The sequence below is a fragment of the Bradyrhizobium sp. AZCC 1719 genome, assembly GCF_036924525.1.
In the GTDB taxonomy this organism is placed as follows: domain Bacteria; phylum Pseudomonadota; class Alphaproteobacteria; order Rhizobiales; family Xanthobacteraceae; genus Bradyrhizobium.
On the sequence record NZ_JAZHRU010000001.1, the window covers coordinates 3,801,762 to 3,857,723 of the forward strand.

A 55,962-nucleotide genomic window follows, 5' to 3' on the forward strand; every position below is an offset into this window, starting at 1 on the left:
TGTCCGACGTGCTCGGCGTGTCGATGCTGGTCGATGCCGTGAACCACCGGGAGCGCGAGGGCGCCACCGAGACCACGGTGCTCGGCCCGTTCTATGTCGGCGAGCACAAGGTGATGCCACACGGCACCGATATCTCGGCAACGCTACCCGGCGAGCGGATGTTCGTGCAGAGCCGCGTCACCGACCTCGAGGGCAAGCCACTGGCCGGCGTGCCGGTCGACATCTGGCATGCCGACGATGACGGCTTCTATGACTCCCAGAAGCCGGCCTATGCAACGGAAGGGCCGTCGTCGCGGGCGCGTTTCATTACCGATGCCGATGGAAGGTTCTTCTTCCGCACCATCCTGCCGTGCAGCTACCCGATTCCGACCGACGGCCCGGTGGGCGAGATGATCGTGCAGACCGGCCGTCACCCGATGCGGCCGGCCCACGTGCATTTCCTGGTCGATGCGCCCGGCTATCAGCCGCTGATCACCCACGTCTTCATCGACGGCGACAAGTATCTCGATTCCGACGTGGTGTTCGGGGTCAAGGACGAGCTGGTCGCCAGAATCGAAAAGCGTACCGATCCGACGATGCCGGACGGCAAGCCCGCGGGCGAGCCGTGGCACCTGATGAGCTACGAATTCCGCATGAAGCCAGGCGAGGGAAGCGCGCCGAAACCGATGATGGCGAAGGCGGCTGAAGACGCATAACGCAGGGTGCCGCATCGTCTGCTCAATTCTTGTGCGCCGCACAAAGATTGAGCGAAACGCAAATTTCGAATGCGGTGACTGGTTCCTGACCGCTGCCGCTTTTTGCAGCAACATACGAAGAGTGCATTGAAATAATTGTAGATTTTGCGCTGCTGGAGGCTTGGCACGAAGCTTGAATAGCTTGTGTCGACGCCATTGAAGCCGTCCCTCGAGACCACTCATCCGAATTGTGACGCCGCCATTCCGGGGCCTCCCTGGAACGCGCCTTTCTGCGCCTGGCGCGGTGACACCAATCGGACGGCCCCGTTCAACGCACCGACGCAAAAGGACAACGACGCCCATGACGAAGCCTACCTATCCGACCTCACGCCACGGTTTCAGCCGCCGCCAGCTCCTCAAGGCCACCGGCGGCACGGCGGCATTACTCGCTGCGGCCAAGCTGAATTTCCCGGCTGGCGCGTTTGCGCAAGGCGCGGGTCCGGAAGTGACCAAGGCGACGCTCGGGTTCATCGCGCTGAGCGACGCCGGTCCACTGTTCGTCGCCAAGGACAAGGGATTCTTCGCCAAGCACGGCATGCCCGACGTCGAGGTCGCCAAGCAGGCGTCGTGGGGTACCACCCGCGACAACCTCGTGCTTGGTTCGGAAGGCAACGGCATCGATGGCGCGCATATCCTGACGCCGATGCCATATCTGATTTCAGCCGGCAAGGTAACGCAGAACAACGTGCCGACGCCGATGTACATCTTGGCGCGGCTCAATCTCGATGCGCAGTGCATCTCGATTGCCAAGGAATATGCCAACCTCAAGATCGGGACTGACTCTTCGCCACTTAAAGCCGTGTTCGAGCAGAAGAAGGCCGCCGGCAAGTCGGCCAAGATTGCGATGACCTTCCCGGGCGGCACGCACGATTTGTGGATCCGTTACTGGCTCGCCGCCGGTGGCATCGATCCCGACAAGGACGTCGAGACCATCGTGGTGCCGCCGCCGCAGATGGTTGCCAACATGAAGGTGGGCACGATGGATGCCTTCTGCGTTGGTGAACCCTGGAATCTGCAGCTCATCAACCAGGGTATCGGCTACACCGCGGTCAATACCGGCGAGCTCTGGAACAAGCATCCGGAGAAGTCGCTCGGCATGCGCGCAGCCTGGGTCGACAAATATCCAAAGGCCGCCAAGGCCATCCTGATGGCTGTCATGGAGGCGCAGCAATGGGCCGACAAGGCCGAGAACAAGAAAGAGCTCGCCACCATCATGGGCAAGCGGCAGTGGATGAATTGCCCTGTCGACGACGTTTATGACCGTTCGGCGGGCAAGTTCGACTACGGCATTCCCGGAAAGGTCGTCGAGAACTCGCCGCACATCATGAAGTACTGGCGCGACTTCGCTTCCTATCCGTTCCAGAGCCACGATCTCTGGTTCATGACGGAAGATATCCGTTGGGGCAAATACGAAGCAGGCTTCGACAGCAAGGCGCTGGTGGCCAAGGTCAACCGTGAGGATCTCTGGAAAGAAGCCGCCAAGACGCTGGGCGTTCCCGCCGCAGAGATACCGACTTCGACCTCGCGCGGCAAGGAGACCTTCTTCGACGGCAAGGTGTTCGATCCGGAAAACCCGGCTGCGTATCTGAAGTCCCTTTCGATTAAGCGCGTTGAAGTCTGATCAAGCCCGGGCCGCGCGCGGTTGCGGGCGGCCCGCTCATTGAACACGGAGATGCATTTTCAATGACGATGCCTGCGATCAAAGCTGAAGCCACTGCCGTGGCCATTCCGACCGCCTCACCGACCTCTGCGGCACCGGTGGTGACGATGACACCGAAGCCGGCGCCACGTGCCGAGAAATACGTCAAGATGGGCAAGGAGATCGCGGTGCGCATCGTGCCGCCGCTGATCGTGCTAGCGCTCCTGATGCTGTTCTGGGAATTGGTCTGCCGCCGCACCGGCTCGACCCTGCCGCCGCCGTCGCGCGTCTTCAAGGACACCAAGGAACTGATCTTCGATCCGTTCTTCGACAATGGCGGCATCGACAAGGGCCTGTTCTGGCATCTGTCCGCCTCGCTGCAGCGCGTCGCGTATGGCTATTCGATCGCCGCGATCGTCGGCATCGCGCTGGGTACGCTGGTCGGGCAATCGGTGTGGGCGATGCGCGGACTCGATCCGCTGTTCCAGGTGCTGCGCACCATTCCGCCACTGGCCTGGCTGCCGCTGTCGCTGGCCGCGTTCCGTGATGGACACCCATCGGCGATCTTCGTCATCTTCATCACCTCGGTCTGGCCGATTATCATCAACACCGCGGTCGGCATCCGCAACATCCCGCAGGATTACCGGAATGTCGCAGCCGTCGTGCAGCTCAATCCGTTGGAGTTCTTCTCCAAGATCATGATCCCGGCAGCGGCGCCCTACATCTTCACGGGCCTGCGCATCGGCATCGGCCTGTCGTGGCTGGCGATCGTGGCTGCGGAAATGCTGATCGGCGGCGTCGGCATCGGCTTCTTCATCTGGGACGCCTGGAATTCCTCGCACATCAGCGAAATCATCCTGGCGCTGTTCTACGTCGGCATCATCGGCTTCGTGCTCGACCGCCTGATCGCGGGACTGGCGAAGGTCGTGACCCGCGGCACCGCGCTGAACTGAAGGATCAAGTCATGCACGCCTATCTGAAGCTCGACCATATCGACAAGACGTTCACCCGCGGCAACGCCACGACGGAAGTGCTGAAGGACATCAGCCTGACCATCGCGAAGGGCGAATATGTCTCGATCATCGGCCATTCCGGCTGTGGCAAGTCCACGCTGCTCAATATCGTCGCCGGCCTCACCGGCGCCACAAACGGTGGCGTGCTGCTGGAGAACCGCGAGGTCAATTCGCCGGGACCGGATCGCGCGGTTGTGTTCCAGAACCACAGCCTGCTGCCGTGGCTGACAGTGTACGAAAACGTCAAACTCGGCGTCGACAAGGTGTTTTCGTCGACCAAGAGCCGCGCCGAGCGCGACGCCTGGGTGATGCACAATCTCAATTTGGTGCAGATGGCGCACGCCAAGGACAAGCGCCCGTCGGAGATTTCGGGTGGCATGAAGCAGCGCGTCGGCATTGCCCGTGCGCTGGCGATGGAGCCGAAAGTGCTTTTGCTCGACGAGCCGTTCGGCGCGCTTGATGCGCTGACACGTGCGCACCTGCAGGACTCGGTGATGGCGCTGCACCAGAAGCTCGGCAACACCATCCTGATGATCACGCACGACGTCGACGAGGCCGTGCTGCTGTCGGACCGCATCGTGATGATGACCAACGGCCCGAGCGCACGGATCGGCGAAGTGCTGGACGTGCCTTTGGCGCGTCCGCGCAAGCGGCTCGAGCTCGCGACCAATCCCGGCTACCTCAAGTGCCGGCAACGCGTGCTCGAATTCCTCTACGAGCGGCATCGCTTCGTCGAGGCGGCGTAGGCTCCTACGAAAGCGGCTAGGGAAGGACGTGCCATGAGCGAACCGCTCGTCATCGTCGGCAACGGCATGGCTGCTGCCCGTCTGGTCGATGAACTGGCCAAGGTGGCCTTGGGCCGCTACGCCATTGCCGTGATCGGCGACGAACCGCGGCTTGCGTATAATCGCGTGCTATTGTCATCGGTGCTGGCCGGCGAAACCACCTCGCAGGACATCGAGCTGCGGCCGGCGTCCTGGTGGCGCGACCGCGGCGTGACCCTGAAGTATGGTTGCGTGGCGACCGAGATTGATGTCGGTCGCCGCGAACTCAAGATGGAGAACGACGAGAGCATTCCGTTTTCGAAATTGGTGCTGACCACCGGCTCGTCGCCGCTGCGGCTGAATGTACCCGGCGCCGATCTCGCCGGCGTGCACACGTTTCGTGACAGCCGCGACGTCGACTTGCTGCTGACACTGGCCGCGCAGAAGAAGCGTGTGGTGGTGGTTGGCGGTGGACTGCTGGGTCTCGAGGCGGCTTATGGCCTCGCCAAGGCTGGCGCGCCGGTGACGCTGGTGCATCTGATGGACCGCCTGATGGAGCGACAGCTCGACGCGCCTGCGGCGGCGCTATTAAAATCCCTCGTCGAGAGCAAGGGCATCGAAATTCTTCTCAACGCCAACACGGCGAGCATTCATGGCGAGACGCGGGTTGAAGGCGTCGAACTGGCGGACGGACGCCTGCTTGAGGCCGACGCCGTGATCTTTGCCGCAGGCATTCGTCCGAACATCGCGCTCGCCAGGGAAGCCGGTATCCCTGTCAACCGCGGCATCGTGGTCGACGATCATCTGCAGACCGGCGCCTCCGGTATATTCGCCATCGGCGAGTGCGCCGAGCATCGCGGCGTCTGCTACGGCCTGGTCGAGCCGGCCTATGAGCAGGCGAGGGTGCTGGCGCGGCATCTCGCCGGGCGTGAAGCGTCGTACAGCGGAAGCATCGTTGCGACCAATCTGAAAGTTTCCGGCGTCAACGTGTTCTCCGCAGGCGATTTTATGGGCGGCGACGGCAGCGAGGCCATCGTACTCTCCGACATCAACCACGGCACTTACAAGAAGCTCGTGATCGCGGACGGGAGATTGACCGGCGCGGTTCTGATCGGCGATGTCGCCGACGCGCTCTGGTATCTCGAATTGATCCGCACGCGTCAGCCGACGGCCCGAATTCGCGCCGATATGATGTTCGGCCGCTCGCTCGCGATCCGTTCCGAGGCGGCATGATCGGATTGCTGGCATGACAGTCGTCGATCCCGATCTCCGCGCTGTCAAAACCACCTGCGCCTATTGCGGCGTCGGCTGCGGCATATTGGCGACGCCGGACGGACGGGGCGGGGCCGCGATCTCGGGCGATCCTGACCATCCCGCCAATTTCGGCCGGTTGTGCTCGAAGGGTTCGGCGCTTGGCGAGACGCTCGGGCTGACGAACCGGCTGCTCTATCCGATGATCCGCTGCGGCAAAGGAACCATGGAGCGGGTCGCCTGGAGCGACGCGCTCGACCATGTCGCGCACAGGTTTCAGCACATCATCGCGCGCGACGGTCCGGGCGCGGTCGCGTTCTATCTTTCCGGCCAGTTGCTGACCGAGGATTACTACGTCGCCAACAAGCTGATGAAGGGCTTTATCGGCAGCGCCAATGTCGACACCAATTCGCGGCTGTGCATGGCCTCGTCCGTGGCCGGCCACCGCCGCGCTTTTGGCGCCGACACCGTGCCGGGATGTTACGAGGATCTCGACGAGGCCGACCTCTTGGTGCTGGTCGGCTCCAACGCGGCCTGGTGCCATCCGGTGCTGTACCAGCGCATGCTCGCCAACAAGCAGAAGCGCGGTGCGCGCATCGTCGTGATCGACCCGCGCCGGACCGACACCGTCGGCGACGACGATCTGTTCCTGGGATTGAGGCCGGGCACGGATACGGCGCTGTTCAGCGGGTTGCTGGTTTACCTCGCGGACAACGGCGTACTCGACCGCGACTACATCGAACTCCACACCACCGGTTTCGACGAGACAATCGCCCGCGCGCGCAGCATCACCGGCAGCGCCGGCGCAACGGCGCTCGCGACCGGCCTGTCCGAGCAGGACGTTGCGACGTTCTTCCAAATGTTTGCCAATACGCCGCGCGTGGTCACCCTCTATTCGCAGGGCGTCAATCAATCGGCGCAGGGCACCGACAAGGTCAACGCCATCCTCAATTGCCATCTCGCGACCGGGCGGATCGGCTTGCCGGGCGCGTCGCCGTTCTCGCTGACCGGGCAGCCCAACGCGATGGGCGGACGCGAGGTAGGCGGGCTCGCCAACCAGCTCGCCGCCCATATGGGATTCACGCCGCCAGATATCGATCGCGTGCGGCGGTTCTGGAAGGCGCCGCGCATCGCCACCCATGAGGGCCTGAAGGCGGTGCAGATGTTCGAGGCGATCGGGCGCGGCGAGATCAAGGCGCTATGGGTGATGGGCACCAATCCAGCGGTGTCGCTGCCGAACGCGGATGCTGTTCGCGAAGCCCTGAAGAAGCTCGAGCTGTTCGTGGTTTCTGAGAACGTGATCTCCAACGACACGGTGGACGCTGGCGCGCATGTGCTGCTGCCGGCGCAGGCCTGGGGCGAGAAATCCGGCACGGTGACCAACTCGGAACGGCGCATCTCGCGGCAGCGCGCGTTTCTTGCCTCCCCGGGCGAAGCCAAGCCCGATTGGTGGATCATGGGCGAAGTCGCCAGGCGGCTGGGCTTCGGCGCGGCCTTCAGCTTCACCTCGGCGGCGGATATTTTTCGCGAGCACGCCGCGCTTTCGACCTTCGAGAACGAAGGCGCGCGCGACTTCGATATCGGCGCGCTGCAGTCGCTGTCGGACAGCGATTTCGATGCAATGGCGCCGGTGCAATGGCCGGTCCGGCAGGGGACCGAGCCGCAAGCGCGCTTCTTCGCCGAAGGCGGTTTCTTTGCCAACGATTTCAGAGCCCGTTTCATCGCGCCGGAAATTCCGGCGCTGCGAACCGAGACCAGCGCGGTACGGCCGTTGCGGCTCAACACCGGGCGCATCCGCGACCAGTGGCACACCATGACGCGGACGGGGATGAGCCCGCGGCTCGGCCAGCATCTGCCGGAGCCGTTCGTGGAGGTCCATCCCGACGATGCCGCAAAATTTGGCGTTGCCGACGGCGACTTCGCGCGTGTCACCACCGACTACGGGCAATGCACGCTCCGCGTCATCGTCAGCGAACGCCAGCAGCGCGGCATGCTGTTCGCGCCGATCCACTGGAGCGAGGCCAATGCGACCGGCGCGCGCGTCGGCTCGCTGGTGGCGCCCGTCACCGATCCGTTCTCCGGTCAGCCCGAGAACAAGGCGACGCCGGCCTCGATCGTGCCTTACGAATACGTCTTCCGCGGCTTTGCGTTGTCGCGCAAGGCACTCGAACTGCCCGCGCATGCCTGGGTGGCGCGCGTTGCCGTCAAAGGCGGCCATGGCTACCTGTTCGCCGACAATGCCGATGTCGCGGGCTGGCAATCCTGGCTGAAATCCATCGCGCGCGATGACCTCGCGGAATACAAGGACTTTGGCGGCGGCGTCTATCGCGCCGCATCCTTTGACGGCGACCGTATCGACACCTGCCTGTTCATCGGCCCGGCGCGCGACGCCGGCGACTGGAACGTGGTCAAGGACCTGTTTGCCGCTGATGCGCTGAACCACGACCAGCGCCGCATGCTCCTGTCGGGCAAATCGGCTGACGGCCTCGCCAACGCCGGCCCGATCGTCTGTGCCTGCTTCGGCGTCGGCCGCAACACGATCTGCGAGGCCATCGCAGCGGGTGCGGGCACCGCCGCCGACATCGGCGCCAAGCTGAAAGCCGGCACCAATTGCGGCTCCTGCATTCCGGAATTGAAGCGGCTGATTGCGCAGACGGGAACGGACGACGCCGCGCAGCGGAAGCTCGCGGCGGCGAACTGACCTTTCCACGTCATTGCGAGGAGCGAAGCGACGAAGCAATCCATTCTTTCTTTGCTCGGAGAAATGGATTGCTTCGCTGCGCTCGCAATGACGGCACCTCACCCCTTCCTGTTCTTCGCATTCACCGCGATCGCCGCCGCGGCGGTGCGGTTCTCGACGCCGAGCTTGGAATAGATCTGCTCGAGGTGCTTGTCGACGGTGCGCGGGGAGAGTCCCAAAATCTGCGCGATGTCGCGGTTGGTTTTGCCCTTGGACAGCCACGACAGCACTTCGCCCTCGCGCGTCGTCAGGCCCAACTCGCTGGAGAATTCCACTGGCGCCTCCGCGCCGGAATCTTTCGCCAGCCGCAGCAGGAATTCGTTCGCACCGAGCTTCCCCATATACTGCAGGCGAAGCTGCTCGTTGCCGTGACGCGTCGGCATGGCGGCGGCCTTTGCGCCGGCTTTGCCCTTGCGTGCCTCATCGAGCCATTGCGGAATCGGCTCGGGCAGCACGACGTCATCCTCGCCGTCGGCGGCGAGCGAGTCGGAGAGCAGCTTTTGCGCCTGCGGTGTCGCCCACATGATCTTGCCTGCGCCGTTCACCGCGAGCAGATAGCGGCCGGAGACGTCGAGCGCGGCGCGCGCGCTCTGGGTCAGGCGGGCATTGGCGAGATGGACGCGGATGCGCGCCAGCATCTCCTCGACCGCGATCGGCTTTGTCACATAGTCGACGCCGCCAGCCTCCAGCCCGCGCACAATGTGTTCGGTTTCGGCCAGCCCCGTCATGAAGATGATCGGAACATGGTCGAGCCCGGCGTCGCGCTTCAGCCGCCGGCAGGTCTCGAACCCATCCATCCCCGGCATCACAGCGTCGAGCAGCACGATGTCAGGCGTGATCTGGTCGACGATCCGCATGGCGGAAGCACCATCGAGCGCGACCATGACGGTCATGCCCGCGCCGTCGAGCGCATCGGTCAATAGCCGCAGCGTCTCGGGCGAGTCGTCGACGACGAGGGCGACGTCGCGCTTTTTTGATTCAATGATCATAGCTGTGCAGGGCTTTCAGGGTCGCCATGTACTGATCGAGATCGAAGCGGTCGATCAATACGCGCATTTGCGACACGAAGTCGGCATGTTCGGGGTAGTCATTTCCGATCTCGTCGAGCTTGACCTGGATCGCGCGGACGTAGCCCAGTTGCCCAAGCCCGATCAGTTCCTCGACATGTTTCACTGGCGGCCGCGAGCCGGTCTCCGGCCTCCAATGGGGGGCAGGGACATCGCCTGCCTCATACTGCCACTCGAACTTCAGCAATTGCCGGATGGTTTCGAGTAGCTTGGGAATATCGATCGGCTTCATCAGGTAGCCGTCGTGGAATGGTTGCGCCAGCGGCGCGCCATGCGCTTCAAGCGCGCTCGCCGACACCATCAGGATACGCGCCTGGTGATGGCCGCCGGCGCGCAGCGTCTCCGCCACCGTCCAGCCGTCCATCCCGGCCATCGAGATGTCGAGCAGGAACAGATCAGGCCGGCAATGCTGCGCCAGCGCGAGACAGCCAGGGCCATCGGGCGCGCTGAGCAGAATGAAGCCGAGCGGCGTCAGCACCTGGCGCAGGAGATCGCGGTGGGTCGGATCGTCGTCGGTGATCAGGATCGTCTTGCGGGGGCCGTGATAGCCGAAGATCGGCGCCTCCACCGGCGCGATCCGCGTCGGATTCGTGACTTCCGACAGCAGGATTTTCACTCGAAACGTGCTGCCGTTGCCGACTTGGCTGGTCACCTTGATGTCGCCGCCCATTACGCCCGCGAGCAGCCGGCTGATGGTCAGCCCAAGCCCGGTGCCGGTTTGTGGCTGCGAGACGCCGAGCGCGCCGCGTTCAAAGGGTGCGAAGATACGTTCGAGGTCGTCCGGCTGGATGCCGGGTCCGGTATCGATCACCTCGAACTCCGCAACGGGACTGCGGTAATGTACGACGAACTGCACGTTTCCGGTCTGCGTGAACTTCAGTGCATTCGAGATCAGGTTGATCAGAACCTGCCGCAGCCGCTTCTCATCGGCATAGACGACGAGCGGCAGCACCGAAGGCCGTTTGAAGATGAAGTCGATACCCTTGGCGGCGGCCTGAACGCGAAACATGCCGACGAGCTGATCGAGAAATTCGCTCAGGCGGACCTCGTCGCGCGACAGATAAAGCCGGCCTGCTTCGATTTTGGAGATATCGAGGATGCCGTCGATCAGTCCTGACAAATGGTCGGCACTGCGCCGGACCACTCGCACCTGGTCGCGGGGCTTGGCAGGCAGATTGGCATCCTGCTCGAGCAATTGCGCATAGCCTGAGATGGCGTTCAGCGGCGAGCGCAGTTCATGGCTCAATCCCACCACGTAACGGCTCTTGGCAAGGTTTGCCGATTCCGCGACTTCCTTGGCGCGCTGCAGTTCGGCATCGGTCCGCTTATGCGCGTCGATCTCCTGAATCAGGAGCGCAGTCTGCCGCCGCGTTTCAGCTTCCGCCGCGCGGCGGCTCTGTTGCGCCAGCACGAACAGCCATGCCACCACGCCGATGATGATGGTGAGCGCGAAGAACACCTTCCACAGCACGTCCGACAGCGCAAAATTTTCGACGGGCATTGCCGCCGAGGTCTGCAGGTAGATCAGCCCCAGCGTCAACCCGACCAGCCCCGCGGAAACCGCGAACACGCCGAGATAGTGCCCGAACTGCGAATTGATCCGCGCGTAGATCGCCTCCGGCAACAGTTTCCCGAGCATGTCCGAGACCTGAGCACCGGCGCGCGCATGCGGCTTGCAGAGATCATGGCAGCGCGCATCGAGCGAACAGCACAGCGAACAGATTGGGCCGGCATAGGCCGGGCATGAGGCCATGTCCTCCGGCTCGAACGAGTGCTCGCAGATGCAGCACTGGATCGATTCGAGGTTCTGCCAGCTCCGCTTCGGCTTGCGCGCGATGTAATATTTGCCGTCGGTCGCCCATGCGATCAGGGGCGCGGTGACGAAGGCAACCGCGAGCGCCACGAAGGCAGAGAGCGCCTTCGCCGTCGGGCCGAACAGGCCGTAAAAGGCAGAGATCGAAACGATGGTCGCGATCGTCATCGCGCCGACGCCGACCGGATTGATATCGCAGAGATGCGCGCGCTTGAACTCGATGTGCTGCGGGCGCAAGCCGAGCGGCTTGTTGACGACGAGATCGGCAACCAGCGCGCCGACCCAGGCAATCGCTACATTGGAATAAAGCGCCAACGTCTGCTCGAGCGCCTTGTAGACGCCGATTTCCATCAACAGCAGCGCCACCAGAACGTTGAAGACGAGCCACACCACGCGGCCGGGATGGCTGTGGGTCAGTCGCGAGAAGAAGTTCGACCAGGCGATCGAGCCGGCATAGGCGTTGGTGACGTTGATCTTGATCTGCGAGAGAATGACGAAGGTGCCGGTTAGCGCCAGCGCCAGATCGGGCTGGGACAGCACATAGCGAAACGCTTCGAGATACATGTGCGCCGGCTCGGCGGCCTGCTCGCTGGAGACGCCATGGCTCAGCGCGAAGTAGGCGAGAAACGAGCCCAGGAGCAGCTTGAGCGCGCCGAAAATGATCCAGCCGGGGCCGGCGCTGAGCAGCGCAATCCACCACGACGTCCGCGAGGTGCGGCGATCGCGCGGCAGAAACCGCAGGAAGTCGACCTGCTCGCCGATCTGCGCAACCAGCGAAAACACCACCGACGCGGCGGTGCCGAACAGCAGCAGATCGAGATGGCCGCCGGCGTCGCCATGCTCGCCTGCGAATCTGCGCCACTCCGTGAACGACTGCGGGTTGGCGTAGGCGATCGCCACGAAGGGCAGGATGTGAAGCACGATCCAGAGCGGCTGCGTCCACAATTGAAAGCGGCTGATCAGGGTGATGCCGTAGGTCACCAGGGGAATGATGACGACGGCGCTGATGAGATAGCCGATCGGGCGCGGGATGCCGAAGCACATCTCGAGCGCCGCGGCCATGATAACTGCCTCGATCGCGAAGAAGATGAAGGTGAACGAGGCGTAGATCAGTGAGGTGATGGTGGAGCCGATATAGCCGAAGCCGGCGCCGCGGGTCAGCAGATCAATATCGATGCCGCATTTTGCGGCATGATAGGCAATCGGCAGGCCGCAGAGGAAGATGATGACGCTGACGACAAGAATGGCTGATGTGGCGTTGGCCGCGCCGTAATTGAGCGTAATGGTGCCGCCGATCGCCTCCAGCGCCAGAAAGGAGATCGCGCCGAGCGCGGTATTGGCGACGCGGGCGGCAGACCACCGCCGCGCGCTCTTGGCGGTGAAGCGCAGCGCGTAGTCTTCCAGCGTCTGGTTGGCAACCCATTGGTTATATTGGCGCCTGACGCGGTCTATCCGCTGCCGCCCTGCCACTTGCAGCTCCTGCCCAGTTCGACCGACCCGCTTGGCCCAGCAAACTCCGTACCAAACCCTACGTCGCTATTTTGCGGTGCAATATACGCAATCCCACGTATCTGTGCGGTGCACAATTCTGGGCAATCCTCGCCTGACCAATAAGCGTTCTCGAACAAAATGGGGTGCTCATGTCAGACGAACCAAACAAGGGCCTGCGGTCTCCGCTTCGCCGCAAACTGCTGATGGGCGCGGCGGCGCTGCCGCTCATTTCGATCCTTCCCCGGCCCTCATTCGGGGCAGGCCCCACAACCGCCACCGTCAACACCACGGGGCTCGCGGTCACCGATACGGAGGTCACCGTCGGCATCCTGCACTCGGCCACCGGCACGATGGCGATCTCGGAGACGGGCTCGATCCAGGCCGAAAAGCTCGCGATCGAACAGATCAACGCCGCCGGCGGCGTGCTCGGGCGCAAGATCAAGTTCATCCAGGAAGACGGCGCCAGCGACTGGCCGACCTTTGCGGAAAAGGCCAAGAAGCTTCTCGTCAACGACAAGGTCGCAGCGATCATGGGCTGCTGGACCTCGGCATCGCGCAAGGCGGTGCTGCCGGTGGTCGAGCAGTACAACGGTATGCTGTACTATCCCACCTTCTATGAAGGCCTCGAGCAGTCCAAGAACGTCATCTACACCGGTCAGGAAGCGACCCAGCAGATTCTCGCCGGCCTGAACTGGATCGCCAAGGAGAAGGGCGCCAAATCGTTCTTCTTCATCGGTTCGGACTACATCTGGCCGCGCACCTCGAACAAGATCGCGCGCAAGCACGTCGAGAACGTACTGAAGGGCAAGGTCGTCGGCGAGGAATATTACGCGCTCGGCAGCACCCAGTTCAATTCGGTGATCAACAAGATCAAACTGACGAAGCCCGACGTCATCTTCACCGACGTGGTCGGCGGCTCCAACGTCGCCTTCTACAAGCAGCTCAAGGCGGCCGGCGTCGACCTGTCGAAGCAGGCGCTCCTGACGATTTCGGTGACCGAGGACGAGATCGACGGCATCGGCGGCGAGAACATCGCGGGTGCCTATGCCTGCATGAAATACTTCCAGTCGCTCGACAATGCCAACAACAAGACGTTCGTTCCCGCCTTCAAGAAGATGTGGGGCGAGAAGACCGTGATCGGCGACGTGACGCAGGCCGGCTATCTCGGCCCGTGGCTGTGGAAGCTGACCTGCGAGAAGGCCGGCAGCTTCGACGTCGACAAGATCGCAGCAGCTTCGCCCGGCGTCGAATTCAAGGAGGCGCCCGAAGGTTACGTGCGCATCCATGAAAACCATCACCTCTGGTCGAAGACCCGTGTCGGGCGCGCTAAGCTCGATGGCCAGTTCGAACTGATCTTCGAGACCGCGGACCTGATCGAGCCCGATCCGTTCCCTAAGGGCTACCAATAAGCGCGGAACCTTCCCGCAACTTTCCAACCGCTCCCTGGCGTGGACCGTCAATCCGCGCTTCACGACCCCGCGTCGCGAATTCTCTCGCGACGCGGGGACCTTCCTCCGGCGGAGAAGTCAGATGTTCGGCGACTATTCGATTGGCGATCTGGGCTCCATCTTCGTCATGCAGGGTTTTGCGGGCCTGATCCTGTTCTCCGTCTACGTGCTGATGGCGCTCGGCCTTGCCATCATCTTCGGCCAGATGGGCGTCATTAACATGGCGCATGGCGAGTTCATGATCCTGGGGGCCTACGTCACCTGGATGACGTCGAATTTGTTCCAGAGCTATCTGCCAGGTCTTTTCAGCGGCTATTTCTTTCTCGCGATGATGCTGGCTTTCCTCGCCTCCGGCGCGCTCGGAATGCTGGTGGAGTGGGTGCTGATCCGTCATCTCTACAAGCGCCCGCTCGACACGCTGCTCGCCACATGGGGCCTCAGCCTCATACTGCAGCAGGCCTATCGCTCCGTCTTCGGCGCGCGCGAGGTCGGCGTCGAGCTGCCGCAGTGGATGCTGGGCTCGCTCAAGGTGACCGACAGCATCGAGGTGCCGATCAACGGCATCTTCGTGATGGGTCTCACCGTTTCGATCACGTGCGCGGTCGCTTACGTCATTTACAAGTCGCGCTGGGGCCGGCAGGTCCGCGCAGTCGTGCAGAACCGGATCATGGCCGGCGCCGTCGGCATCAATACCGAAAAAGTCGATCGCTACACCTACGGTCTCGGTTGCGGGATCGCCGGGATAGCGGGAAGCGCTTTTACCATGATCGGCTCGACCGGTCCGACCTCGGGGCAACTCTACATTGTCGACACGTTCCTGGTTGTCGTGTTTGGCGGCGCCGCGAGCCTGCTCGGCACCATCGCGTCGGCCTTCTCGATCTCGCAAACGCAATCGACGCTCGAATTCTTCATGTCGGGCTCGATGGCCAAGGTTCTCACGTTGCTCGCCGTCGTCGGAATCCTGATGTTGCGGCCGCAGGGCCTCTTCAGCCTCAAGGTTCGCAAGTAAGAACAAGAAAGCACGGTCATGATCATCAACTCGCGCTTCTTCAATCGCTCCGAACTCATCGGCTTCGTTGCACTGGGCCTGGTCCTGCTCGTGATCCTGCCGCTGTCGCTGGATGTGTTCCGTCTCAATCTGGTCGCGAAATATTTGACTTACGCCTTTGTCGCGATCGGCCTCGTGCTGTGTTGGGGATATGGCGGCATCCTGAGCCTGGGGCAGGGCGTGTTCTTCGGCCTTGGCGGCTACTGCATGGCGATGTTCCTCAAGCTGGAGGCATCCAGCGTCGAGAACACCAAGATCCAGTCCACGCCCGGCATTCCGGATTTCATGGATTGGAATCAGATCACCGCGCTGCCGCTGTTCTGGCAGCCGTTCCACAGTCTCACCTTCACCGTTCTCGCCATCATCCTGGTCCCAGGCCTCTTCGCCCTGATCATCGGCACGGCAATGTTCAAGCGCCGCGTCGGCGGCACCTATTTCGCGATCATCACCCAGGCCGTCGCCGCCATCCTTACCATTCTGATTGTCGGGCAGCAGGGTTATACCGGCGGCATCAACGGCATGACCGACCTGCGTACGCTGAAGGGATGGGACATCAGGCCGGACCACGCCAAGATCATCCTGTACTTCGTCGAAGTGGTATTGCTGTTCGCCTGCATCGGCATCGCGCAGTTCATCCGCCTGACCAAGCTCGGCCGCATCCTGGTGGCGATGCGCGAACAGGAAGACCGCGTCCGCTTCTCCGGCTACAGCGTCGCCAATTTCAAGATCTTCGCCTTCTGCATGGCCGCGGTCTTCGCCGCGATCGGCGGCGCCATGTTCGCGCTCAATGTCGGCTTCATGTCACCGTCCTTTGTCGGCATCGTGCCGTCGATCGAGATGGTGATCTACACGGCGGTCGGCGGCCGGATGTCGATCTTCGGCGCTGTGTGGGGGGCGATTTTGGTGAACTTCGCCAAGACCAGCCTTTCGGAATCCTTCCCGCAGCTCTGGCTGTTTGGTCTTGGTGCGCTGTTCATCGCGGTCGTGCTCGCCTTTCCGAATGGTCTGTCCGGCATCTGGGCGGATTACATCCAGCCGCGCATCGATCGCCTGATCGCCTCGATCAAGGCGAAGTCGAGTGGCTGGAGCGGCAATTCCGTCGCCGACGGCGCACCGGCAGAGTGAGGAGATAGATCATGCTCATCGGTCACCAGCCCAAACCCTTCCTGCTCGCGGTCGAAGCGCTCACGGTGTCGTTCGACGGCTTCAAGGCGGTGAACAATCTTTCCTTCTATGTCGAGGAGAACGAGATCCGCGTCATCATCGGCCCCAACGGCGCCGGCAAGACCACGGTGCTCGACCTGATCTGCGGAAAGACCAAGGCCACCTCAGGCTCGATCCAGTTTCGCGGCAAGGAGCTGACGAAGCTGAAGGAGAACCAGATCGTACAGACCGGCGTGGGGCGCAAGTTCCAGACCCCATCGGTGTTCGAGGATCTGACCGTGTTCGAGAATCTCGAGATTTCCTATCCGCGCGGCCGCACTGTGTTCGGCTCGCTCGCCTTCCAGCGCGATGCATCCGTCAAGCAGCGCATCGCGGAAGTCGCCGAGATGATCTTCCTGAAGGATCGTCTCGATACCTATGCCGATCAGCTCAGCCACGGCCAGAAGCAATGGCTCGAGATCGGCATGCTGCTGATTCAGGATCCGGAACTCTTGATGCTCGACGAGCCCGTCGCCGGAATGAGCGTCAGCGAGCGCGCCAAGACCGCCGAACTCTTGAACCGTATCATCAGGGATCGCTCAGTGCTCGTCATCGAGCACGACATGAAATTCGTCGAGGACATCGCCCACAAGGTTACGGTGCTGCACCAGGGCCAGATCCTGTCGGAGGGAACGATGGAGAAGGTCAAGAACGATCCGAAGGTGATCGAAGTTTACCTCGGGCACTAGCGCATGATCCCGGAAAGTGGCGTCCGGTTTCCGGACAAGATCATGCGCAACAAATAAGGAACGCTCATGCTGGCTATTTCGGATCTTCACGTCGCCTACGGCCAAAGCGAAGTTCTGCACGGCCTCAACGTCTCGGTCGCGTCCAACGAGATCGTCGCGATCATGGGCCGCAACGGCATGGGCAAGACCACGCTGATGAAGTCGCTGATGGGCATCGTGCCGACCAAGAGCGGCTCGGTGAGCATGGAAGGCGCCGAGCTCAGCGCAATGCCGAGCTACGAGCGCGTCGCCAAGGGCCTCGCCTACGTGCCACAGGGCCGCATGATCTTTTCCACCATGACGGTGAAGGAGAACATCGAGACCGGCCTCGTGGTGTCGGGCGGCTCGGAGGTGCCCGAGGACATCTACGAATTGTTCCCGGTGCTGCTGGAGATGAAAGGCCGGCGCGGTGGCAATCTCTCCGGTGGGCAGCAGCAGCAGCTCGCGATCGCTCGCGCGCTCGCCACCAAGCCAAAAGTGCTGCTCCTGGATGAGCCGACCGAGGGCATCCAGCCGTCGATTATCAAGGACATGGCGCGCACCCTGAAGCGCATCCGCGACGAGCGCGGCCTGTCGATCGTCGTTTCCGAACAGGTGTTGAGCTTTGCGCTCGACATCGCCGACCGCGTGCTGGTCATCGAGAACGGCGAGATCGTCCGCGACGAGCCGCGCAACAGCGTCGATGCCGCGCAAGTCTCGAAATTCCTGTCCGTGTAAACCCGCAAACCGTGCTGTCTAAAAAGGGGAGCTATCGATGCCAGAGACACTGATCAAGGTCGATCTTTCGAAATCGGCCTACGACAACGACATGATCCACAACCGCTGGCATCCCGACATTCCGATCGTGGCGTGGGTCAATCCGGGCGACGATTTCATCATCGAGACCTATGACTGGACCGGCGGTTTCATCAAGAACAACGATTCCGCCGATGACGTGCGCGACATCGACCTCTCGATCGTGCACTTCCTGTCCGGCCCGATTGGCGTCAAAGGCGCTGAGCCCGGCGATTTGCTCGTGGTTGACCTGCTCGATGTCGGTCCGTTGAAGGAAAGCCTGTGGGGTTTTAACGGCTTCTTCTCCAAGCAGAACGGCGGCGGCTTCCTGACCGACCATTTCCCGCTGGCGCAGAAATCGATCTGGGACATCAAGGGTCTCTACACCTCGTCGCGCCACGTGCCCGGCGTAAATTTTGCTGGATTGATCCATCCCGGCTTGATCGGTTGTCTGCCCGATCCGAAATTGCTGGCGACCTGGAACGAGCGCGAGACCGCGCTGATCGCGACCAATCCGACGCGCGTGCCGGGCCTTGCCAATCCACCGTTCGCCGCGACCGCGCATGCCGGCCGCGCCAAGGGCGATGCCAAGGCCAAGGTCGGTGCCGAAGGCGCCCGCACCGTGCCGCCGCGTGAGCATGGCGGCAATTGCGACATCAAGGATCTGTCGCGGGGCTCGAAGATCTTTTTCCCGGTCTATGTGCCGGGCGGGGGGCTCTCGATGGGTGATTTGCACTTCAGCCAGGGCGACGGTGAGATCACTTTCTGCGGCGCAATCGAAATGGCCGGCTGGCTGCATCTGAAGGTCGATGTCATCAAGGATGGCGTCGCCAAGTATGGGATCAAGAATCCCGTGTTCAAGCCGTCGCCGATCACGCCGAACTACAAGGATTACCTGATCTTCGAGGGCATCTCGGTCGACGAGGCCGGTAAGCAGCATTACCTCGACGTCCACATCGCCTATCGCCAGGCGTGTTTGAACGCGATCGAATACCTTAAGAAGTTCGGCTATTCCGGCGCGCAGGCCTATTCGATCCTCGGCACCGCGCCGTGCCAGGGCCACATCTCCGGCGTGGTCGACGTGCCGAACGCCTGCGCCACGCTGTGGCTGCCGACGGAGATTTTCGACTTCGACATCATGCCGTCGTCGGCCGGACCGATCAAACACGTCAAGGGCGACATCCAGATGCCGATCTCGCCGGACAAATGATGCAGCGCGCGAAGGACGCGGGACGGCCCAGTCTGCCGGCCGCCCGCATCCGTCGCGGAACGACAACGAAGTATCGCGCGAGGAAACCAGATGCCCGTCTACGAATATCTCTGCAACGATTGCGGCCCGTTCACGGACATGCGGCCGATGGCCGAATGCGACGACCCACAGGACTGTCCGAACTGCGAAAATGAATCGCCGCGCGTGATCCTGACCGCACCGGCGTTCTTCTGCATGCCATCAGAAAAGCGCAAGGCGATCGCCACCAACGAGCGCAGCGCCCATGCGCCGAAGACATCAGCGGAATACAAGGCTTCGCACGGGCCCGGCTGTGGCTGCTGTTCGACCGGGAAGAAGAAGCCGGCCCGGCTCATGACCAAGACAAAGAGCGGCGCCAAGGGCTTTCCAACCGCGCGCCCCTGGATGATCAGCCACTGAGGCTCGATCCTTCGAACTCAAACCAGAACAAGAGGCGATCCCAATGCTCCACGGTGACATTTCTTCCAGCAATGACGCGGTCGGCGTCGCCGTCGTCAATTACAAAATGCCGCGCCTGCATACCAAGGCCGAGGTGCTCGACAACGCCCGCAAGATCGCCGATATGATCGTCGGCATGAAGCTCGGTCTGCCGGGCATGGACCTCGTGATCTTCCCGGAATATTCCACCCACGGCATCATGTATGACTCCAAGGAGATGTACGAGACCGCCTCGCAGGTCCCGGGTGATGAGACGGAGATCTTCGCCGAAGCGTGCCGCAAGGCCAAGGTGTGGGGCGTGTTCTCGCTGACCGGCGAGCGCCACGAGGAGCACCCGCACAAGGCGCCGTACAACACCTTGATCCTGATGAACGACAAGGGCGAGATCGTCCAGAAATATCGCAAGATCATGCCGTGGGTACCGATCGAAGGCTGGTACCCCGGCAATTGCACCTATGTTTCCGAAGGCCCCAAGGGCCTGAAGGTCAGCCTCATCATCTGCGACGACGGCAATTTTCCGGAGATCTGGCGCGACTGCGCCATGAAGGGCGCCGAGCTGATCGTGCGCTGCCAGGGCTACATGTATCCCGCGAAAGAACAGCAGATCCTGATTTCCAAGGCGATGGCCTGGGCCAACAATGTCTATGTCGCGGTCGCCAACGCTGCAGGCTTTGACGGCGTCTACTCCTACTTCGGTCATTCCGCGATCATCGGCTTCGACGGCCGCACGCTCGGCGAGACCGGCGAGGAGGAATACGGCATCCAGTACGCGGGCTTGTCGAAGAGCCTGATTCGCGACGCGCGCCGCAACGGCCAGTCGCAGAACCATCTCTTCAAGCTGCTGCACCGCGGCTATACCGGGATGATCAATTCCGGCGAAGGTGCGCGCGGCGTTGCGGCCTGTCCCTACGATTTCTATGCGAAATGGATCGCCGACCCCGAAGGAACGCGTGAGATGGTCGAAGCGATGACGCGCTCGACCGTCGGCACCGACGAATGCCCGATCGATGGTATCCCGAACGAAGCGACGGCGAGTAATTATTAGCCGGTCAGCGTGCCACACATTCGAATGTCGTCCCGGCCCTCATGCGCAATTGCGCATCAGGAGCCGGGACCCATAATCACAAATGTGGGTTGTGGCGCGGCGCTGCGGCCGCAGTTTCCTTCATATTTTCGCAGGGACGACGTTGTGGAGACATCATAGCCCGTTTCGTCTAAGATCCGCGGCTGCGACTTTTGACGAGCGAGGCGACCTTGCAAACAAGAAAATTCGGCACCAACGGCCCCGACGTCTCCGTGATCGGGCAGGGCACCTGGTATCTCGACCACGGCGACCGCAAGGCCGCGATTGCGGCGCTGCGCCGTGGCATCGAAACCGGCATGACCCATATCGACACCGCTGAAATGTATGCCGATGCCGAGCCCGTGATTGCCGACGCGATCGCGGGGCTGCCGCGGGAAAAGCTCTTCCTGGTCTCAAAGGTGTTGCCGAGCAACGCCTCGCGGCGCGGCACCATCACCGCCTGCGAGCGCTCGCTAAAGCGGCTGAAGGCCGACTATCTCGACTGCTACCTGCTGCACTGGCGCGGCGCCTATCCGTTCGAGGAGACGGTGGCGGCGTTCGAGGAACTGGTGACGAGCGGAAAGATCCGTTCCTGGGGCGTCAGCAATTTTGATTCAGATGATCTCGACGAACTCGTCGATATCGCAGGCGAGGGCAAGATCGCCTGCAACCAGGTGCTCTATCATCTGCAGGAGCGCGCGATCGAGCACGCCGTGATCCCGTGGTGCGAGAGGCATGGCGTCGCCGTCGTCGCCTATTCGCCGTTCGGCCACAATGACTTTCCGTCGCCGCGCAGCAAGGGCGGCGAGGTGCTGCAGGCGATTGCCGATGCACACAAGGCGACCCCGCGCCAGATCGCGCTGGCGTTTCTCACGCGCACGGCGTCGGTGCTCGCGATTCCAAAAGCTTCCAGCGCAGAACACGCGGCCGAGAATGCGCGGGCGGGGGACCTGAAGTTGAGCGAGGCCGAGATTGCCGCGCTCGACAAGGCTTTTCCGCGCGGTCCCAAGCCGCGGGGTTTGCCGATGCTGTAGCCTCTCCCTTTCCCCGCTCTTCGCGCGTCTGACGGACTTCAGGCGGCCGGAAACTGCAGTTCGAACGCGACGCCCTTGTCGGACGGCAGGAGCCGGATCGATCCGCCGTGGCTGGTCATGATAGCCTGGACGATAGAGAGTCCCATTCCCGTGCCGCCGGTGTCGCGGCGCGTGGTGAAGAAAGCGTCGAAGATCTTCTCCCGGTTCGCTTCGGATATCGGATCGCCATCATTGCTGACCGTCATCCTGACGGATCCATTTTCCTCGGCCGCTTCGAGCCGCACGGCCTTGGCGTTATGACGGATGGCGTTGTCGGTCAGATGCGACAACACGATCAGCGCCTTTTCGCTGGACATGCCGATCGCGCGGTCTGGGCACCCCGTTGCATCGATTGCGCGTGTCGGAAACCGGCTCTTCAATCCGCCGATGACCTGCGACAGCTCGCTCTGCTCGTTCTGCGGCGCGGCCTCGGCGCGCGCCAGTTCGCGTAAGCGCTGGCTCATGGCTTCCAGGCGCCCGGTGTCCCCCAGAATGTTCGATATGAAGTTCTTCTGTTCCATCCGGGTGAGGGTGTCTGTCTTGCTCTGCAGGGAATCCAGCAGTAGTTCGGCGGCACCCTTGATCGATGTCAGCGGCGACTTCAATTCGTGGGTAAGGTGCGCCGAGAAGGTCGCGATGTAATCCGACCGTCGCGACAATTGTTCGGCCATGTCGAGAAAGCCGTGCGACAACTGGGCAAACTCGCGCGTGCCGTAATGGGCGAGGGGCCGAAATGCATCGCGATCGCCACGGCTGATGCGCGCGGCGCGATCGACCAGCTCGCGCATCGGGCGGGTGATGGTTCGGGAGAATACCAGGCCGATAAAGATGGTCGCGAAAACAACCGCAAGCGCCGCCAGAATGAACTTGCCGCGTTCCTGATAGAGGTGGTCGAAGATGTTGCTCGGGGTCCTCGACGTATAGATCACGCCTGCGACACGGTTATTGACGACAACAGGCATTGCCGAGAACACGTGGACGCCGACGCCGCGGCTGATCGAATAGATCGGAGGAGGAGGCTTGTCGGGTTTGCGAATCCGCAGGGCCGCCCGGTATTGTCCCTTGAGCGCTGTGGCTATCTCCTCGATATGGGCGAGCGATTGGCCTACCTCGTCACGGCCGGCAATCACGACGCCATGGGGATCGAGGATGCGGAAGCCGGCCAGCGTGACTTTCTGGGTTTCCCGGATAATCGGCGTCAGCCGCGAGCCGATCTCGACATAGGGTTGCGATGCGGGCGCGCTTGCCGGAAGAGCGTCAGGCCGCCGCCGAAGCAGGTCGGCGCCGGCAGCGAGATCGAGCGCGGGTCGGATCGGCGTAAGCTGGTCTTCCCGGCCCAGGCGCGCTTCGGCCGGAATTTCGGCGCCGAGTGCGATGCCGGCGTTAAGGCGGGTTTCCACTTCCCGCGCATAGACCGCGGCAAGCACCCGGCTTTGCGCGATCAGCTCGGCCTGGGTTTGGTGAATGAGCTGGTTGTCATAGAGGCGGAAGAAGAATAGCCCGACCAGCGGCAGTGTCGCCGCAGCGGCGAGCGCGGCAAAAATGACCTGTCCTACCGACGGCCGCCATTTTTCAGCCTTGCGAGGCATCATGCCTGGAGCTCGCATCGCCCGAGCTTGAAGCCGACGCCGTGAATGGTTTCGATGACGTTGTCGCAGTTCACGGCGGACAGCTTGGCGCGGATATTGCGAATATGACTGTCGATGGTGCGATCCGACACCTGGATGTTGAGCTGATAGGCGGCGCTCATGATCTGCTCGCGGCTGAAAACGAGCGTTGGCCGGGTCAGGAATGCCCTGAGGATTCCAAACTCGATGGCCGTGAGGCGCAGCGGCCTGCCCGCAAACTCGGCAATATGCTGGCCGGGATCGACGAACAACTTGCCTTGCGACAGCGTAGCCGAGGACGCCTTTGCGTCCTGCCCACGTGAGGTGATGCGGCGCAGGATGACGTTTACCCTCGCTACGAGTTCGCGCGGGCTGAAGGGCTTGGTGACATAGTCGTCACCGCCGATCTCTAGGCCCAGTACGCGATCGATCTCGTCGTCGCGCGCGGAGAGAAACAGGATCGGAACGTCCGAGGTTTTTCTTATTTCGCGGCAAACGTCCAGGCCGTCGAATTCCGGCATGCCGATATCCAGAATGATCAGATCCGGCTTGTCGGCGGCAAAGCGGGTCAACGCTTCCTTGCCGTCGCGCGCTTCAAAGACGGTCATTCCGGCCTTCTTTAGTGCAACACGGATGACCTCGCGTATATGAAGGTCATCGTCAACGATGAGAATGCGGTGCGTCAAACGTCTCTCCCGGCGCAATCGGCTTGCAGTCGAACTAACCTGTGGTCGAACTCTTCGGTTGGGCTTCCAGGGCACGCTGGAGGCGCCAACTCCGAAAACCCCAGGAGCGCCAGGAAGCAACCTCTTTCACTTGCTGTTCTACAAGGCAACCACGGCGGGAAACAAGGGCCGGATCGAACCCGCGAAGGGCGATGGCCCGGTCGATCGCAGGCAATGCCTGCGGCCCGAGGGATAGCAGATAGTTCATATCGATCCACACTCCTTTGCCACCCGCTTCGCGGCTATGGCTGACATTATAGTCGGCGATGATGGCGGCGAAATTCACCAGCGAACAGATGTAGAGGGTTGCCGTCAGGGTGATGAGATTGGCGCGGATCAGCCAATCATTCGAGCGGTTCAACACGATGCGAGCGACGATGAGCACGAGCCCCACCGCGACCAGCGCCATCCAGATGAAGGCCGCGACGCGCCACCAGGTCAGCAGATAGATTTGGACATAGAGATCGAGGCGCAGGATCGACGACATCACCAGCAGAACATTCTGCGCCACCCATAGATAGACCAGCGGCCGAATCACTTTCGATTGCTCGGCCGGCCCACCCGGTCTCATCGCGGCCAGAACGAAGCCTGCCGCCAGAAGCGCCGTGACAATAAGGGGATAGGCGCCTCGATGGGCGTAGGAGGCGTAGCTGATATCGGCGGGCAAGGCCACGTTGCCCCAGAGATAGATCGCATCAAGAATGGTTTGAACGGCGAACAACAGGTTGAACAGGACCAGCGAACGCAGGATCGTCGCGACGCCGAAAAACTCCATCCGGTCCGATCGCGGCGTCTGGTCCAGAACCGCCGCTTCGACCAAGGCGGACGAAACCGCCATCTTGCTGCGCCACCAGACATGGATGAACGGCCATATGGTCGACAGCGCCACAGCCCAGAACAATATCCGACCCAGGCTCAGATAAGAGGCAGCGTCGCCCGGGTTCATCAGGCGGATCCACTTCTCCAGCAATGGATTTGCCGAGACCAGCAGAAGAACGAAGATACCGCCGAGGGCCACGGGAATGAACCAGATCGTAAGACCGGTCTTCAGTGTCGGCAGATTGAACAAGCCTATGGCATCCCGAAAAGACCTGAAGGGGCCGACCAGAAACAGATCGCATAACGCCGCCGCCTGTTCACCGAGCTTGTACCTCTGCGGATTGGTGGTCAGCAAAAGACCAACGCCGAGCGCCAGAATCATGAAGGCCAGAGAAGCCGCATTGAATTCCTCGATAGCCGGTACAAGTCCGGCCAACACGAGCACGCCGGCCAGCAGCATCCGACTTCTGTTCAACGTTGCGAAATTGGCGGTGAGTGAGCCCAGAGCCAGTGCGAGCGCAAAGACGACCGCAGAAATTCCGATTTGTTGGCCGTAGAACAACCAGTCGGCCAGGGCCGCCAGCGCCACGGCAATCGCGGGTTTGACCGGGATCGGGCTCTCCTGGGCGGAGCCTGCATCGGATGCCGGCGTGGTGAGGTCGGTCATTGTTGCGCTACCTGTCTGGAGGGGAAAATTGCAAACCAGCGCCGTCGCAGGTCGCTCACATAGCCACCACCCGTCGTTAGCTAATCTTGTGGGAACAGGCATTCGAAGACCGCCGCTGAGTTGCAAGACGGACTATCTGGCGCGGTTGTGCAATTGGTTGGAGCGGCGTCTGCAAGAGTTCAGGATTTTTCTGCAGTTTCCGTGCAGGTGCGGTTATGCGCTCGCGCCGGCGAGACAAGTTTGATACGGGCAATGGTCTCGTCTGATCCCCTTGCCCAAGCTCCAATCATTTTCATGCAAAGTCTCAAACGTATCGGCCTGATCCTGGTCTGGCTCGCTGGAATAGCCTTCGTTTTCGCTGCTGCGAACAAAAACGATCCCTATCTGATTTCGCTGCGGGGAACGGGAAACATCGCTCTGGCTACTGCGAGCGTGGTTGTCGCCGTCTTGCTCATCCGCCGCGGCTATTGGAGAAGAGGCGTTGCGGGAAGGGCACTCATACTGCTGTGGTGCCTGCCATTGCCGTCGATGCTCGGTGCGCATGCTGCGTTTGAATGGCGCAAGCAACGGGTTCTGCGGGCCGATGCTGCACAGGTGCGCAGCCTTGGAAAGCATTTTATCGTTGGGTACTCGTCATTCCCGGAGGTTTCAGTTCTCGCCGAGAAGGGCCTGATATCCGGCGTCTACATCACCAAGCACAATGTCGCGGGATCGTCGGCGACGCGTTTGAAAGAAGAGATTTCGGCGCTGCAGGCTAAGCGGCGCGCTGCGGGTCTGCCACCCCTGATCGTGGCGGCCGACCAGGAAGGCGGCATCGTATCGCATCTGGCACCGCCGTTGACCAAGCTGCCGGCGCTATCGACGCTTGCGAGCCTGGCGCCGGATCTGCGCGCCGCGAAAGCAGAGGCGTTCGGGCGCACGCACGGGCAGGAGCTGGCGGCGCTCGGCGTCACCCTGAATCTTGCGCCGGTGCTGGATTTGCGACCTGAACTGAAGCGTAGCCGGTTCGACTTCAACACGCTGATCGGCCGCCGCGCGATTTCCGATGATCCGGCGGTCGTCGCCGAGATCGGACGAGCTTATGTGAGCGGCCTCGAAGCGTCCGGCGTCGGAGCGGCCGTCAAGCATTTTCCGGGGCTCGGCCGCGTGCGAGCCGATACCCATCATTTCAGCGCCGACTTGGATGCGCCGCTCGATGAACTCGAGGCGTCGGACTGGATTCCATTCAGGAAGGTGCTGGCCGGCACGAAAGCGCAACTGATGATCGGGCATGTGACGCTGACGTCCGTCGACCCAGACCGCGCCGCGTCGCATTCCAAACGCGTCGTCGACGGCATTATTCGCAAAAAATGGAACTATCAGGGTGTCATCATGACCGACGACCTCGTGATGGGGGCAATCTATCAACGCAATGTCTGCGCGGCAGTGGTCGAGGCGTTCAATGCCGGCGTCGATCTGCTGCTGGTCGCCTTCGACGGCGCGCAGTTCTATCGCATCTTCACCTGCGCCATGGCGGCGTCGGCCGAAGGCAGGCTCGACGCCGCCATGTTGGACGACAGTGAGACGCGGCTGAAAGGGACGTTCCCTGTGGATTGAGGGACCGCGGTGCGAGGGCGGAAGGCAAGATGCCGGCGCGAACTACTTCGCGAACCGGCCTTCCTTCGGCAGCTCCGTCATTGCCCGGGTCCGGAATGCGGGCTTGTGATCCTGCTGTTTGGACCACGACACATAGTAGGCGATGGCCGTCATGATCGAAATCCCGGCGAAGCTGACCAGGACATGCAGGGCAAGCGAATCCGGGCCTGTGATCAGGACGAGATGCGCGGCAAACGAGAGAAACACCCCGGCGCAGAACACCGCCAGCCATTCCTGGCCGCACTTCATGATCGGCTGTAACGCCTGCCATCGGAATCCGCGCCAGCTCCGCGGCACCATGTAGGTAAAGAGAAAGGCCAGTGCCAGGAAATGAAGCACCCTGTAGGGGGCAAGATTTTCCCCATCGTTGGAAGGAAAGACATCGCGCAGGAAATCCGGCACGATGCCAGCTTGCGGAAACTTCCCTGCAACTGTGACGACCAGCGCAAAGAGCAGGTACAGCCATGCCGCAGCGCGCAGGATTGCGAGGCCTTGGAGGGTGCGTATGGCGTGCACCTGGCTCGCACGGCCTAGCCCAAACCAGGCGCCGAGCACAAACAGGAGTTGCCAGGAGAACGGGTTGAGATGCCAGCGTCCGTCCGGAAACGAAGACAGATTCCAGTCGAGCAGGCGGGATGCGAAGTAGAGACCAATCGATCCGGCGATCGTGAGGTTCGGCCGCCGCATCATGCCGAACAGCACGATCGGAAAGAACGCCATCAGCACGATGAACAGTTGCAGCACGTCGAGATTGAGCGGCTTGGCCTGAAGCAGCAGGCCATGAATCAGCGTCCGGATCGCATGATCGACGATCCCCGTAACATTGAACTCGCCGATAAGTTCGGGGGCGCGGGATCTGCGCGCGACATATCCGATCAGTTCGATATAGATCACGAACAAAACGACGTAAGCGGCGTAAAGCTGCCATAGCCGCTTGAAGATGCGGGTCGTCGACACGACGAAACCGCGTTCCAGCATCATCTTTCCATAGAGGATGGCCGCGGTGTAGCCGCCGATGAATACAAACAGGTCGGTGGCGCCGCTGAAGCCGAAATTGCGCATGGTCAGCAGGCTCACCGCATTATGCGGGACGTGATCCAGAAAGAGAAACCAGGCCGCGATGCCAAGCAGGAGACAGAGTCGGAGATCGCGGTCGCGCGCGGCGAGCTCGGCCTTCATTGACGGATACATTTTTGGCTAAGACTTTACATGTCGGAGGAATCGAATCGCGAATCTAGCGCGATTGTCCGCACCGTCGGAATAGACTTTGCGTGAAGAATAATTAAGCAAGTTGTCGGCGATTAAAGCCCGCCCATCAATCACAATGTTTTGAGGGAATAGCTTGACCGGACGCGGTCACACTCTCTCGTGCTTGCGCAGATCGCGGATGTGATCGAAATGGCTGGCCTGCAGATCAGCGCCCGTCGCGCCGATGTCGGGAAGGGCCGCCTCGCTCAGAATGTCGGCCGTGATGTCCTCGACCGAGCAATCCGCGATTTCGTGGATGAAGCTGATATTCTTATACTCTCCCGACGCGACCCGGGAGATGACCTCGCGCCTTGTGATTTCCGGATCGACGATAGCCTCGCGACCGCGGCGGCCGTAGTCGATCATCACGACGAAATATTGCATATTGGCGATCTGACCTTATCCCGCGCGCCGAAATCGACGAGAGTATTTCTGAAAATCGGAAAACAGTCAAGCGAAAATTCCGAAAAACAGAAATTGCGATCGAGATCGGTGAGACAGTCACGCCTCAGGCAGGAGTTGTCGATTCGGAAGACGCAAGCCGCGCTGATTACTTTTCCGACATGCGTCCGCCGGTCGCCCTTGCTGCCTTGCGCGAACGGGCCGCCGCCTTGTTGCGCAGTCGTTCGATCTGGCCCCTCGGCAGGGTGACGCAGATCTCGCCGATCCATTCGAGCTTTACGCCGGCGATCGGCTTGGCATTGAAGCTCGTCAGGTTAACCGACGCTGGGGATTTTCCGCGCTCGATCGTCTTCAGATAACGCTCGCCGGTCTTCAGGCGCACCGCGGCTTCCTCGCCGTAGAAGCTCGACAGCGGGTGGCGCTGCTCGCGATAGACGACGATAATATCGCCATTTTCGTACTTTGGCAGCATGGAATCGCCGGCCACCTCGAAGGCGATGGTTTCTTCCGCGATCGGGAAGGGTAGTTCGACTTCGCCGAGGCCTTCCGGCGGTACCTGCTCGTGTTCCGGCTCGATCGAGGCGCCGGCGCCCACCCGACCCATGATCGGCACCGAATTCAGTTCGAGATATTCGATGATTGGCGCGATTTCAGACGCCTTGATCAGCCGTATCCCGGACAGGATTTCGGAAACCGCGCCGGGACGAACGCCCATCGCGGCGGCCAATCCGCCCTTGGTTTTGCCCGGCTTTTCCAGGCCCCGCTCGATCAACCTGATGTCCAGCATGATTACACCTTTCCGAATTTCAGAAACAATAGCAATTCCGAATATCAGAAATCAAGCTTGACTTCCATTTCGGAATATCAGAAATTAATTGCCGGCGTCGGGCGGCGTTGACAAGAGCAAGGACAACAAGATGGAACTGTCGAACTGGGCGCCCGAGCATTCGGACGCGCTGCGGGAATTTCTTGCCAAAGGCATGAGCTATTCGGAGGCCGCGCGAGCGATCAATTCACGATTCAATACGTTCTACACTCGCAGTGCAGCGCTCGGGCGCGCACGGCGCCTCGGACTAGGAGCTGACGATCGCCTGCAACCGTCTATGCCCACCAAGCCGGCGGACCTGCGCGACATCGGAGAACCTCATGCCGGTGATTCCAGGACGTCGGCGCTTGTCTGGCCGGTGCCGTTGTTTAAGGAGATCAAGCCGCTCAAGCTGCGCTGCGCGGCGATCGAGCCACGGCATATCTCCCTGACCGAGCTGGAGAGTGGTGACTGCCGCTATCCCTATGGCGGCGATGAGGAGGGTGATGTCATTACTTTCTGCGGTCATCCGCGCCGCCCGGGTTCGGCTTACTGCACACCGCATTTTCATTTGAGCCGCAACCCGGTCGTGCCGTCCGAACACGCGGTGAGCGACGCTCTGCTGCGGATGTTGGAGACGGCATGACGAACGCTGCTGTCACATGCGTAGCCGACAGGCTGAAACGGCTGCCGCGTCGCCATCGGATCGCTCACCTGCGTGCGCTGATCGGACTTGAGCCGGAGCGCTGCGGCCGACGGGATGAATTGTCCGAATTGCTGCGCGACGAGATATCGAGCGCATCAACCGAATAGATCTTCCGGTCGATACCGAAATTCACTGTTTTCAGGGAGCATATCAGATGCCGAGAGCTAAACGCCGAAAGCCGTACAATCCCGCCAAGGCCCATGACCGAAGGTCGCGCGATTTGTTACGCAATGCCGAAGTCGCAACCGTCGAGGTCGACAACCCGCTGGCGTTGGAGCCGGGCGAGAAGATCGTTGCCTTGCGTTCGATTCGCAACGACCCCCTCGCTCGGTTACATTCCCACCGCCAGATCGACGAGGCGCAGTACCAGGCGGGAAGGGCGTTCCAGAGTGACTGGGAGAAGGCGGAGCGCGGCCCGCGTGCGGTCGATCCGACCCGGGAATATGTCGATGGCGGGCAGCAGCGCGAACCGATCACCGAGGGCCAACGCAAGGCCGTGCTGCGGTTGAACCGTGCCGAGCGCGAACTTGGGGCGGATGGCTCGGCGCTGGTGCATGACGTCCTGGTCCAGGGAATGACCATGGAGCAGGTCGGCGAGCGGAGGGGGCTGCGCACCAAGCGATGGCATGACTATTTTTCAAGGCGATTGCGCGAATGCCTCGACCGGCTAGCGCTGTTGTACGGGTTCGCGACGGAGCATCCTGTTCCGGTCAAAACCCTCCCGCGCTGAAGCGCAGAGGCTGCACCACGTCATAGGCCGCCTTCGTCAACGGTACGGCATAGTCGACGGTCAAGGCGCCGAATGGCGAGGCCCAGGTCAGGCCGGCACCGACCGACGAGCGCACGACATTCTTGTTGGCGACCTGAAGCGATGCCGTCGATCCGCTGTAGCGGAATACGCTGCCGGCGTCGACGAAGGCCGTGGCCCTGAGGCCGTATTCGTTGGGCACGCCGGGGATCGCGCTCTGCAGTTCGGCGGTCGTTGCCCAATAGGCGCTGCCGCCGACATTATCCATCGTGGTGCCCGGCGTCAGGTCGCGTGGGCCGAAGCCATTCGGAGCAAAGCCTCGCACCATGGTCGGGCCGCCGAAGAAGTTGTTCATCAGCGGCACCTGCTGACCGCCCCAACCAGTAACGTAGCCGCCCTGGGCGCGCACCATGCCGACCAGGTCGCTATTGAGCGATTTGTAATAGCGCACATCTTCCGTGGTCTTCAGGAATTTCACGTCGCCGCCTAGTCCGGCCAGATCCTGGCTGAGCTGCGATCTGATTCCGCTGGTCGGGCTCTTTGTGTTGTCAAGCGTACTGTAGGTCACCGTACTGCCGGGGGCGGACACCCAGGTCGGGCCAGCGGCGGCCGCCTGCCGGACGGCCAACGAGGGCGTCAGGCCGGAGCTGTTCGGCGATAGCGTGATGTTCTGATTGTAGATCGAGTAGCGCCACTGCACGCCAAGCTCCTCGTTGATCGGCGTGCCCAGTTGCAGCCTCGTGCCGTAGGTGGTGCTGCCGTAGGATTGGTAGCTATTGGCGTCGTTCTGACGACCGAAAAGTTCGATTCCCGCGGCGACCTTGGTGCCGAGAAAATACGGTTCGGACGCGGCCAGGTTGATGCCGCGCGCATATTGGCCGTACGTGAAGGTGGCCTGCACATTCTTGCCCGTGCCGTAGAAATTTCGCTCGCCTACTTTGACCTCGACGAGCGCACCATCGACAGTCGAGTAGCCGCCAGCGACGTTGAAATCACCGGTCGCCTGATCAACCGCCTCGACATCGAGGATGACATGATCCGGCGCTGAGCCCGGCCGGTTCGATATTTTCACCGTCTTGAAGTAGTTCAAGTTCTTCAAGCGCCGCTCGGCCCGATCTATCAATGTCTTGTTGTAGGGATCGCCTTCTGCGATATCGAATTCGCGCCGGATCACATAGTCGCGGGTCCGCGTGTTGCCGTGAATTTCGATCCGCTCGACATAGGCTCGAGGCCCCTGTTCGATCGCGAAGGCAACGTCGATGCGTTGCGCTGTGGCATCGCGGGTGAGTCGCGGCGTCGCCTGGGCAAAGGGATAGCCGAGTTTTGCCATTTCGATCGCTAGAAGCTCGGTGGTCTTGTCCAGGGTGTTGCCGTCGAACACCGCGCCTGGATGGGCGGTGGGAAGGGCACGAAGCTTGTCGCAATCCATGCCCGGAACGTTGCAGGCGACGCTGACTTCCCGGAAGCGATAAAGCGGGCCCTCGTCAATTGCGAAGTTCAGCGTGAACCCCTTCGCCGCCGGATCGTACTCCGCCTTTGCCGATGAGATGCTGACATCGGCATAACCTTTGCTGCGGTAGTAGAGCCGTAGCTGTTCCTGGTCTTGCGCGACGCGGTCGGGATCGTAGACGTTACCGCCGGTCAGAAAACTCAGCATATGGGTGGCGGAGGTCTTGATCACGGCACTGAGCTGTCGCTTGCCGAAGGCCTTGTTGCCCGTGAAATCGATCCGCTGTACCGGCGTCTTTGCGCCCTCCGTTACGGCATAGATGAGGTCGACCCGGCCGTTGCCGCGGTCGATGATTTGCGGATCGACGCTGACCTCGGCGCGGCCGACACGCCGGTAGGCCTCGATGATGCGGCCGACGTCGGACTGCACGGTGGCGCGTTGCAGCGAGCCGCGCGGCTTGGATTCGATGGCGGCGGCGAGGTCGGCGTCCTTGACTTTCCTGTTGCCTTCGAATGCGACGCGGTCGAGTACAGGCGCTTCGGACAGATGCACGACAAGCCGATCACCGGCGCGTTCGATGGAAACTTTCTCGAACAGGCCGGTTGCAATCAGTGCTTTCAGCGCCGCATCACGCGCGGCATCATCGAAATGTCCGTCGGCGTTTGGATGAAAGTGTGAGCGTACAGCCTCGGCGTCGACACGGCGGTTGCCTTCGACGATGATCGTATCTTGCGATGCCGGCGCGGCTTCGGTGACGACCGGCGTCGCGAAAATCAGACCGAGGGCGCCGGCAAGGCGGCAAACGGCCACCCCCGATCGGAACGGTCGGTTGCGCTGCGTGATGCGTCTGATCTCCACGTCCCGCCGGACTCCCAGTTGATCGGCTGAGATCGAATTGCCCGCGCGGGGCGAAAAAATGTCTGGGATAAGGTGAGTTGCGGGCGACTTTTTCGCGATGCGCCACAATTTAGGCGTCTTCTGTTAATGCCGATTTTCTCAGAATTGTCGCAATGCACGCTTCATGCTTCGCCATCGAGAGAGCCTCGGATGCTTGCGCAGGAACCGCGCAGGCGTTCACGCTCGCAGGAGCATCACATGCGATATGCCGCCTTCATTGCCGCCGCGCTGATCTTGATTCAGCCTGCGCACGCAGAGAAGGCGCCGGAGGTCGATCCGCGCGCCTCGCTCGGGGTAGTCCAGCAGTGGATCTATAACTACCGCGCCAAGCCAGACTATGCGCATGTCCCCGCAGCCGTCCGGGTGCTGTTTCACTCGCAAACATTCAAGGAGCCGGAGAACGCCGGCATTTACCTGGGCTTTATCGCCGGTGCGATTGGTTCCAACCCGGCCAAGGCCGAGCAGCTCATTGCCAGTTTCTTCCCCGTTCGGCCGGAAGACGAATGGGTGATTGTCCGCGCCATCGCCTATTCGGGGCTGCCTGACTGGAGAAACGTTCTGCGCCGGGTGGCGCCACGAATGCCGGGCAGGCGGGTCATGATCGACAGCTATCTCGCGGGCAAGCTGCCGACCTTGACCGACATCCCGTTGGAAGAGGCAAAGCCAGGCATGATGGACAAGTTGCGCGGCGCCTTCACCAAGAATCCGTTTGCCAAGGAAGAGCGGAAGCTGAACACGACGCTCACGTTGGCGAGCAACCAGGATTTGCTGGATACGCTGTGGGGCTACTATTTTGCGACCGGCTCGCATGCCCCGATCCAGCGCATTATCCAGATGCTGCCATGGAGCAAGAGCCGTGACACGATCGACAAGCTGACGGTCGGAAGCATGGCGCGGTATACGTTGGCAAGCTATGCGATCCGCGATGCCAGTTTGCGCGAATACCTCCGCGGCGAACTTGCAAGGCAACCGGCGGCAGTCAAGGCCCCGCTTGCCGAAGTAGTCGAGGCGGCGGACACAGTGCAGATTGCAGCGCTGCGCAAGGATGCGCTGGCCGCCGTGGATGAACTCAAGACCAAGGGCTCCGATAGCCGCCGGGATCTCAGCTTCTGGGGCCAGGTTGGCGTCGGCGCGGTTGCGCTCGGTTGCGTCTCTGCGGCTGCGCTAGGGCAGGTCGCAGTCGGCATTCCCTGCGTGATCGGAGGCTCGGCCTCGCAGGGATTGCTGTCGTTCTGGGAAAAGCAGCAGTAATCAGCGCCGGTCCGGAAGCTCACTCCAATCCGGCGCGGCGAAAGCCCTCGAGATAGTGCTCGCGATCGGCATCGAGCTTCCAGGGTAACTGCGTCGCGATCCAGGCGAGTGAGATATTCGGCTGAGTCCGGCGCAACTCCAGAAGCGCGGTGCGCGCCAGTTCGATCTGGCCGGTCATGCCGGCGGCGACCGTCAGCACCCGATAGGCGCCGGTGAGGTCGCCACGCTGACGCGTCGCCTCGCGCGCCAGTGCGATGGCTTCCTGATAGTTCCGTCCCACGAACTGGGCGTAGGCGGCAACGCCGTAATAGATCGCCGAAGAAGGATCGCGGGGACTCTGACGGATGGCGCGTTGCGTCGCCGCATAGGCGTCCGTCCAACGCCCGGTATAAGACAGCGCCAGGGCATAGTACCCCTGCGCCAGGGAGAAATTGGGGTTGAGCTGGAGCGCCAGTTCGAACTCGGCCAGTGAACGGTCGAGCCGGCGCGTGGAGAAATACACGCTGCCGAGGGCCGTATGCGCCCAGGCATCCTCCCTGTCGGCGGCAATCGCCGCCAATGCTGCTTGCTCGGCCACGGGTGCTGCGGTTGCAAGATCCGTCCAGCCCAGATGCACGCCGAACATATGGTTGGTCGCGAACAGCGCCAGCGCCTGGCCGTAGTCCGGATCGAGCGCAATGGCGCGTTCCAGCAGCGCTCGCGCGGCGATGCTGTCGGGTTGCGTTACACGCCAGTGATGCGACAGCGCCCGCATCACCAGGTCCCATGCATCGATGCTGTTGGGCGGCTTGCGCCGGCTGCGAAAATTCTCCGCCGCGTAGATCTGCGGCTCGATCGCGGTGACAATGGCATCCGTGATCTCGTCCTGTACCGCGAATACGTCAGTCAGGTCGCGGTCGTAGTGCTCCGCCCAGATGTGGCTACCGGTTGCCGTGTCGTTGAGCTGCGCGGTGATGCGTACGCGATCGCCGCTTCTTCGCACACTGCCTTCGACCACGTAGCGCACGCCAAGCTCGGCAGCGACCTGCCTCATATGCACCGGCTTGCCTTTATAGGTGAATGACGAGTTGCGCGCGATCACGAAGAACCAGCGCAATTTCGACAACGCAGTGATGATGTCCTCGCTAATTCCGTCGGAGAAATACTCCTGCTCCCGGTCGCCGCTCATATTGTCGAACGGCAGTACGGCTATCGCCGGACGGTCGGGCAGCGCGAGTCCCGCACGTGGCTGTTCTGCTTCTACTGACAATCCGACCTTTGCATCGCACGGCCCATTCACGTCGCCGACGAAGCGAACTCCTTTGCGGGGAATGGTGCGGATGAGTCTCTGTTCTTTTCCGTTGTCGCCGATCGCATTGCGGGCAGCGTTGATTCGGCTGTCCAGCGTGGAGTCCGAGACGATCCGCCCACCCCACACCAGCGCAATGAGATCATCCCGGCTGACCACGCGATCGCGGTGCTTCAGCAGGTGAACCAGCAAGTCGAATACTTGCGGCTGCATCGCAACCAGATCGCCGCCACGGCGCAGCTCGCGACGATCGGTGTCCAGGATGTGATTATCGAAGTTGAATCTCACTGGCCTCATCGCATCTGTTCTCAAGAAACAATCAAGTCCGTCTCATGAAGAGATCAAGCGTCAGGCAAAGACCTGTCGCCGTTCTCCGCGCATCCTGCCAAAACCGGGAGTTCCAATCCCATTGCCCGGACCGGAGCCAATTTCATGATGGAAAATCAAACCCTCAGCCCGGCGATGCCGGGCAATCGAGTGCTAAGATTCACTGCATTTCTGTTCGGAGGTGTGGCCTATCTCACATTTCTGTTCACGATTCTGTACGCCATCGGGTTCGTTTCGGGCCTCGCCGTGCCGAAGACGATCGATACCGGCGCGAAAACAGGGATATTGGAGGCAATTGTCGTCAATCTCGGGCTGATGTCGTTATTTGCCATTCAGCACAGCGTCATGGCGCGCAAATCGTTCAAACACTGGTGGACGCAGTTTATTCCGAGATCTGTCGAGCGAAGCACTTATGTGCTGTGTGCAAGCCTGACACTTCTGTTACTGTTCTGGCAATGGCGTCCGATGCCGGCCGTCATCTGGAATGTCCAAGAGCCTGAAATGGCCATGGTGATCGCGACTCTGTCATTCGTTGGTTGGGTAATCGTGTTCACGAGCACCTTCCTGATCAATCATTTCGAACTGTTCGGATTGCATCAGGTCGCCAACAATCTCGTCGGCCGCGAGATGCCGGCACCAGTCTTCCGGACGCCGTTCTTCTACCGGTTTGTCCGGCATCCGATCTATCTCGGCTTCATCATCGCCTTCTGGGCGGCCCCGACGATGAGCGCCGGGCATCTGCTGTTCGCAGCGGTGACCACAGCCTACATTTTTATTGGTATAGTGCTTGAGGAACGCGACCTCGTCGACATGTTCGGCGACGAATATCGCCGTTATCGTCAGCGCGTTTCGATGCTGTTTCCTTGGCACAAACTAACCTAGCCACTTTTCAAGTGGCTGGATAGGAGACGGAGAATGATGAAGCATACTGGAAGCTGTTTTTGCGGTGTGGTTGAAATCCAGGTCACGGGGGCGCCGGAAGGAATGGGCTATTGTCATTGCCGTTCTTGTCGTTCGTGGTCCGGGGGACCCGTGAATGCGTTCACGCTGTGGAAGCCGGATGCAGTACGGATCACGGCAGGTGCGCAACATGTTTCGACGTTCGAGAAGACGCCGATGAGTCAGCGCAAGTACTGTGCGGAATGCGGCGGTCACCTGATGACAAACCACCCGACGCTTGGGCTGGTCGATGTCTTTGCCGCAACCCTTCCGACGCTACCTTTCTCGCCCGGCGTGCACATCAACTACGCCGAGACGGTGCTGCCAATGCGGGATGGGTTGCCCAAACTGAAAGATTTCCCGGCTGAGTTTGGCGGGTCCGGTGAAATGATTGCCGAGTAAAGGGAACGGGCTTCTGGAGAAGTGGCGACGCAGCGAACATTGTTTGCGGCGTCGGCTCATCGATAAGGCGCTGCTCGACTTCCGGACCTGCCCCGGGAGTGGGCAGCGCCTTTTTTGGTGCCCGTCACGTCGAGTCTGGAGCCTGCAGCTTGGATGCGAGGACGCCCCGCGTGCTGTAAGAGCTATGTCAGCGGCAGGTCCCGCCCTGCAAAATCGGGGTTTGGCGTTGCCCATCCGGTTCCGGTAAGAAAGCCTTGAAGTCGCGGCGAAAACCTTCATTTCGCCAGGCAAAATAAACAAGAGGAAATGCCGGAAATGACTGCCAGACCGCAATTGCCGGAGCGAACGCCGCGCGCAAAGGGCGAACCGACCGCACTGGACGGTCTACTGGTCGTCGACTTCACCAGGGTCGTTGCCGGTCCGGCCTGCACGCAAACGTTGGCCGATTTCGGCGCCGAGGTAATCAAGATCGAAAACCCCGACGGCGGCGACGATACCCGGCACTACGAACACGCGGAAATTGGCGGCGAGAGCGCGGCCTTCCTCAGCCTGAACCGCAACAAGCGCGGCATCACGCTCGATTTCAACAATCCTGCGGCGCTCGAAGTCGCCCGCGAACTGATCGCGAAGGCGGATGTCGTGGTGGAGAATTTCTCCGGCGGCGTGATGAAGAAGTTCGGCCTCGACTATGCCTCCGTCGCGCCGACCAATCCGCGGCTGATCTATTGCTCGATCTCGGCCTATGGCCGCAAGGGTGAGTTCGCGTTGCGTCCGGGCTTCGATCCGATTACGCAGGCCGAGAGCGGCTTCATGTCGCTGAACGGCTTTCCGGATGGCGAGCCGGTGCGGACCGGTCCGCCGATCGTCGATATGGCGACGGGCATGTCGGCATGCAACGCAATCCTGCTGGCGCTGATCGCCCGCGACCGGCTCGGGCGCGGCCAGCAGGTCGAGATTGCGCTGATCGATACCGCCGTGTCGATGACCGGTTTCTATGGCATGGCCTATCTCATCAGTGGCGCGAACCCGGGTCGCTTCGGGAATTCGCCGAACGGCTCGCCCACCGTCGGCGTCTATCAGGCATCCGATGGACCGCTTTACATGGCCTGCGCCAATGACCGGCTCTACCGCCGCCTTGTGGTGGACGTGCTTGGACGGCCGGATCTCGTCACGGATCCCGAGTTCGCGCACAGGAAAAACCGAACTGCCAACAGAGAAAAGTTGCGCGCCGTCATTGCCAGTGTCTTTGCGACCGACAGTCTCGAGAACTGGATGGCGAAGATGAAGAAGGCCAACATACCGGTTGGCTATCTGCGAACGGTAGAGGAAGGATTCAACGCGCCGGAAGTGCGCGACCGCCATCGCCTCAGCCGGATCCCGCATCCGACCGCGGGCGCCGTCCCCAATATTGAAACGCCGTTGCAGATGAGCTTGACGCCAACCGTCGATCCCGTGGCGGCGCCGCTGCTGGGGGAGCATACCAGGGAGGTGCTCCAAAAGACGCTCGGATACGATGAACGGCGTATTGCGGCTCTGGCCGAGGCGGGGGCTTTCGGGAAAACGGATAATGCCGCTTGAGCGGCGCTGACCTTCGTTCTATCCCGATGTATCTCGCAAACGAATGACATCCCTGCGTTTGCACCACGCCTAACCCCTTCAAAGCGGTAGCTTTTTCCGTTCTTCTGCGGCTAATGTGCCGCCAAAGCGGGAGAGAAACATTATGAACGACGGGACCCCCATACGGTCGGCGAGAAATGTCGAGCTCGGCGCCAGCGGCGAAGAATTCCAGAATCTCCACGAATTCATCCGGAAAGCGCGCGCCCGGCTCAACCAGAACGCATGGGACTATATCGTCGGGGCCTCCGAAACGGAGACCACCATGCGTCGCAACCGCATGGCGCTCGACGAGATTGCATTCCGGCCTCGGGTATTGCGCAATGTCGTGGAAGTCGACCCCTCGACCGAGGTTTTCGGCCGCCGCCTGCGTTTGCCTGTCATGATTGCGCCGGTCGGTGCGCTGGAGATTTTCGATCCCAATTCAGGCGCCGCGGTCGCGCGCGGAGCCGGGCAGTTCGGCGCCGCTCACATGTTGAGTTCGGTGTCCGAACCGGGGCTGGAAGCGACGGCCAAAGCTGCACCCGGCGCATTGCGTATCTATCAGCTCTATGTCCGCGGCGACGACGCCTTTGTCGAAGACGTTGTCAGCCGCTCTATCGAGAATGGTTATGCCGCCTTTTGCCTGACGGTCGACACCGCGCATTACAGCCGGCGCGAGCGCGATATCGCTAAGCGGTATGTCCGCGAAAGCCGTATCCGGGCCACCGGCGGCGACTTCCAGAAAGGGCTGGAATGGCGCACGGTGAAGCTGATCAAGGACAAGTATAAAATTCCACTGGTGATCAAGGGCATCGCCACCGCGGAAGACGCGGCCATCGCGCTCGATCATGGCGTGGACTGGATCTATGTGTCGAACCATGGCGGCCGCCAGCTCGACCACGGACGCGGCGCGATGCACGTCTTGCCGGAAATCGTCGACGCGGTTGCCGGTCGCGCCAGGATCATGGTTGACGGGTCGTTCTGCCGCGGTACCGACATCGTAAAGGCGATTGCCTCAGGCGCCGATCTGGTTGGCATCGGACGTCTGCAATGCTGGGCACTCGCGGCCGCAGGCGAGGCCGGCATCGTGCGGATGCTTGAATTGCTGGAAGACGAAGTGATCCGCTGCCTCGGGCTGCTCGGCGTCACCCGCTTGAGCGAGCTCGACAAGTCCTATCTGCATGCAGCTACGGCGACCAATCCACCCAGTGTGTTCAGCGCCTTCCCCCTGCTGGATATCGAGCCCTACCGATATTGAGGAGCCGAAAGCTGCGGCCGGTGCGGAGCGCGGATACCTCTGGTCGGCACTGTCTTCGCATCGTCGGGAACCTGACGTCGATTGCCGCATTATCAGGCGCGTCCCAGGGGGCGCCGCAGCCACGACAGATCTGATTCAAATGGCCCAATAAGTGGAAGCGAATGGCAGAAAATCCTTTCGCTGAATTCAGCCTCGAGAAGGCTATCGATCTCCGCTGGACGTTGCGGGACATTCAGGCTCGCCGACTGAAACTGTCGCCGATCAGCGACGAAGACTTGAGAACATTGACGGGTCTCGGCCTGGTCGAAGTGCGCGACGAGGGGATCGTGCTGACGCAGGCAGGAATCGCCGTGCTGAACGGCTCGTAATCAGCGCGCCTTCAGGAAGCTCTCGCCGGAGTCGCAAGGCGTGCAGCGGTAGGTCAGCACGTCGTAATTCTGGTCGCGTGGCTCGATCGTGGCGAGCCGCATCTGCTTGCCGCATTTCATGCACGGCATTTCTATGCTGGTTTGAAAGCGCGTGCAGGTCGGCGTCGGTCGAAATGTTTGCAGCATCTTATCTCCACGTCCCAAAACAGACTCAAAACCAGAGACGCAACGCCACCGACAACCTAAAGCCGAATCACTATGCCACACTGTTGCCACCATTGGAATCGGGCACCGCACCCGTACGGCTACGGGCCGCGAGGAAAGGAAATCATTCCTTGGGGTCCTCTTTGAAAGTGGACCGGCCGCATACCGGCGGCCGAGGTCTAGCTCGAAGCTCGGTCCAATACGGCGCAGACGCAGCCGGGAATTATGCTAACCTGCCAATGTCGACATTGGAGAAGCGACCATGACTGAACCGAAACTCGAAGTCCCGGCCGAGCTGCGCGAGTTGGCCGAGAGAACCATCGATCAGGCAGAAAAGGCGTTCGGCATGTTCTTCGATGCCGCCGGAAAGTCCATGACGTCGATGCCGGGTGCGGGTACGGAAATTTCCAAGCAGGCGCTGTCGTTTACCGAACAGAATATGAAGGCTGCGTTCGAGCATGCCCGCAAGCTGGTCCATGCGACCGATCTCCAGGAAGCGATGCAGATCCAGTCTGAATTCCTGCGCAGCCAGTTCACTAACGCGGGCGAACATATGCGACAGATAACCGGCGGCGTCATGTCCGCCGCAAAGGACTCGACGAAGGGCAAGTTCTGAGGGGCCTGCTAGCGGCGACGTCCGATCGCGACACCGAACAAAAAGGCGACAAACAGACTGGCCAGCGGCGCTTCGCGAGTGATCGCGCTGATGGTCGAGAGCGGCATTCCGGGTTTCCGTGCCGCGGTGATTGCATCGCTGAGACGGCTCACCGCGGCCTGCAGCGCGGCGGACACTTCTGTCAGCGTGCGTGACACATCGGTCGCGGTATCAACGGCGCGTTCCGCCATGCCGGGCTGGGATGGTCCTGAGATTTCATTCACAATTTGCAACTCACTCGATCGTTTTGGCATTCGCCGAGCGACGGCTGACGTTCCGACAATGCGGGGCCAATACCTTTGTTCCAATAGGTCCACCTCCGGCAGATCGATGAGGGAACTTTCGGCATCGTACGGATTTGATTTAGTGAGAAAGCAACACGGATTTTTCGATGGCGAAAGAATTGACTGAAGATCAATTGATCAGAAGCGGTGGCGCGCCATTGAAGGTCGCGATTGGGGTAGCCATTCTCGGCGTGCTCGGCATGCTGATCGTTGACCATGGGCCGTGGAACAAGCCGAAAGTACAGCACCCAACGACTGCCAGTTACAGCACCACCGGGGAAGCTGCACGGGCAGCCGGTGCGCAGGTCATGCCAACCGAACCGAAGCTTGAGGTGGAGCCCGAACCGCCCGTACCAAAGCCGGTTCACCCGGCTAATCGAGCGCCGCAATAAAGCGCGAATTCACGTGTTGCGCCATCCACGGCCAACGATTTCGTTTCGATATCGCGGCGTTCGATTTGAGGCTGCTCCGGTACTTGACGTGTCGGGCAAATCAGGTGCACGATCACATCATCGCCTATATCGTAGGGCCCGCGCCGGAAACGGTGGCGGGCTTTTCGCTTCATCGAGTTTCAGCCAGGGCGATTTCAAATCGTCGAAGCCGTTTTGTCGAATTTTCCGCAATTCGCTGACCACTCGAAAACGGTTTGACATGTCGGGCAAATCACCGGCATAACGCCATCATCGCGAAAATTGCAAAGCCCGCACGGAGAAATCCGTCGCGGGCTTTTTGTTTGGAATTCTCGAATCGGACGGCTGCGCACATCGACGCCGCAACTCCCAACGCTCCCGCCCGGGCGCCGCAAGCGCGCCGCCGTCCGAACCTTCTCATCACCCACACAATTGGCCGGCATGCGCGAACATGTCGGCCCGCGGCGCGGATCGTCGCGCGCCGCACGCGGCCCCGACGGGATAAGGTTCGCGCCCCAAATGATCTGCGCCTGCACACCGCGATCATGCCGCACATTTCTTTTTTTGGAGGGAAGCCGATGACCGCCTGCCTGATATCGCTCGCTCTTGTCGGCCTCATTGTCATCGCCGTATCGGAGGAGCTCTCGTGAGCGCCGAAATCATTTAAATTACCCCGCGTTCCAGACGCGACGACGCACAAATGGTGCTTTGTGTGTCTGTGCACAAAAAGTCCTGAGATCATCAGCGATAACTCATAGGAATACGGGTGAAAAATCCTCATAAGCCTGACAGGATTGCTGCGCTTGGTTCATGCGTTGCCAGGCACTCAGCGAAGGTACCAATGTCGGCCGGCCGATGCAGCTTCGCGTCCCAAAAGAGCTGATCACTTTCGAGAACACTCTCATGCGCGCTTTACCAAAGGGAAGCTTGAGTAAGCTGGGCTTGGCGGCGGCGGCGCTTTTAGTGTTCCTGGCGAATGGGTCCATCGCGCAAGGCGATTCTGGCTCCTGCATCGAGAGGGCATCCGCTTATGTTGCTGAACTTGATCAATTGCTTTCAAAAGAAAGAAACTGGATTACTCCATACAAAGATCTGGAGGCTCGATACGCTCCATTTCTGGATTGCGAGGTCGATACCTTGTTGGAAGAGGTCCTAAAATCACGCTTCAGTGGACCAGTTACCTATAATCCCCGATCGAAGACATTTTTTATCAACTTCTCGAACGACGATGTCCGAGTCGGCTTTGTGTACGAAGTCAAAGAGCGAAGGTCCGACTATCATTATGCTTTATTTGCAAGGAAGTAACGGCGCCTATGACCACGTATCCAGGTAGCTAGGCATAGGTCAGCAAGCCCATCACCGCACAGCGTCTCCGACAGGAACAGTCGGGCAATCCAGCTCGGCCAATCGCTTATCGGTCGTCATCTTGAATCCGAACCAGTCTTCCATCCCCGACCGTAAGGATTCCACCTCTAACGGTGCCATTTGGTACGTCGATCGCGTCGGTTCTCTAAACATGCAGGACCTCAAATGCCTGAAAGAATTTTCATCACGTATACGAATGCCACGGCTGTCCCCTATCAAGGTACGACTCTGGGATACCATGCTGTGCTGAACTACATCGATTCCAATGGAAATCATTATGCCCTAGAGGCAAGGCCGGAGCGAAAGTTCGATCGCAATGCTCAGAAGCTAGCGGCATTTCTTCGAGAGGAGTTGTTGTCAAGTGGCGAGAACAACTCGGATTCACCATTTCGGCGACTTCGCGCCGAATCTCGCAAGGTAGAATCCAAGCAGCGTCACCAATGGACCACAATGATTGCTGAAGGCGGCAATCTACGCTCGGCGTGGGTGAAAATGGTGCGCTTCGGTGACGAAGTGAATTCAACCGGCTATGAATACCGCCCATACTCTCAGAACAGTAATTCTTTCGCGGCCGCCGCTTTGAAACGCGCTGGATTTTTCGGTCCGGGAACGGCATTTCCCGAATTCTTCGATCGCCTGCTCGCTGTTGACTCAGTTGGCGGCCAAGCGCATCCCGTCTTCGTTCCGGGTTTTGACCAACGCCTAACCAATCCACTCAACAAGTCCGCGACGATGCGGACTCCTGTGCAGGAATTGGAGATTCCGCTAGTTCCGACCAACGGAAATCCCCAACATCGTCGTCAGAATTTGTTCAATGGCCGCTTTGGTATCTGGGCCGCACCTCCCAGTGGCAGTCTGAACCAGGCTGCGCCATCGTTGCTGACCGGCAGACCCGCCAGCATGGGCGATAAGCCGGTGCGATATCTCAGTCGACGCATTGCTGGCAAAGCAGAGGCATCAGTATTCGACACGGGCACGCCACCCGTGCCGTTTGTGCCGACCAAGGACCTTCTTTCTCCCGATACCAACGTTTCGTTCGGTGACCGTTTCGGAGCCAGAGCCTCGTCAGCCTACGGCCATGGCAGCGCACGCGACGCTTTTCCTCCAACTATGCCCGGTGGGCTCGCTGGCATCGACCCGGCCAAGCCGATAGGGACGCCGCAGACTTCCGACGGAGCGACATCCTCTGAGGTCGATGGAAATCGCCGATTTCTGACTCGACGCATCGCCGGTCAGCCGCGTGCTTCCGTATTTGATACGGGGGCGCCACCCGTGCCGTTCGTGCCGACCAACGATTTTCTTTCTCCCGATACCACGGCGTCGTTCGGTGACCGTTTCGGAGGCCGGGCTTTATCAGGATTCAACGGCTTGCTCGGGAAACCCGCAAGCGATCCCCTTTCGCCGGATACACCGGATGGCCTCGCTGGCCGGATCGCCGCTTTGGCCGGCATTTACCCGGCCAACCCAGATCCGCGCGTACTGCCGCAGCACGAGAATGGGTCTTACAACGGCGGGCTGCTTCAGCCGTGGCTGTTTCGCGCGCTGACTGGACGTCTTTGATAAAGCGCAGCGTCAGCCAAAACCGTTCAATTTGCCGAAGTCGAATTTTCTGCAATTCGCTGACCACTCAAAAGCGGTTTGACATGTCGGGCAAATCACCGGCATAACGCCATCATCGCGAAAATTGCAAAGCCCGCGCGGAGAAATCCGCCGCGGGCTTTTTGTTTGGAATTTTTCGAATCGGACGGCGGCCGCACATCGACGCCGCAACTCCCAACGCCCCCGCCCGGGCGTCACGAGCGCGCCGCCGTCCGAACCTTCTCATCACCACACAATTGGCCGGCATGCGCGAACATGCCGGCCGCGGCGCGGTTCGTCACGCGCCGCACGCGGCCCCCAACGGGATAAGGTTCGCGCCTCAAATGATCTGCGCCTGCACGCCGCGATCATGCCGCACATTCCTTTTTGGAGAGAAGCCGATGACCGCCTGAGTTCGGGCCGCTGTCAGGCTGCTGATTGAACGCCGGGCAGCGTCTCTGCACGAAATATCCTGAAATCACCGTCGACTCTCATAAGGATGTGCACGAAAAATCCTCATAAGCCTGACAAGGTTGATGCGTTCGGTTCATGGTTGCCGAGCACCGAGCGAAGGCATCCATGTCCGCCACCGAAGCAACTTCGCGTTCAAGAGAGCTGATCACTTCCGACAGAATGTTGCTCGCCGTTTTGTCGGTGCTGTTACTCTCCCATGCAGGCCTTTATTATGCTTGCCTGCGCTTCAATCTGCCGTTTGCCTTCGCACTCGGCTGGTCGACAACGAGTTTTGTTCTTGATCTTCGGTTGCCGGAAAGCATTGCGTCGGCTGCAATCGAAAACTTCTTTATGCTCGTCGTCGGGGAGTCTTATGCGTTCATCCTGACTATCCGATTCATCGAGCTTGGGACCTGGAAGTCGCCAAGCTTGCTCTCGTGTGCAGCTCTAATGATGGCGTATCATTTCACGGGAGCTGAAGCACTGGATTATTGCTTTGATCAAATCCGCTTTCAGTTGAATCGGCATGCTTACCTCGATCTGGCCAAAAGCGGTGCGGGCTGGCCCGACTCTGCCGTTATCCCTTGGGGGGAGACAGGCCTGCTTGATACATCAATCCAGTACTATCTGGTGATGGACCGAACCGGCGCTTTGGCGCGCGGCGAGATCAAACCGGAGCAGTTCGGTTGGAAAGCCGAGCACATGAAGTGCACCGGTCTGCAGAGCAGATTGTCGAGCGACTTCTATTCTATCACCGTCTCGTGTGTGGGGACCTGACATGGCGCAGGAAATTCGAACATTCACACAGCGGGCTACCGACCGGGAAAATTCCGAAACGAAGGTTTTCAACGTTCAGGCAAAAACGTTGGTTGACCAGTTTTGCAATGACATCGTTGATGAAAACGGAGAAAGGATCTGGTTTCCGGTAACGTCACTGCCGAGTATGCTCTCATGAATGCTTTACCGAACATAAGGGTAGGCAGGCTAGGCGTTGCGGCGGTCGCGGCACTTGTGTGTCTCGTGGACGAGTCTGTCGCGCAAGCCGGATCGAATTCCTGTATCGAGAGAGTATCCGCCTATGTCGCCGAGCTGGATCAATTGCTTTCAAAAGAAAGAAACTGGAGAACTCCGTACAAAGATCTGGAGGTCCGATACGCTCCATTTCTGGGCTGCGAGGTCGATGCCTTGTTGGAGGAAGTCGTGAAGTCACGCTTCGTCGAGCCAATTGGCTATAGCCCCGGATCAAAGACATTTTTCATCGATTTCACGAACGACGACGTTCAGGTCGGCTTTGTCTATGAAGCCAAAGAGCGAAGGTCTTCTTACCACTATGCCGTATTTGTAAGGAAGTAACGGCACCGATGATGCGTGCCGGTAGGTAGGGTAATCTCGCAGACTAACTGCCGATTTCTTTTCAACCGTGCGTCGACAAAATTGCTGGGTGATTCCAGGTCGGCCAATCGTCTAGCGATCGCGACCTTCGATATCGACCAATCCTCCACGCGCGATGATGACAATTTCTTAGGTTGCAGGGTGAAGCTTTGCACGCCGACCATGTCTGCTCCTCGAATGAAAAAGCGAGTATTCAGATGCCTGAAAGAATTTTCATCACGTATACAAATGCAACAGCTATTCCTTATCGAGGCACGACGTGGGCGCACCACGCTGTGTTGAATTACATTGATTCCGAGGGAAATCATTACACCCTTGAAGGGGTGCCAGAGCGCAAGTTCAATCGCAGTATTGAAAAGCTGTTGGCGGCTGCTGGAGAGGAAGTGTTCTCTAGCGGTGCGGATAATACGGATTCACGTTTTCAGCGACTTAGAGCCGAGTCTAAATGGGTGAGGTCGAATGGAACGGTTAGCGGGCCGCGTACCATGATCGCCGAGGGCGATGACCTGAGTTCAGCGTGGGCGAAGATGGTGCGCTTTGGTGAGGAAGTGAATCGAACGGGCTATGAATACCGCCCATATTCTCAGAACAGTAATTCTTTCGCAGCGGCCGTTTTGAAACACGCCGGGTTTTTTGGCCCGGGCACGGCGTTTCCCGAATTCTCTGACCGCCTGCTCGCGTTTGATCCGGTTAGCGGCAAAGCGAGTCCCGCCTTCGTTACGGGCTTTGACCAACGCCTAACCAATCCGATTAATAAAAGCGCGAGGACTCCCGTGCAGAGATTGGAGATTCCGGCAGTTCCGACCGGCATAAGTCAGAATTTGTTCAATGGCCGCTTTGGAACCTGGGGCCGCAGCTCCCAGTGGCAGTCTGAACCAGCCTGCGCCATCGTTGCTGACTGGCAGACCCGCCAGCATGGGCGATAAGCCGGTGCGATATCTCAGTCGACGCATTGCTGGCAAACCAGAGGCATCAGTATTCGACACGGGCACGCCACCCGTGCCGTTTGAGCCGACCAACGATCTTGTCTCTCCCGATACCAACGTTTCGTTCGGTGACCGTTTCGGAGGCCGGGCTTTATCAGGATTCAACGGCTTGCTCGGGAAACGCGCAAGCGATCCCTTTTCGCCGGATACACCGGATGGCCTCGCTGGCTGGATTGCCGCTTTGGCCGGCATTTACCCGGCCAACCCAGATCCGCGCGTACTGCCGCAGCATGAGAATGGGTCTTACAACGAAGGGCTGCGGCAGCCGTGGCTGTTTCGCGCGCTGACCGGCCGTCCTTGATAGAGAGTAGCGTCAGCCAAAGCCGCTTCAATTTGCCGAAACCGTTTCGTTGACTTTTCCGCAATTCGTTGACTATTCGAAGGCGGATTGACATGTCGGGCAAATCACCGGCATAACGCCATCATCGCGAAAATTGCAAAGCCCGCGCGGAGAAATCCGCCGCGGGCTTTTTGTTTGGAATTTTTCGAATCGGACGGCGGCCGCACATCGACGCCGCAACTCCCAACGCCCCCGCCCGGGCGTCACGAGCGCGCCGCCGTCCGAACCTTCTCATCACCACACAATTGGCCGGCATGCGCGAACATGCCGGCCGCGGCGCGGTTCGTCACGCGCCGCACGCGGCCCCCGACGGGATAAGGTTCGCGCCCCAAATGATCTGCGCCTGCACACCGCGATCATGCCGCACATTTGGAGAGAAGCCGATGACCGCCTGCCTGATATCGCTCGCGCTTGTCGGCCTCATTGTCATCGCCGCATCGGAGGAGTTCTCATGAGTACCGACATCATCCAGTTCATCCCGCGTCCCAAACGCGACGACGCGCAGACGGATTTTCCGACAATTGCTTTTCGCACCGCGCTTCGCGAGTCCTCCATCGGTCGTTTCGATGCAACTCCAGACAAGCATGGCGGACCGGCCAGCCGAGAAGCCTAAATGGGCAAAGCAAAGGCGCTCCTTGAGATCCGATCCTTAGCGCGTAGCCATACCCGAACCGCAATCCGCGTTCTCGTCGGCATCATGCGAAGCAAGGATGCCACTCCCGCCGCCCGTGTCTCGGCTGCCAATGCCATTCTCGACCGCGGCTGGGGCAAGGCCACGCAACCGCTGGAAAACAGCGGCGACGGTGCGCTCGAGCTGATCCACCGGATCGAGCGTGTCATTGTTCATCCAGAAAGCCGGGACAGGGAGAGTGCTTGAGGCGTCCCGTGCTGCAGCTAGCGATCTTTTGTTCCGGCAGTTCTCTGCGTTCTAACGCCGATTTTTCGAACCACCCATCGGCGCGCAACGAAAGACATGGACGAGTCTGGCTTGGCTCGCTTCAGAACCTGAGGGCGCTTCCGTTAGTCGGCCCCTGACATCGAGATGAGGTTGATGGTGAGCATGAAATCATCCAACAGGATAGGTCACTGTCATTGTCGATCCTGAAAATCCCAACAGCGAAGGTCTTCGAGCCGCTTCTGGAACCTGCACGCTACAAGGGCGTTTACGGCGGTCGCGGCTCGGGTAAATCGCATTTCTTCGGCGAGCTCCTGGTCGAGACCTGCCAGGCCGAGCGTGGGACGCTTGCTGTCTGCATTCGCGAGGCGCAGCGGACGTTGGCGCAATCCTCGAAGCGGCTGATCGAGAGCAAGATCGTGTCCCTCGGCCTTGGTAGCGGCTTCAAGCTCTACAGCGACAAGATCGAGACGCCCGGTGATGGTCTTGTAATCTTCCGTGGGATGCAGGATGACGCCGGGAAATATCGCCTGATGATGAAGGCAAGCGATGCCGTCGCCGCAAGACCGCTGCCGCCGGTCGTGCGGCCCGGCACGTCGCGTACACCTTCGGAACGGCAGCAGGCAGATCTGCGGACGCTGAGCGCCAAACTCTCAAGCTCCGGCGACATCAAGGATGCGGTGGCGCTCTATCACGCGCGGAAATCCGGCAGACGCTGAGAAGCCGCGCAGACAGGAACGGCGGGGATCTGCACAAAAAATCCTGAAATTATGTGCGCAAGGTTCTGGCGCTGTTCACGAATAATCCCCGCGACAGCCGCAAAATGAGCTCTTCATTCGACCGAGGACCAAAAATGAAGAAAATCTTTCGTGCCAGAAATGTGTTTCTTGCAGTAGCCGTTTCTCTGGTCGTGTGGGTAATGCAGTTCGTCTATCGCACGAACAACTTCTGCGAGCCGGGAGATCATCCCATTCAGTCAGAGGCGGACGCGATTGCTGTCGCGAAGAAGAAGATGGTCAAGAATCCTTTCTTCAGTTCCGAGCGCTTCGGTAGCGCACCAGATTTTGTCGATGCGCTCGAGCGAACTGAAAGTTGCTGCAAAGCCTTTCGTTCTCGCAACATGTTCGGTTTGATCTTCTGGGACGTTTATCTAGGGGCAAGCATTTCAACCACGCCAAACGCAGGCATCTATTGGCGACCATGGAGAAGTTCGAAAAGCCATACCGCTCTCGTTGCGATGTCGAACTGCGGCGTGATTTCCACTTCTGATTCCTACAAAGATGCAGATTATTAAAGGAAAAAGAAATGTCCGGAAACAAAGTTAAGCTGACAAATGGTGATCGTTGGACGTGGCAGCAATTTCTCGATCACTATTTCGAGCCTACCGCGTCGGGTACGCCCGTCCCGATTGCTGGACGGCCGTCGCCGGTTGCGGTGGACATGTCTTGGTACATGAGCGATGGTCCAGGGCGATACTATCATCCGGGAATGTTTCCCATCATCGATAGTGTTCTCGATCGCCGTGATCTTGCCCCGGGGACGCATGATCTTTGGAAATTGGCGCCTTTGAACGAGGATGATCCATCGGTTAAGGCCGGGATAACGCATTATCGTACGGATCTAGGATCGGGAGATTTCACGACCCGCGCGCTCGTATTTGGAGATGAGAGCGCCAGGATCTCCGGTGATGTCGTCGTTAATCCAGATGGGACCAAAACATTCAAGAGAGTTGAAATCAAGCCGTTCGATACTGATTTTGATTTCCGCGATAACAATTGGAAAAGGTTACATGTTGAACTGGCTCGGGAAGCAGCTAGGAGAAGATATGATCCTGAGAACTTGGGAGCTTCTTTTGCCATTGAATATCGCGGACAAGGGCGGCTCGGTGAACCTGGCTCAGATCGCGGGATCGGACGGGTCTATCACCCCTTCACCGACGCGCAGTTGAAAGCTGCTCGCCAGAAAGAGCTTGCTTATCCCGGGAGCATGCCACCGGGATTGTTGCCGAGCTATACGGCGGCTCCACCTCCCGCGATCAAAGAGCATCTTCGTTATCTGGATCGAGCGAACACTACTCAGGCGCAGGCCCCCGGGGCCGGGGCGGTGGTGCCGCCTTTCGGCCCTCCTACGAATCCGAGCCCGCTCCCTAGCGGGATCGCCGGCTGGATAGCCTCGGTGGCGGGTGTCGATGCCGCGAACCCGACGCAGCCGCAACAAAGCGCGTTAGGGACATCGGGCGTCAATCCCGCGCCGCAGAGGCTTCTCCCACCCTGGGTCTTTTTTGGTTCGCGGTAGGCGCGCCGGCCACGTCCATTCCCGTCGAGCTTTCACGAGCGTGGCTGTCGGCCGCGCCGCTTCCGTGCGGGTAGCCGTCAGGCCGACGGCGCTCTTTCAAATCTTCGCGCCACTGCCTGGAAATGGCGCTTTTGTTTCAAGGGAAATTTACCGATGCAGGACAATCGTGACTTCATCGATCGTGCCGAATCCGCAGCCGAAAAGCTCTACGGTGAGCCGATGTCAACTGAAGACATATCGAAGAACTTCGCGCTCCACGGAGTGCAGAAGCGCGCGGAAGCTCTCGAGAGATTTGACAGCGAGTTGCGAGGTGAAATCGATTCCAGTCCGCACAGTCTGCGCCGGCGCGTGCGGTTGATGGACTTGCGTAAGAAGATGGGCACCGTTCACGAAGCGCTGCGCAAGGCCAGGCGCTAGAACGCCTGATGCGTCCTAGCATCAACCCGGTGCTCGCCGCCCTGGCGCGAGCCCGGATGCAGGCTGCGCCGATGTTCGCGAAATGGTGCGAACTGCACGGCCTGTCGCCTTGTCCCGCGGCGCCGGCACATGTCGCGCGGTTTGTCTTGGACTGCGCTCCGCTCGGTATCGAGCGGCTTTGGCCTGCGGTCCAGGACATATCGCGGCTGCATGTCTCGGCCGGCTTACCCGACCCAACGCTCGGGGGCGCGGCAGCAGCCGCTATCAGCGATCTCGCCGGCATCGATCCGCCGCGCTCGTGGCCGAGCGACCGCAAGCAGCGCTTCAGGTCGCTGCCGTATGACCTGCAGGTCTATGTGGCAGCCCACGAAGCCCAACGCGAAAAGGCGCTGCGGCGGGCGCAGAACGAGGCAGCCACCGCCAGGCACAAGCTGGCGGCATACCAGAAGAGCGAGACCCGTACGAATGAGGAAAGCAAATCCAATGAAAACGACACGCACCCCAACGCTTGAAGAGCGCATCAAGCAGGTCAGGGCCGAAATTGAGGAAATCATGGACGCACACGTAGACGCCGTGGCCAAGCAAAGCCCCGGCGTTCCGCCCGGTGTGATCCGAAATCTCCTGACAGCACGGGCGCCAGCGTGCCCCTGTGCGCAATATCTCGAACTGGACAGCAAGGCATGACCGGTCATTTGCTGGAAACGGAGGAATTCGAAGATGACTCTCTATAGATGGTCGCAGACGGCGGCAAACAACGCGACTGCCGATCCTTCGATCAACTGGCAGGAAGGGCAGTCGCCCTCCAGCGTGAACGACTCGGCGCGCGCGATGATGGCGTCGATCGCCAAACACCGCGACGATATTACGGGCGCGATCGTCACCGGCGGGACAGCGACGGCATATACGGTCACCTCCTACGAGGCGTTCGATACGCTAACTCGCCTTAACGGACAGATCATCGCGTTCACGCCACATGCGACGAATAGTGGGACGGTAACGCTCAATGTGGATTCGCTGGGCGCCAAGCCATTGCGATCGGCGCCCGGCGTCGAGTTGCCAGCAGGAACACTGATCCAAGGGACGCCGTATCTGGCGCTCTACAACAATTCGGATGCAGTCTGGTATCTCCAGAACTTCTACGGCAACCCGTACAACGTGCCATTGGGGGCCGGGCTGGATTATTGGGGGGCAACGGCGCCCAACACCTCATTTGCTTTCCCAATTGGTCAGGCAATTTCCCGCACGACCTACGCATCGCTGTTTGCTCTTTTTGGCACGACTTATGGAGTCGGTGACGGCAGTACCACGTTCAACATGCCCGATCGCCGTGGGCGGATATCTGCACAGATGGACCCAACCGGCGCCGTTCTGACATCCTCCACCATGACACCGGACGGCAATACCCGCGGTGCTACGGGTGGCAGTCAGGTTCATGTGCTGACGACCGCTCAGATGCCGACGCATAGTCATGCCAATACCCTAAGTGACCCGGGACATACGCACTCGGTGACCTTTGTTCTCGGAGGCTCAACTGGCAGCGCCGGAACGGGTACAGCCGTGAATTCGGCAGGCAGTCAATCGGGATACGTTCTGAATGCAATGACCGGAATTTCAATCACCAACGCCAATGCAGGCAGCGGCAGTGCACATAACAACGTTCAACCAACTATCGTCTGCAACTACATCATCCGGATAATCTAACGGGTGCAATTCCAGAACAATGTCTGCACGGGACCATCACAGGGTTTCGGCGACGATCGCGGCATCCAAAGCGTTAGCGCTACGCTAAACGCGATGATCAAGGCGCCTGCGATCATTTCCCTTCTGGACATGTCGTTTCTCTACCACAACCGCCCCGAGAACATCAATGATCGACCTTAACGCCCTCACCGCGGCGAATGCGAAGCGCTGGAATAATGCCAAGCTGACGCGAAATTTCACGCCCATTGCCGGCCACCTGATCGCGCCCGCTGCCAAAGCTCGATACCAGGCCGTCTCCGCCAAAACCGGCGTACCGTGGGCGGTGATTGCCGTCATCCACCAGCGCGAGTGCTCGCAGGATTGGACGGGGTCGTTGGCGCAAGGCGATCCCTGGAACAGGGTTTCGGTTCATGTGCCCGCGGGCCGGGGGCCGTTCAGGTCCTGGGAAGAGGCTGCAATCGACGCGCTCGTCAATTGCGCGCCTCATGCTGCACGCAACAAGGACTGGAGCATTGGCCGGACGCTGGCCAAGCTCGAGCAATATAACGGGCTTGGTTACGCCGCGCGCGGGAGGCCGTCGCCCTACATCTGGTCCGGCACCGATCAGTATCGATCCGGCAAGTATGTCCGCGACGGCGTCTACGATCCGAACGTCGTGGACGGCCAGCCTGGTTGCGCCGGCCTCTTGATGGCGATGATGGCGCTTGATCCCACCATCACGTTCACGGGTGCGACGATTACGCCCGCGGCTTCCGTCAAGCCGATCCCGGCTGAAAAGCCCGCCACGCCATCGATCGTCAATCCGTCGAAAGGCTCGATCGGGGCGTTCATCGCCAACATTTTCAACGTGGTTTTCAGGAGGAAAGCATGATCAGCACATGGGACGAGATCAAGGCGTGGTTCAAGGATTCCGTGACGATCCTCTGGGCGCGTATCCAGTACGTCGTCGGCATCGTTGGCGCAGGGATCATCGCCGCCTTTTCGGGATACGACTTCACCCAGCTATCGAGCCTGGACGCCAGGTCGGCGTTCAAGATGCTGGCCTTTGCAGCGCTGGCCGGCGTTATCACCGAGGCCTGCCGCCGCCGGACGCTCTGACATGAAAATCGTGCTCGCCCTGCTGGCTTGGACGGCCGTGCTGGCAGGCGGATGGGTAATCTGGATCGCGAGCCAGCTCTATCACGTTCGCCCCGGCGTGTTCGGCGCTGAAGGGTTGGCGGTCGTGGTCGCGGTATGGATGACGCTGGAGACGCGCAAATGTGGATGACCATCGTCAGTTTCATCGGCGGCCCGGTCATCAAGGGTCTGATCGAAGGTTACAAAGCGAAGCTTGCTGCCGGTAACACCTCGGAGAGGATCGCGAGTGAGACGGCATCTGCCGAGATCGCCGCGCAGGTCTCCGAAACCAACGCGATCATGCAATATCGCCTCGCCGAGATCGGACACTGGTATGAGCCGGACAAGCTGATGGGATATTTCGTGGCTATCTATTTTGGAAAACTCTTGATCTGGGACAAGGTTCTCGGCCTTGGCACGACCGATCCGCTCGCGGGCTTTGCGGCGATCACCTCGAATCTCGTGGTGTCGTTCTATTTCGCCAAGCGAGGTTTCGAGAACGTGGCGCGGATTATCAAGCGATGACCGGGATGCAGGCGGCGGATGTCAGGGCCATCGTCATCGAGACGCTGGCCGAACAGCAACGGATTCGTCACGACGATATCGACGCAGTGGTTCTCAAAGCCGTCGCAACGACACTGACTTCGTTTGGGATCGACGAGGACGATCGAAGAGAGCTTCGCGCTGATTTTCAGCACCTGCGGCGCTGGCGCAGAAGCGTCGAGCAGGCGCAGAGCTATACCTTCAAGGCAGTCGTCACGATGATCGTGACGGGATTCGTCGGTGCCGTGTGGCTCGGCATCAAGGCGACGCTCGGCAAATGATCGGTTGACTTGCCGCACACATAGACGAACTCGGATGCAGGCGCGACATGTATCAAATTCGCGAGGTTGACGGGAGCGACGACGATATTGCGGACACACTTGCAGAGCTTCATCAGTTGACGTTTCTTGACACCGCACCCGTTCCGCAATTCGATCAGGGGCACTGGTGGCTTGCGCTTTGCGGAACCAGGCCCGTCGCTTTCGCCGGTGTCATTCCGTCGACGCACGTTTTCAAAGCGGGCTATTTTTGCCGCGTTGGCGTGCTGGGCAAGCATTGCGGACGTCGGCTTCAGTTGCGCCTGATGCGGGCCATGGAGGCGCGTGCGCGTCTGAATGGATGGTGTTCGATCGTATCTGACACGACGGACAATAT

59 protein-coding genes and 1 pseudogene (2 of these 60 running past the window's edge) are annotated in these 55,962 nt (G+C 60.4%); 48 read left to right on the forward strand and 12 right to left on the reverse strand.

Features of this window, described 5'->3' with window-relative positions; genetic code table 11:
* The 6 genes from V1292_RS17755 to V1292_RS17780 form a co-directional block, all read left to right on the forward strand.
* Window positions 1–695, forward strand: the 3' portion of a protein-coding gene (locus tag V1292_RS17755) for an intradiol ring-cleavage dioxygenase (RefSeq protein ID WP_334374015.1). 220 nt of this gene lie to the left of the window's left edge; only the last 695 of its 915 coding nucleotides appear in the window; its start codon lies beyond the left edge, outside the window; the stop codon is at window positions 693–695.
* Window positions 696–1,035: 340 nt separating this feature from the next.
* Complete coding sequence (locus V1292_RS17760; protein WP_334374016.1) at window positions 1,036–2,355, forward strand: CmpA/NrtA family ABC transporter substrate-binding protein; 1,320 nt, start codon at window positions 1,036–1,038, stop codon at window positions 2,353–2,355.
* A 62-nt stretch (window positions 2,356–2,417) separates the two neighbouring features.
* On the forward strand, window positions 2,418–3,326 hold the full coding sequence (gene ntrB, locus V1292_RS17765; RefSeq protein WP_334374017.1) for a nitrate ABC transporter permease: 909 nt from the start codon (window positions 2,418–2,420) through the stop codon (window positions 3,324–3,326).
* Between the two features lie 11 nt (window positions 3,327–3,337).
* Window positions 3,338–4,132: an ABC transporter ATP-binding protein gene (locus tag V1292_RS17770; protein WP_334374018.1), complete on the forward strand. Its 795-nt coding sequence runs from the start codon at window positions 3,338–3,340 to the stop codon at window positions 4,130–4,132.
* A 33-nt stretch (window positions 4,133–4,165) separates the two neighbouring features.
* Entirely contained in the window at window positions 4,166–5,383 is a 1,218-nt protein-coding gene (locus V1292_RS17775) for an NAD(P)/FAD-dependent oxidoreductase (RefSeq protein ID WP_334374019.1), read from the forward strand.
* Window positions 5,384–5,396: 13 nt separating this feature from the next.
* A complete protein-coding gene (locus tag V1292_RS17780; RefSeq protein ID WP_334374020.1) occupies window positions 5,397–8,102 on the forward strand; it encodes a molybdopterin-dependent oxidoreductase in 2,706 nt (901 codons plus the stop codon).
* A 98-nt stretch (window positions 8,103–8,200) separates the two neighbouring features.
* Here the strand turns inward: V1292_RS17780 and V1292_RS17785 are convergent, their stop codons facing one another.
* Both V1292_RS17785 and V1292_RS17790 read right to left on the reverse strand, forming a co-directional pair.
* The gene (locus tag V1292_RS17785; protein ID WP_334374021.1) at window positions 8,201–9,130 is read right to left on the reverse strand and encodes a response regulator transcription factor; all 930 of its coding nucleotides are present in this window, start codon (window positions 9,128–9,130) and stop codon (window positions 8,201–8,203) included.
* Window positions 9,120–12,491, reverse strand: coding sequence for a hybrid sensor histidine kinase/response regulator (locus V1292_RS17790; protein ID WP_334374022.1), 3,372 nt, complete (start codon window positions 12,489–12,491; stop codon window positions 9,120–9,122). Before V1292_RS17790 ends, V1292_RS17785 begins: the two co-directional genes overlap by 11 nt.
* A gap of 170 nt (window positions 12,492–12,661) precedes the next feature.
* Here V1292_RS17790 and urtA point away from each other — a divergent pair, with 170 nt between their 5' ends.
* The 9 genes from urtA to V1292_RS17835 all read left to right on the forward strand — a co-directional run bounded on the left by urtA (window position 12,662) and on the right by V1292_RS17835 (window position 21,497).
* Window positions 12,662–13,921 (forward strand): urea ABC transporter substrate-binding protein, encoded by a 1,260-nt coding sequence (gene urtA, locus V1292_RS17795; RefSeq protein WP_334374023.1) that lies wholly within the window; start codon window positions 12,662–12,664, stop codon window positions 13,919–13,921.
* 121 nt (window positions 13,922–14,042) lie between these two features.
* Window positions 14,043–14,969, forward strand: a complete 927-nt coding sequence (gene urtB, locus V1292_RS17800; protein WP_028347328.1) for an urea ABC transporter permease subunit UrtB — start codon at window positions 14,043–14,045, stop codon at window positions 14,967–14,969.
* An 18-nt stretch (window positions 14,970–14,987) separates the two neighbouring features.
* Entirely contained in the window at window positions 14,988–16,133 is a 1,146-nt protein-coding gene (gene urtC / locus V1292_RS17805) for an urea ABC transporter permease subunit UrtC (protein WP_334374025.1), read from the forward strand.
* Window positions 16,134–16,144: 11 nt separating this feature from the next.
* A complete protein-coding gene (gene urtD, locus V1292_RS17810) occupies window positions 16,145–16,900 on the forward strand; it encodes an urea ABC transporter ATP-binding protein UrtD (RefSeq protein WP_334374026.1) in 756 nt (251 codons plus the stop codon).
* Window positions 16,901–16,966: 66 nt separating this feature from the next.
* On the forward strand, window positions 16,967–17,656 hold the full coding sequence (urtE, locus tag V1292_RS17815) for an urea ABC transporter ATP-binding subunit UrtE (RefSeq protein ID WP_334374027.1): 690 nt from the start codon (window positions 16,967–16,969) through the stop codon (window positions 17,654–17,656).
* A gap of 37 nt (window positions 17,657–17,693) precedes the next feature.
* Window positions 17,694–18,923 (forward strand): formamidase, encoded by a 1,230-nt coding sequence (gene fmdA / locus V1292_RS17820; protein ID WP_334374028.1) that lies wholly within the window; start codon window positions 17,694–17,696, stop codon window positions 18,921–18,923.
* 90 nt (window positions 18,924–19,013) lie between these two features.
* Window positions 19,014–19,361 (forward strand): FmdB family zinc ribbon protein, encoded by a 348-nt coding sequence (locus V1292_RS17825; RefSeq protein ID WP_213284920.1) that lies wholly within the window; start codon window positions 19,014–19,016, stop codon window positions 19,359–19,361.
* Between the two features lie 43 nt (window positions 19,362–19,404).
* A complete protein-coding gene (locus V1292_RS17830; RefSeq protein ID WP_334374029.1) occupies window positions 19,405–20,445 on the forward strand; it encodes an aliphatic amidase in 1,041 nt (346 codons plus the stop codon).
* Between the two features lie 209 nt (window positions 20,446–20,654).
* A complete protein-coding gene (locus V1292_RS17835) occupies window positions 20,655–21,497 on the forward strand; it encodes an aldo/keto reductase (protein ID WP_334374030.1) in 843 nt (280 codons plus the stop codon).
* Between the two features lie 38 nt (window positions 21,498–21,535).
* On the opposite strand, the gene V1292_RS17840 is transcribed toward V1292_RS17835, so the two are convergent.
* From V1292_RS17840 to V1292_RS17850, 3 genes are read right to left on the reverse strand one after another with little or no spacing between them, the layout of a single operon-like run.
* Window positions 21,536–23,125 (reverse strand): ATP-binding protein, encoded by a 1,590-nt coding sequence (locus V1292_RS17840; RefSeq protein ID WP_334377084.1) that lies wholly within the window; start codon window positions 23,123–23,125, stop codon window positions 21,536–21,538.
* Window positions 23,125–23,829, reverse strand: a complete 705-nt coding sequence (locus V1292_RS17845; protein WP_334374031.1) for a response regulator transcription factor — start codon at window positions 23,827–23,829, stop codon at window positions 23,125–23,127. Before V1292_RS17845 ends, V1292_RS17840 begins: the two co-directional genes overlap by 1 nt.
* 34 nt (window positions 23,830–23,863) lie before the next feature.
* The gene (locus tag V1292_RS17850; RefSeq protein WP_334374032.1) at window positions 23,864–25,354 is read right to left on the reverse strand and encodes a DUF4153 domain-containing protein; all 1,491 of its coding nucleotides are present in this window, start codon (window positions 25,352–25,354) and stop codon (window positions 23,864–23,866) included.
* 294 nt (window positions 25,355–25,648) lie between these two features.
* On the opposite strand from V1292_RS17850, the gene V1292_RS17855 reads away from it, so the two are divergent.
* The gene (locus V1292_RS17855; protein WP_334374033.1) at window positions 25,649–26,950 is read left to right on the forward strand and encodes a glycoside hydrolase family 3 N-terminal domain-containing protein; all 1,302 of its coding nucleotides are present in this window, start codon (window positions 25,649–25,651) and stop codon (window positions 26,948–26,950) included.
* 42 nt (window positions 26,951–26,992) lie between these two features.
* On the opposite strand, the gene V1292_RS17860 is transcribed toward V1292_RS17855, so the two are convergent.
* The 3 genes from V1292_RS17860 to V1292_RS17870 form a co-directional block, all read right to left on the reverse strand.
* Window positions 26,993–28,168, reverse strand: coding sequence for an OpgC domain-containing protein (locus V1292_RS17860; protein WP_334374034.1), 1,176 nt, complete (start codon window positions 28,166–28,168; stop codon window positions 26,993–26,995).
* A gap of 177 nt (window positions 28,169–28,345) precedes the next feature.
* Window positions 28,346–28,621 (reverse strand): hypothetical protein, encoded by a 276-nt coding sequence (locus V1292_RS17865; protein ID WP_334374035.1) that lies wholly within the window; start codon window positions 28,619–28,621, stop codon window positions 28,346–28,348.
* A gap of 166 nt (window positions 28,622–28,787) precedes the next feature.
* Window positions 28,788–29,426, reverse strand: a complete 639-nt coding sequence (locus tag V1292_RS17870) for a S24 family peptidase (protein WP_334374036.1) — start codon at window positions 29,424–29,426, stop codon at window positions 28,788–28,790.
* Window positions 29,427–29,556: 130 nt separating this feature from the next.
* Here V1292_RS17870 and V1292_RS17875 point away from each other — a divergent pair, with 130 nt between their 5' ends.
* Genes V1292_RS17875 through V1292_RS17885 form a run of 3 tightly spaced genes read left to right on the forward strand, consistent with a single transcriptional unit; the run spans window position 29,557 to window position 30,880 of the window.
* Window positions 29,557–30,090, forward strand: coding sequence for a GcrA family cell cycle regulator (locus tag V1292_RS17875; RefSeq protein ID WP_334374037.1), 534 nt, complete (start codon window positions 29,557–29,559; stop codon window positions 30,088–30,090).
* The gene (locus V1292_RS17880) at window positions 30,087–30,257 is read left to right on the forward strand and encodes a hypothetical protein (protein ID WP_334374038.1); all 171 of its coding nucleotides are present in this window, start codon (window positions 30,087–30,089) and stop codon (window positions 30,255–30,257) included. The genes V1292_RS17875 and V1292_RS17880 overlap by 4 nt, the downstream gene beginning before the upstream one ends.
* A gap of 47 nt (window positions 30,258–30,304) precedes the next feature.
* On the forward strand, window positions 30,305–30,880 hold the full coding sequence (locus V1292_RS17885) for a DUF6456 domain-containing protein (RefSeq protein ID WP_334374039.1): 576 nt from the start codon (window positions 30,305–30,307) through the stop codon (window positions 30,878–30,880).
* On the opposite strand, the gene bamA is transcribed toward V1292_RS17885, so the two are convergent.
* Complete coding sequence (gene bamA, locus V1292_RS17890; RefSeq protein WP_442895533.1) at window positions 30,861–33,206, reverse strand: outer membrane protein assembly factor BamA; 2,346 nt, start codon at window positions 33,204–33,206, stop codon at window positions 30,861–30,863. The two genes, V1292_RS17885 and bamA, sit on opposite strands and share 20 nt — an antisense overlap.
* Before the next feature lie 237 nt (window positions 33,207–33,443).
* Between bamA and V1292_RS17895 the strand changes: the two genes are divergently transcribed.
* On the forward strand, window positions 33,444–34,496 hold the full coding sequence (locus V1292_RS17895; RefSeq protein WP_334374040.1) for a hypothetical protein: 1,053 nt from the start codon (window positions 33,444–33,446) through the stop codon (window positions 34,494–34,496).
* A 19-nt stretch (window positions 34,497–34,515) separates the two neighbouring features.
* On the opposite strand, the gene V1292_RS17900 is transcribed toward V1292_RS17895, so the two are convergent.
* On the reverse strand, window positions 34,516–36,072 hold the full coding sequence (locus V1292_RS17900) for a winged helix-turn-helix domain-containing tetratricopeptide repeat protein (protein WP_334374041.1): 1,557 nt from the start codon (window positions 36,070–36,072) through the stop codon (window positions 34,516–34,518).
* Window positions 36,073–36,216: 144 nt separating this feature from the next.
* Between V1292_RS17900 and mddA the strand changes: the two genes are divergently transcribed.
* The 5 genes from mddA (at window position 36,217) to V1292_RS17925 (ending at window position 40,674) form a co-directional block, all read left to right on the forward strand.
* Entirely contained in the window at window positions 36,217–36,993 is a 777-nt protein-coding gene (gene mddA / locus V1292_RS17905; RefSeq protein ID WP_334374042.1) for a methanethiol S-methyltransferase, read from the forward strand.
* A gap of 36 nt (window positions 36,994–37,029) precedes the next feature.
* Window positions 37,030–37,452, forward strand: a complete 423-nt coding sequence (locus tag V1292_RS17910; RefSeq protein ID WP_334377086.1) for a GFA family protein — start codon at window positions 37,030–37,032, stop codon at window positions 37,450–37,452.
* Window positions 37,453–37,767: 315 nt separating this feature from the next.
* Window positions 37,768–39,030: a CaiB/BaiF CoA transferase family protein gene (locus tag V1292_RS17915; protein ID WP_334374043.1), complete on the forward strand. Its 1,263-nt coding sequence runs from the start codon at window positions 37,768–37,770 to the stop codon at window positions 39,028–39,030.
* A 142-nt stretch (window positions 39,031–39,172) separates the two neighbouring features.
* Entirely contained in the window at window positions 39,173–40,306 is a 1,134-nt protein-coding gene (locus V1292_RS17920; RefSeq protein WP_334374044.1) for an alpha-hydroxy acid oxidase, read from the forward strand.
* 161 nt (window positions 40,307–40,467) lie between these two features.
* Window positions 40,468–40,674 carry a hypothetical protein gene (locus V1292_RS17925; RefSeq protein ID WP_334374045.1) on the forward strand — a complete coding sequence of 69 codons (207 nt, stop codon included), beginning with the start codon at window positions 40,468–40,470 and terminating at the stop codon, window positions 40,672–40,674.
* Here the strand turns inward: V1292_RS17925 and V1292_RS17930 are convergent, their stop codons facing one another.
* Entirely contained in the window at window positions 40,675–40,860 is a 186-nt protein-coding gene (locus tag V1292_RS17930) for a hypothetical protein (RefSeq protein WP_334374046.1), read from the reverse strand.
* A 280-nt stretch (window positions 40,861–41,140) separates the two neighbouring features.
* Between V1292_RS17930 and V1292_RS17935 the strand changes: the two genes are divergently transcribed.
* Entirely contained in the window at window positions 41,141–41,494 is a 354-nt protein-coding gene (locus tag V1292_RS17935) for a phasin (RefSeq protein ID WP_057844519.1), read from the forward strand.
* An 8-nt stretch (window positions 41,495–41,502) separates the two neighbouring features.
* Here V1292_RS17935 and V1292_RS17940 read toward each other — a convergent pair whose 3' ends face one another.
* A complete protein-coding gene (locus V1292_RS17940) occupies window positions 41,503–41,724 on the reverse strand; it encodes a hypothetical protein (protein WP_334374047.1) in 222 nt (73 codons plus the stop codon).
* Window positions 41,725–41,924: 200 nt separating this feature from the next.
* Between V1292_RS17940 and V1292_RS17945 the strand changes: the two genes are divergently transcribed.
* The 22 genes and pseudogenes from V1292_RS17945 to V1292_RS18050 form a co-directional block, all read left to right on the forward strand.
* The gene (locus V1292_RS17945) at window positions 41,925–42,209 is read left to right on the forward strand and encodes a hypothetical protein (RefSeq protein ID WP_334374048.1); all 285 of its coding nucleotides are present in this window, start codon (window positions 41,925–41,927) and stop codon (window positions 42,207–42,209) included.
* A gap of 873 nt (window positions 42,210–43,082) precedes the next feature.
* A complete protein-coding gene (locus V1292_RS17950) occupies window positions 43,083–43,532 on the forward strand; it encodes a hypothetical protein (RefSeq protein ID WP_334374049.1) in 450 nt (149 codons plus the stop codon).
* A 303-nt stretch (window positions 43,533–43,835) separates the two neighbouring features.
* Window positions 43,836–45,152 carry a hypothetical protein gene (locus V1292_RS17955; RefSeq protein WP_334374050.1) on the forward strand — a complete coding sequence of 439 codons (1,317 nt, stop codon included), beginning with the start codon at window positions 43,836–43,838 and terminating at the stop codon, window positions 45,150–45,152.
* Between the two features lie 597 nt (window positions 45,153–45,749).
* Window positions 45,750–46,400: a hypothetical protein gene (locus V1292_RS17960; RefSeq protein ID WP_334374051.1), complete on the forward strand. Its 651-nt coding sequence runs from the start codon at window positions 45,750–45,752 to the stop codon at window positions 46,398–46,400.
* Window positions 46,401–46,574: 174 nt separating this feature from the next.
* A complete protein-coding gene (locus V1292_RS17965) occupies window positions 46,575–46,976 on the forward strand; it encodes a hypothetical protein (RefSeq protein WP_334374052.1) in 402 nt (133 codons plus the stop codon).
* A 236-nt stretch (window positions 46,977–47,212) separates the two neighbouring features.
* Entirely contained in the window at window positions 47,213–47,941 is a 729-nt protein-coding gene (locus V1292_RS17970) for a hypothetical protein (RefSeq protein ID WP_334374053.1), read from the forward strand.
* Window positions 47,931–48,302 carry a hypothetical protein gene (locus tag V1292_RS17975; RefSeq protein ID WP_334374054.1) on the forward strand — a complete coding sequence of 124 codons (372 nt, stop codon included), beginning with the start codon at window positions 47,931–47,933 and terminating at the stop codon, window positions 48,300–48,302. Before V1292_RS17970 ends, V1292_RS17975 begins: the two co-directional genes overlap by 11 nt.
* A 490-nt stretch (window positions 48,303–48,792) precedes the next feature.
* Complete coding sequence (locus tag V1292_RS17980) at window positions 48,793–48,954, forward strand: hypothetical protein (protein ID WP_334374055.1); 162 nt, start codon at window positions 48,793–48,795, stop codon at window positions 48,952–48,954.
* The gene (locus tag V1292_RS17985) at window positions 48,955–49,218 is read left to right on the forward strand and encodes a hypothetical protein (RefSeq protein WP_334374056.1); all 264 of its coding nucleotides are present in this window, start codon (window positions 48,955–48,957) and stop codon (window positions 49,216–49,218) included.
* A 215-nt stretch (window positions 49,219–49,433) separates the two neighbouring features.
* Window positions 49,434–49,748: pseudogene (locus V1292_RS33890) on the forward strand (phage terminase large subunit); the annotation flags it as partial.
* A 260-nt stretch (window positions 49,749–50,008) separates the two neighbouring features.
* Window positions 50,009–50,530: a hypothetical protein gene (locus V1292_RS17995; RefSeq protein WP_334374059.1), complete on the forward strand. Its 522-nt coding sequence runs from the start codon at window positions 50,009–50,011 to the stop codon at window positions 50,528–50,530.
* An 11-nt stretch (window positions 50,531–50,541) separates the two neighbouring features.
* Window positions 50,542–51,531, forward strand: a complete 990-nt coding sequence (locus V1292_RS18000; protein WP_334374060.1) for a hypothetical protein — start codon at window positions 50,542–50,544, stop codon at window positions 51,529–51,531.
* Window positions 51,532–51,684: 153 nt separating this feature from the next.
* Window positions 51,685–51,948, forward strand: coding sequence for a hypothetical protein (locus V1292_RS18005; protein WP_334374061.1), 264 nt, complete (start codon window positions 51,685–51,687; stop codon window positions 51,946–51,948).
* An 8-nt stretch (window positions 51,949–51,956) separates the two neighbouring features.
* Window positions 51,957–52,460, forward strand: coding sequence for a hypothetical protein (locus V1292_RS18010; RefSeq protein WP_334374062.1), 504 nt, complete (start codon window positions 51,957–51,959; stop codon window positions 52,458–52,460).
* Window positions 52,432–52,632 carry a hypothetical protein gene (locus V1292_RS18015; RefSeq protein ID WP_334374063.1) on the forward strand — a complete coding sequence of 67 codons (201 nt, stop codon included), beginning with the start codon at window positions 52,432–52,434 and terminating at the stop codon, window positions 52,630–52,632. The genes V1292_RS18010 and V1292_RS18015 overlap by 29 nt, the downstream gene beginning before the upstream one ends.
* 33 nt (window positions 52,633–52,665) lie before the next feature.
* Complete coding sequence (locus V1292_RS18020; protein WP_334374064.1) at window positions 52,666–53,649, forward strand: phage tail protein; 984 nt, start codon at window positions 52,666–52,668, stop codon at window positions 53,647–53,649.
* Between the two features lie 166 nt (window positions 53,650–53,815).
* Window positions 53,816–54,520 (forward strand): hypothetical protein, encoded by a 705-nt coding sequence (locus V1292_RS18025; RefSeq protein ID WP_334374065.1) that lies wholly within the window; start codon window positions 53,816–53,818, stop codon window positions 54,518–54,520.
* Window positions 54,517–54,747 (forward strand): hypothetical protein, encoded by a 231-nt coding sequence (locus tag V1292_RS18030; RefSeq protein WP_334374066.1) that lies wholly within the window; start codon window positions 54,517–54,519, stop codon window positions 54,745–54,747. Before V1292_RS18025 ends, V1292_RS18030 begins: the two co-directional genes overlap by 4 nt.
* Window position 54,748: 1 nt before the next feature.
* Window positions 54,749–54,916: a hypothetical protein gene (locus V1292_RS18035; protein WP_334374067.1), complete on the forward strand. Its 168-nt coding sequence runs from the start codon at window positions 54,749–54,751 to the stop codon at window positions 54,914–54,916.
* A complete protein-coding gene (locus V1292_RS18040) occupies window positions 54,907–55,290 on the forward strand; it encodes a hypothetical protein (protein ID WP_334374068.1) in 384 nt (127 codons plus the stop codon). Before V1292_RS18035 ends, V1292_RS18040 begins: the two co-directional genes overlap by 10 nt.
* Complete coding sequence (locus tag V1292_RS18045) at window positions 55,287–55,589, forward strand: hypothetical protein (RefSeq protein WP_442894973.1); 303 nt, start codon at window positions 55,287–55,289, stop codon at window positions 55,587–55,589. The genes V1292_RS18040 and V1292_RS18045 overlap by 4 nt, the downstream gene beginning before the upstream one ends.
* 47 nt (window positions 55,590–55,636) lie before the next feature.
* A protein-coding gene (locus tag V1292_RS18050; RefSeq protein ID WP_334374069.1) for a GNAT family N-acetyltransferase crosses the window boundary here: on the forward strand, window positions 55,637–55,962 show its 5' portion. The gene runs 103 nt beyond the window's last position; only the first 326 of its 429 coding nucleotides appear in the window; the start codon lies at window positions 55,637–55,639; its stop codon lies off the right edge, out of view.

Excerpts from the sequence above, each read along its gene's own strand:
- urtB (WP_028347328.1), top strand. The coding sequence starts at position 14,043 with ATGTTCGGCGACTATTCGATTGGCGATCTGGGCTCCATCTTCGTCATG.
- V1292_RS17965 (WP_334374052.1), top strand. The coding sequence starts at position 46,575 with ATGAATGCTTTACCGAACATAAGGGTAGGCAGGCTAGGCGTTGCGGCG.
- mddA (WP_334374042.1), top strand. The coding sequence starts at position 36,217 with ATGATGGAAAATCAAACCCTCAGCCCGGCGATGCCGGGCAATCGAGTG.
- V1292_RS17885 (WP_334374039.1), top strand. The coding sequence starts at position 30,305 with ATGCCGAGAGCTAAACGCCGAAAGCCGTACAATCCCGCCAAGGCCCAT.
- V1292_RS18040 (WP_334374068.1), top strand. The coding sequence starts at position 54,907 with ATGTGGATGACCATCGTCAGTTTCATCGGCGGCCCGGTCATCAAGGGT.
- V1292_RS18000 (WP_334374060.1), top strand. The coding sequence starts at position 50,542 with ATGTCCGGAAACAAAGTTAAGCTGACAAATGGTGATCGTTGGACGTGG.
- V1292_RS17865 (WP_334374035.1), bottom strand. The coding sequence starts at position 28,621 with ATGCAATATTTCGTCGTGATGATCGACTACGGCCGCCGCGGTCGCGAG.
- fmdA (WP_334374028.1), top strand. The coding sequence starts at position 17,694 with ATGCCAGAGACACTGATCAAGGTCGATCTTTCGAAATCGGCCTACGAC.
- V1292_RS17875 (WP_334374037.1), top strand. The coding sequence starts at position 29,557 with ATGGAACTGTCGAACTGGGCGCCCGAGCATTCGGACGCGCTGCGGGAA.
- V1292_RS17975 (WP_334374054.1), top strand. The coding sequence starts at position 47,931 with ATGGGCGATAAGCCGGTGCGATATCTCAGTCGACGCATTGCTGGCAAA.
- V1292_RS17945 (WP_334374048.1), top strand. The coding sequence starts at position 41,925 with ATGGCGAAAGAATTGACTGAAGATCAATTGATCAGAAGCGGTGGCGCG.
- V1292_RS18030 (WP_334374066.1), top strand. The coding sequence starts at position 54,517 with ATGATCAGCACATGGGACGAGATCAAGGCGTGGTTCAAGGATTCCGTG.
- V1292_RS17910 (WP_334377086.1), top strand. The coding sequence starts at position 37,030 with ATGAAGCATACTGGAAGCTGTTTTTGCGGTGTGGTTGAAATCCAGGTC.
- V1292_RS17960 (WP_334374051.1), top strand. The coding sequence starts at position 45,750 with ATGTCCGCCACCGAAGCAACTTCGCGTTCAAGAGAGCTGATCACTTCC.
- V1292_RS17870 (WP_334374036.1), bottom strand. The coding sequence starts at position 29,426 with ATGCTGGACATCAGGTTGATCGAGCGGGGCCTGGAAAAGCCGGGCAAA.
- V1292_RS17915 (WP_334374043.1), top strand. The coding sequence starts at position 37,768 with ATGACTGCCAGACCGCAATTGCCGGAGCGAACGCCGCGCGCAAAGGGC.
- V1292_RS17985 (WP_334374056.1), top strand. The coding sequence starts at position 48,955 with ATGGGCAAAGCAAAGGCGCTCCTTGAGATCCGATCCTTAGCGCGTAGC.
- V1292_RS17785 (WP_334374021.1), bottom strand. The coding sequence starts at position 9,130 with ATGATCATTGAATCAAAAAAGCGCGACGTCGCCCTCGTCGTCGACGAC.
- V1292_RS18035 (WP_334374067.1), top strand. The coding sequence starts at position 54,749 with ATGAAAATCGTGCTCGCCCTGCTGGCTTGGACGGCCGTGCTGGCAGGC.
- ntrB (WP_334374017.1), top strand. The coding sequence starts at position 2,418 with ATGACGATGCCTGCGATCAAAGCTGAAGCCACTGCCGTGGCCATTCCG.
- V1292_RS18045 (WP_442894973.1), top strand. The coding sequence starts at position 55,287 with ATGACCGGGATGCAGGCGGCGGATGTCAGGGCCATCGTCATCGAGACG.
- V1292_RS17895 (WP_334374040.1), top strand. The coding sequence starts at position 33,444 with ATGCGATATGCCGCCTTCATTGCCGCCGCGCTGATCTTGATTCAGCCT.
- V1292_RS17980 (WP_334374055.1), top strand. The coding sequence starts at position 48,793 with ATGAGTACCGACATCATCCAGTTCATCCCGCGTCCCAAACGCGACGAC.
- V1292_RS18015 (WP_334374063.1), top strand. The coding sequence starts at position 52,432 with ATGAAAACGACACGCACCCCAACGCTTGAAGAGCGCATCAAGCAGGTC.
- V1292_RS17920 (WP_334374044.1), top strand. The coding sequence starts at position 39,173 with ATGAACGACGGGACCCCCATACGGTCGGCGAGAAATGTCGAGCTCGGC.
- V1292_RS17935 (WP_057844519.1), top strand. The coding sequence starts at position 41,141 with ATGACTGAACCGAAACTCGAAGTCCCGGCCGAGCTGCGCGAGTTGGCC.
- V1292_RS17850 (WP_334374032.1), bottom strand. The coding sequence starts at position 25,354 with ATGACCGACCTCACCACGCCGGCATCCGATGCAGGCTCCGCCCAGGAG.
- V1292_RS18020 (WP_334374064.1), top strand. The coding sequence starts at position 52,666 with ATGACTCTCTATAGATGGTCGCAGACGGCGGCAAACAACGCGACTGCC.
- V1292_RS17775 (WP_334374019.1), top strand. The coding sequence starts at position 4,166 with ATGAGCGAACCGCTCGTCATCGTCGGCAACGGCATGGCTGCTGCCCGT.
- V1292_RS17840 (WP_334377084.1), bottom strand. The coding sequence starts at position 23,125 with ATGCCTCGCAAGGCTGAAAAATGGCGGCCGTCGGTAGGACAGGTCATT.
- V1292_RS17925 (WP_334374045.1), top strand. The coding sequence starts at position 40,468 with ATGGCAGAAAATCCTTTCGCTGAATTCAGCCTCGAGAAGGCTATCGAT.
- V1292_RS17970 (WP_334374053.1), top strand. The coding sequence starts at position 47,213 with ATGCCTGAAAGAATTTTCATCACGTATACAAATGCAACAGCTATTCCT.
- V1292_RS17825 (WP_213284920.1), top strand. The coding sequence starts at position 19,014 with ATGCCCGTCTACGAATATCTCTGCAACGATTGCGGCCCGTTCACGGAC.
- V1292_RS17830 (WP_334374029.1), top strand. The coding sequence starts at position 19,405 with ATGCTCCACGGTGACATTTCTTCCAGCAATGACGCGGTCGGCGTCGCC.
- V1292_RS17760 (WP_334374016.1), top strand. The coding sequence starts at position 1,036 with ATGACGAAGCCTACCTATCCGACCTCACGCCACGGTTTCAGCCGCCGC.
- V1292_RS17930 (WP_334374046.1), bottom strand. The coding sequence starts at position 40,860 with ATGCTGCAAACATTTCGACCGACGCCGACCTGCACGCGCTTTCAAACC.
- V1292_RS17770 (WP_334374018.1), top strand. The coding sequence starts at position 3,338 with ATGCACGCCTATCTGAAGCTCGACCATATCGACAAGACGTTCACCCGC.
- urtA (WP_334374023.1), top strand. The coding sequence starts at position 12,662 with ATGTCAGACGAACCAAACAAGGGCCTGCGGTCTCCGCTTCGCCGCAAA.
- V1292_RS17855 (WP_334374033.1), top strand. The coding sequence starts at position 25,649 with ATGCAAAGTCTCAAACGTATCGGCCTGATCCTGGTCTGGCTCGCTGGA.
- urtD (WP_334374026.1), top strand. The coding sequence starts at position 16,145 with ATGCTCATCGGTCACCAGCCCAAACCCTTCCTGCTCGCGGTCGAAGCG.
- V1292_RS17880 (WP_334374038.1), top strand. The coding sequence starts at position 30,087 with ATGACGAACGCTGCTGTCACATGCGTAGCCGACAGGCTGAAACGGCTG.
- urtE (WP_334374027.1), top strand. The coding sequence starts at position 16,967 with ATGCTGGCTATTTCGGATCTTCACGTCGCCTACGGCCAAAGCGAAGTT.
- urtC (WP_334374025.1), top strand. The coding sequence starts at position 14,988 with ATGATCATCAACTCGCGCTTCTTCAATCGCTCCGAACTCATCGGCTTC.
- V1292_RS18005 (WP_334374061.1), top strand. The coding sequence starts at position 51,685 with ATGCAGGACAATCGTGACTTCATCGATCGTGCCGAATCCGCAGCCGAA.
- V1292_RS18025 (WP_334374065.1), top strand. The coding sequence starts at position 53,816 with ATGATCGACCTTAACGCCCTCACCGCGGCGAATGCGAAGCGCTGGAAT.
- V1292_RS17780 (WP_334374020.1), top strand. The coding sequence starts at position 5,397 with ATGACAGTCGTCGATCCCGATCTCCGCGCTGTCAAAACCACCTGCGCC.
- V1292_RS18010 (WP_334374062.1), top strand. The coding sequence starts at position 51,957 with ATGCGTCCTAGCATCAACCCGGTGCTCGCCGCCCTGGCGCGAGCCCGG.
- V1292_RS17950 (WP_334374049.1), top strand. The coding sequence starts at position 43,083 with ATGCAGCTTCGCGTCCCAAAAGAGCTGATCACTTTCGAGAACACTCTC.
- V1292_RS17940 (WP_334374047.1), bottom strand. The coding sequence starts at position 41,724 with ATGGCGGAACGCGCCGTTGATACCGCGACCGATGTGTCACGCACGCTG.
- V1292_RS17860 (WP_334374034.1), bottom strand. The coding sequence starts at position 28,168 with ATGAAGGCCGAGCTCGCCGCGCGCGACCGCGATCTCCGACTCTGTCTC.